Annotated in this window: 52 protein-coding genes (2 of these 52 cut by a window edge); 29 read left to right on the top strand and 23 right to left on the bottom strand. The window is 56.6% G+C overall.

The genetic code is table 11. The features are described from left to right. The 3 genes in view from bhcC to bhcA are tightly spaced (at most 27 nt apart) and all read right to left on the bottom strand, a layout consistent with a single transcriptional unit that may run on beyond the window. Positions 1-429, bottom strand: the start of a protein-coding gene (bhcC, locus tag I9185_RS14965; protein WP_171724583.1) for a 3-hydroxy-D-aspartate aldolase BhcC. It extends 735 nt beyond the left edge of the window; the window shows 429 of its 1164 coding nt (coding positions 1-429); the start codon lies at positions 427-429; its stop codon lies off the left edge, out of view. Positions 430-456: 27 nt separating this feature from the next. Further along, positions 457-1425, bottom strand: a complete 969-nt coding sequence (gene bhcB / locus I9185_RS14960) for a beta-hydroxyaspartate dehydratase BhcB (protein ID WP_209835075.1) — start codon at positions 1423-1425, stop codon at positions 457-459. Then, a complete protein-coding gene (gene bhcA / locus I9185_RS14955) occupies positions 1425-2615 on the bottom strand; it encodes an L-aspartate--glyoxylate aminotransferase BhcA (protein ID WP_210093440.1) in 1191 nt (396 codons plus the stop codon). Before bhcA ends, bhcB begins: the two co-directional genes overlap by 1 nt. Positions 2616-2784: 169 nt before the next feature. Here bhcA and bhcR point away from each other — a divergent pair, with 169 nt between their 5' ends. Further along, positions 2785-3633, top strand: a complete 849-nt coding sequence (bhcR, locus tag I9185_RS14950) for an HTH-type transcriptional regulator BhcR (RefSeq protein WP_209835074.1) — start codon at positions 2785-2787, stop codon at positions 3631-3633. Here the strand turns inward: bhcR and I9185_RS14945 are convergent. The 5 genes from I9185_RS14945 to I9185_RS14925 form a co-directional block, all read right to left on the bottom strand. After that, positions 3611-4483, bottom strand: a complete 873-nt coding sequence (locus I9185_RS14945; protein WP_210093439.1) for a bifunctional allantoicase/(S)-ureidoglycine aminohydrolase — start codon at positions 4481-4483, stop codon at positions 3611-3613. The genes bhcR and I9185_RS14945 overlap by 23 nt on opposite strands. 183 nt (positions 4484-4666) lie before the next feature. Beyond that, positions 4667-5800 carry an N-acetylglucosamine-6-phosphate deacetylase gene (nagA, locus tag I9185_RS14940; RefSeq protein ID WP_210093438.1) on the bottom strand — a complete coding sequence of 378 codons (1134 nt, stop codon included), beginning with the start codon at positions 5798-5800 and terminating at the stop codon, positions 4667-4669. Next, positions 5797-6825 (bottom strand): SIS domain-containing protein, encoded by a 1029-nt coding sequence (locus I9185_RS14935; protein WP_210093437.1) that lies wholly within the window; start codon positions 6823-6825, stop codon positions 5797-5799. The genes nagA and I9185_RS14935 overlap by 4 nt, the downstream gene beginning before the upstream one ends. 12 nt (positions 6826-6837) lie before the next feature. Then, entirely contained in the window at positions 6838-7593 is a 756-nt protein-coding gene (locus I9185_RS14930) for a GntR family transcriptional regulator (protein ID WP_171636418.1), read from the bottom strand. Then, positions 7580-8467 (bottom strand): BadF/BadG/BcrA/BcrD ATPase family protein, encoded by an 888-nt coding sequence (locus tag I9185_RS14925; protein WP_210093436.1) that lies wholly within the window; start codon positions 8465-8467, stop codon positions 7580-7582. The genes I9185_RS14930 and I9185_RS14925 overlap by 14 nt, the downstream gene beginning before the upstream one ends. Positions 8468-8625: 158 nt before the next feature. On the opposite strand from I9185_RS14925, the gene I9185_RS14920 reads away from it, so the two are divergent. The 6 genes from I9185_RS14920 (at position 8626) to I9185_RS14895 (ending at position 14647) form a co-directional block, all read left to right on the top strand. After that, positions 8626-9549: an N-acetylmuramic acid 6-phosphate etherase gene (locus I9185_RS14920; protein WP_210093435.1), complete on the top strand. Its 924-nt coding sequence runs from the start codon at positions 8626-8628 to the stop codon at positions 9547-9549. Continuing rightward, positions 9546-10796, top strand: coding sequence for an ABC transporter substrate-binding protein (locus tag I9185_RS14915; protein WP_171636412.1), 1251 nt, complete (start codon positions 9546-9548; stop codon positions 10794-10796). The genes I9185_RS14920 and I9185_RS14915 overlap by 4 nt, the downstream gene beginning before the upstream one ends. A gap of 63 nt (positions 10797-10859) precedes the next feature. After that, positions 10860-11774, top strand: coding sequence for a sugar ABC transporter permease (locus tag I9185_RS14910; RefSeq protein WP_171118044.1), 915 nt, complete (start codon positions 10860-10862; stop codon positions 11772-11774). A 10-nt stretch (positions 11775-11784) separates the two neighbouring features. Continuing rightward, the gene (locus I9185_RS14905; protein WP_171229417.1) at positions 11785-12624 is read left to right on the top strand and encodes a carbohydrate ABC transporter permease; all 840 of its coding nucleotides are present in this window, start codon (positions 11785-11787) and stop codon (positions 12622-12624) included. After that, positions 12621-13655: a Gfo/Idh/MocA family oxidoreductase gene (locus tag I9185_RS14900; RefSeq protein ID WP_210093434.1), complete on the top strand. Its 1035-nt coding sequence runs from the start codon at positions 12621-12623 to the stop codon at positions 13653-13655. The genes I9185_RS14905 and I9185_RS14900 overlap by 4 nt, the downstream gene beginning before the upstream one ends. Further along, positions 13652-14647 carry an ABC transporter ATP-binding protein gene (locus I9185_RS14895; RefSeq protein WP_171636408.1) on the top strand — a complete coding sequence of 332 codons (996 nt, stop codon included), beginning with the start codon at positions 13652-13654 and terminating at the stop codon, positions 14645-14647. The genes I9185_RS14900 and I9185_RS14895 overlap by 4 nt, the downstream gene beginning before the upstream one ends. Before the next feature lie 59 nt (positions 14648-14706). Here the strand turns inward: I9185_RS14895 and I9185_RS14890 are convergent, their stop codons facing one another. Together I9185_RS14890 and I9185_RS14885 are read right to left on the bottom strand one after the other, a co-directional pair. Beyond that, positions 14707-16938: an adenylate/guanylate cyclase domain-containing protein gene (locus I9185_RS14890; RefSeq protein ID WP_348539747.1), complete on the bottom strand. Its 2232-nt coding sequence runs from the start codon at positions 16936-16938 to the stop codon at positions 14707-14709. Positions 16939-16995: 57 nt separating this feature from the next. After that, the gene (locus I9185_RS14885) at positions 16996-17946 is read right to left on the bottom strand and encodes a FecR domain-containing protein (RefSeq protein WP_245223586.1); all 951 of its coding nucleotides are present in this window, start codon (positions 17944-17946) and stop codon (positions 16996-16998) included. Between the two features lie 512 nt (positions 17947-18458). On the opposite strand from I9185_RS14885, the gene I9185_RS14880 reads away from it, so the two are divergent. The 8 genes from I9185_RS14880 (at position 18459) to I9185_RS14845 (ending at position 25530) form a co-directional block, all read left to right on the top strand. Beyond that, positions 18459-18887 carry a hypothetical protein gene (locus I9185_RS14880; protein WP_171636406.1) on the top strand — a complete coding sequence of 143 codons (429 nt, stop codon included), beginning with the start codon at positions 18459-18461 and terminating at the stop codon, positions 18885-18887. Further along, entirely contained in the window at positions 18884-19549 is a 666-nt protein-coding gene (locus tag I9185_RS14875; protein ID WP_171636404.1) for a MotA/TolQ/ExbB proton channel family protein, read from the top strand. Before I9185_RS14880 ends, I9185_RS14875 begins: the two co-directional genes overlap by 4 nt. A gap of 31 nt (positions 19550-19580) precedes the next feature. Next, complete coding sequence (locus tag I9185_RS14870; RefSeq protein WP_171636402.1) at positions 19581-19907, top strand: biopolymer transporter ExbD; 327 nt, start codon at positions 19581-19583, stop codon at positions 19905-19907. A 4-nt stretch (positions 19908-19911) separates the two neighbouring features. Continuing rightward, on the top strand, positions 19912-20289 hold the full coding sequence (locus I9185_RS14865) for a biopolymer transporter ExbD (RefSeq protein ID WP_152460515.1): 378 nt from the start codon (positions 19912-19914) through the stop codon (positions 20287-20289). Further along, complete coding sequence (locus tag I9185_RS14860) at positions 20286-21434, top strand: energy transducer TonB (RefSeq protein WP_210093433.1); 1149 nt, start codon at positions 20286-20288, stop codon at positions 21432-21434. The genes I9185_RS14865 and I9185_RS14860 overlap by 4 nt, the downstream gene beginning before the upstream one ends. Positions 21435-21632: 198 nt before the next feature. Further along, a complete protein-coding gene (locus tag I9185_RS14855) occupies positions 21633-23555 on the top strand; it encodes a DUF3604 domain-containing protein (RefSeq protein ID WP_209835068.1) in 1923 nt (640 codons plus the stop codon). A gap of 158 nt (positions 23556-23713) precedes the next feature. Next, on the top strand, positions 23714-24544 hold the full coding sequence (locus I9185_RS14850; RefSeq protein WP_171636396.1) for a peptidylprolyl isomerase: 831 nt from the start codon (positions 23714-23716) through the stop codon (positions 24542-24544). After that, the gene (locus I9185_RS14845; protein ID WP_171636394.1) at positions 24541-25530 is read left to right on the top strand and encodes a HupE/UreJ family protein; all 990 of its coding nucleotides are present in this window, start codon (positions 24541-24543) and stop codon (positions 25528-25530) included. Before I9185_RS14850 ends, I9185_RS14845 begins: the two co-directional genes overlap by 4 nt. Positions 25531-25692: 162 nt before the next feature. Here I9185_RS14845 and I9185_RS14840 read toward each other — a convergent pair whose 3' ends face one another. Beyond that, positions 25693-26640: a helix-turn-helix domain-containing protein gene (locus tag I9185_RS14840; protein ID WP_171636392.1), complete on the bottom strand. Its 948-nt coding sequence runs from the start codon at positions 26638-26640 to the stop codon at positions 25693-25695. Positions 26641-26697: 57 nt separating this feature from the next. Here I9185_RS14840 and I9185_RS14835 point away from each other — a divergent pair, with 57 nt between their 5' ends. The 4 genes from I9185_RS14835 (at position 26698) to I9185_RS14820 (ending at position 30605) form a co-directional block, all read left to right on the top strand. Next, complete coding sequence (locus tag I9185_RS14835; protein ID WP_152460509.1) at positions 26698-26919, top strand: hypothetical protein; 222 nt, start codon at positions 26698-26700, stop codon at positions 26917-26919. Between the two features lie 4 nt (positions 26920-26923). Next, a complete protein-coding gene (locus I9185_RS14830) occupies positions 26924-28588 on the top strand; it encodes a sulfatase-like hydrolase/transferase (RefSeq protein WP_171636390.1) in 1665 nt (554 codons plus the stop codon). A 143-nt stretch (positions 28589-28731) separates the two neighbouring features. Then, positions 28732-29841, top strand: coding sequence for a biotin/lipoyl-binding protein (locus tag I9185_RS14825; protein WP_210093432.1), 1110 nt, complete (start codon positions 28732-28734; stop codon positions 29839-29841). A gap of 17 nt (positions 29842-29858) precedes the next feature. After that, positions 29859-30605 (top strand): porin family protein, encoded by a 747-nt coding sequence (locus tag I9185_RS14820; protein ID WP_245223585.1) that lies wholly within the window; start codon positions 29859-29861, stop codon positions 30603-30605. A 258-nt stretch (positions 30606-30863) separates the two neighbouring features. Here I9185_RS14820 and I9185_RS14815 read toward each other — a convergent pair whose 3' ends face one another. The 4 genes from I9185_RS14815 to I9185_RS14800 form a co-directional block, all read right to left on the bottom strand. After that, entirely contained in the window at positions 30864-31934 is a 1071-nt protein-coding gene (locus I9185_RS14815) for a DUF2793 domain-containing protein (protein WP_210093431.1), read from the bottom strand. Between the two features lie 170 nt (positions 31935-32104). Further along, positions 32105-33544, bottom strand: coding sequence for a mannose-1-phosphate guanylyltransferase/mannose-6-phosphate isomerase (locus tag I9185_RS14810; protein WP_171636384.1), 1440 nt, complete (start codon positions 33542-33544; stop codon positions 32105-32107). 69 nt (positions 33545-33613) lie between these two features. Beyond that, positions 33614-34507, bottom strand: a complete 894-nt coding sequence (galU, locus tag I9185_RS14805; protein ID WP_171229432.1) for a UTP--glucose-1-phosphate uridylyltransferase GalU — start codon at positions 34505-34507, stop codon at positions 33614-33616. A gap of 658 nt (positions 34508-35165) precedes the next feature. Then, on the bottom strand, positions 35166-36401 hold the full coding sequence (locus I9185_RS14800) for a lytic murein transglycosylase (RefSeq protein ID WP_245223594.1): 1236 nt from the start codon (positions 36399-36401) through the stop codon (positions 35166-35168). 185 nt (positions 36402-36586) lie between these two features. On the opposite strand from I9185_RS14800, the gene I9185_RS14795 reads away from it, so the two are divergent. From I9185_RS14795 to I9185_RS14770, 6 genes are read left to right on the top strand one after another with little or no spacing between them, the layout of a single operon-like run. Continuing rightward, entirely contained in the window at positions 36587-37546 is a 960-nt protein-coding gene (locus tag I9185_RS14795) for a cytochrome ubiquinol oxidase subunit II (protein ID WP_245223584.1), read from the top strand. After that, entirely contained in the window at positions 37543-39633 is a 2091-nt protein-coding gene (locus I9185_RS14790; RefSeq protein WP_171724563.1) for a cbb3-type cytochrome c oxidase subunit I, read from the top strand. Before I9185_RS14795 ends, I9185_RS14790 begins: the two co-directional genes overlap by 4 nt. After that, a complete protein-coding gene (locus I9185_RS14785) occupies positions 39630-40262 on the top strand; it encodes a cytochrome c oxidase subunit 3 (RefSeq protein WP_209835061.1) in 633 nt (210 codons plus the stop codon). Before I9185_RS14790 ends, I9185_RS14785 begins: the two co-directional genes overlap by 4 nt. Beyond that, positions 40255-40581 (top strand): cytochrome C oxidase subunit IV family protein, encoded by a 327-nt coding sequence (locus I9185_RS14780; protein ID WP_224856200.1) that lies wholly within the window; start codon positions 40255-40257, stop codon positions 40579-40581. The genes I9185_RS14785 and I9185_RS14780 overlap by 8 nt, the downstream gene beginning before the upstream one ends. Positions 40582-40615: 34 nt before the next feature. Beyond that, positions 40616-41599 (top strand): HlyD family secretion protein, encoded by a 984-nt coding sequence (locus tag I9185_RS14775; RefSeq protein WP_210093429.1) that lies wholly within the window; start codon positions 40616-40618, stop codon positions 41597-41599. Then, complete coding sequence (locus I9185_RS14770) at positions 41596-43119, top strand: DHA2 family efflux MFS transporter permease subunit (protein ID WP_210093428.1); 1524 nt, start codon at positions 41596-41598, stop codon at positions 43117-43119. Before I9185_RS14775 ends, I9185_RS14770 begins: the two co-directional genes overlap by 4 nt. On the opposite strand, the gene crcB is transcribed toward I9185_RS14770, so the two are convergent. Both crcB and I9185_RS14760 read right to left on the bottom strand, forming a co-directional pair. After that, positions 43116-43478, bottom strand: coding sequence for a fluoride efflux transporter CrcB (gene crcB / locus I9185_RS14765; protein WP_210093427.1), 363 nt, complete (start codon positions 43476-43478; stop codon positions 43116-43118). The two genes, I9185_RS14770 and crcB, sit on opposite strands and share 4 nt — an antisense overlap. Continuing rightward, on the bottom strand, positions 43475-43843 hold the full coding sequence (locus tag I9185_RS14760) for a CrcB family protein (RefSeq protein ID WP_210093426.1): 369 nt from the start codon (positions 43841-43843) through the stop codon (positions 43475-43477). The genes crcB and I9185_RS14760 overlap by 4 nt, the downstream gene beginning before the upstream one ends. Positions 43844-44092: 249 nt before the next feature. Here I9185_RS14760 and I9185_RS14755 point away from each other — a divergent pair, with 249 nt between their 5' ends. Further along, the gene (locus tag I9185_RS14755) at positions 44093-45673 is read left to right on the top strand and encodes an FMN-binding glutamate synthase family protein (protein ID WP_210093425.1); all 1581 of its coding nucleotides are present in this window, start codon (positions 44093-44095) and stop codon (positions 45671-45673) included. Between the two features lie 95 nt (positions 45674-45768). Here I9185_RS14755 and I9185_RS14750 read toward each other — a convergent pair whose 3' ends face one another. The 4 genes from I9185_RS14750 to I9185_RS14735 are packed head-to-tail and all read right to left on the bottom strand — an operon-like array spanning position 45769 to position 49673. Continuing rightward, on the bottom strand, positions 45769-46413 hold the full coding sequence (locus tag I9185_RS14750) for an ABC-type transport auxiliary lipoprotein family protein (RefSeq protein WP_210093424.1): 645 nt from the start codon (positions 46411-46413) through the stop codon (positions 45769-45771). Continuing rightward, complete coding sequence (locus I9185_RS14745; protein ID WP_210093423.1) at positions 46410-47726, bottom strand: MlaD family protein; 1317 nt, start codon at positions 47724-47726, stop codon at positions 46410-46412. The genes I9185_RS14750 and I9185_RS14745 overlap by 4 nt, the downstream gene beginning before the upstream one ends. A 5-nt stretch (positions 47727-47731) precedes the next feature. Beyond that, entirely contained in the window at positions 47732-48547 is an 816-nt protein-coding gene (locus I9185_RS14740; RefSeq protein WP_171636362.1) for an ATP-binding cassette domain-containing protein, read from the bottom strand. 1 nt (position 48548) lies between these two features. Then, positions 48549-49673: an MlaE family lipid ABC transporter permease subunit gene (locus tag I9185_RS14735; protein ID WP_209835126.1), complete on the bottom strand. Its 1125-nt coding sequence runs from the start codon at positions 49671-49673 to the stop codon at positions 48549-48551. 261 nt (positions 49674-49934) lie between these two features. Here I9185_RS14735 and I9185_RS14730 point away from each other — a divergent pair, with 261 nt between their 5' ends. The 3 genes from I9185_RS14730 to I9185_RS14720 all read left to right on the top strand — a co-directional run bounded on the left by I9185_RS14730 (position 49935) and on the right by I9185_RS14720 (position 54192). After that, positions 49935-51467: an alkaline phosphatase family protein gene (locus I9185_RS14730; RefSeq protein ID WP_210093422.1), complete on the top strand. Its 1533-nt coding sequence runs from the start codon at positions 49935-49937 to the stop codon at positions 51465-51467. A 128-nt stretch (positions 51468-51595) separates the two neighbouring features. Next, a complete protein-coding gene (locus tag I9185_RS14725; protein WP_210093498.1) occupies positions 51596-53491 on the top strand; it encodes a PAS-domain containing protein in 1896 nt (631 codons plus the stop codon). Continuing rightward, entirely contained in the window at positions 53491-54192 is a 702-nt protein-coding gene (locus I9185_RS14720) for a response regulator transcription factor (RefSeq protein WP_152460491.1), read from the top strand. The genes I9185_RS14725 and I9185_RS14720 overlap by 1 nt, the downstream gene beginning before the upstream one ends. 142 nt (positions 54193-54334) lie before the next feature. On the opposite strand, the gene I9185_RS14715 is transcribed toward I9185_RS14720, so the two are convergent. Continuing rightward, complete coding sequence (locus I9185_RS14715) at positions 54335-55645, bottom strand: HlyD family type I secretion periplasmic adaptor subunit (RefSeq protein ID WP_171636357.1); 1311 nt, start codon at positions 55643-55645, stop codon at positions 54335-54337. Next, positions 55629-57671, bottom strand: the 3' portion of a protein-coding gene (locus I9185_RS14710) for a type I secretion system permease/ATPase (RefSeq protein WP_245223583.1). 105 nt of this gene lie beyond the right edge of the window; the window shows 2043 of its 2148 coding nt (coding positions 106-2148); the start codon falls outside the window, past its right edge; the stop codon is at positions 55629-55631. The genes I9185_RS14715 and I9185_RS14710 overlap by 17 nt, the downstream gene beginning before the upstream one ends.

Genomic DNA, 57671 nt, shown 5'->3' with positions numbered 1-57671 from the left:
CGCCGCGCCTGAAAGATCCGCGACATTGTCCAGATCATCGACACAGACGATAATGCGGCTGCCCAGCTTTGGCAGGCTGGCAAGACGGTCGATCTTGGCGGGGTCACGCACCTGGTTCGACACCAGAACGTCCTTGATGCCGCCGCGCACGAACACCTCGGCCTCTGAAACTTTCTGGCAGCAGACGCCCACGGCGCCTCCGATCTTCTCCTGCAACTTGGCCACGTCTACCGATTTGTGCATTTTTCCATGCACGCGGTGGCGCATGCCGTGCGCCTTGGCATAGTCGCCCATCTTCTTGATGTTGCGTTCAAGCGCGTCGAGATCCAGCACAAGAGAGGGGGTCTGGATATCTTCTTCATCCATTCCGGGCTTGGCCGGAATGTCAAAGCCTACTTCGAATTCGTCGAGATTGGTCATATCTTTCATTTCCGTATTCCTATGTCGGGATTGATGTCACGCGTTCAGCCAGGGCAGCCTGTCCAGATCGACATTACCCCCGGTTATGATCAGGCCGACACGCTTGCCTTTGAATGCGTCCGGGTTCTTCAGGATCGTGGCCAGCGGAACGGCCGAAGATGGCTCCATCACGATCCGAAGGTGTTTCCACGTCAGCTTCATCGCGTCGATGATCTCTTGCTCTGATGCCGTGTAAATCTCGGATACGTGGTTCGACACGAAATGCCAGGTCAACTCTTTCAGCGGCACCAGCAGCCCGTCGGCGATCGTCTTGGGTGCGTCATCCGCGATGATGTGGCCGGCCTTGAAGCTGCGATAGGCATCGTCGGCCTGTTCCGGTTCCGCCGCGATGATCGCGGTTTCCGGGGCGAGCGTCGAAAGTGTCAGACAGGTGCCGGACACCATGCCGCCGCCGCCGATAGGCGCGACAACCGCATCCAGACCATCGGTCTGCTCGATGAACTCGCGCGAACAGGTGCCTTGCCCGGCAATCACGCGCGGATCGTTGTAGGGATGGACGAAATCCCCGCCCGTTGCGGCCTGAACCTCGGCAAAGGTTGCTTCGCGCGACGAGGTGGAGGGCTCACATTCCGTGATCTTCCCACCATAGCGCCGCACCGTGTCTTTCTTTGCCTGTGGCGCTGTGCGCGGCATGACGACGTTGCACGGTATGCCCCGCTTCATTGCCGCATAGGACAGGCACGAGGCGTGGTTGCCCGAAGAATGGGTTGCGACGCCTTTCCTGGCCTGTTCGTCGTCAAGGCCAAACACGGCGTTTGCAGCGCCGCGAACCTTGAAGGCGCCCGGTTCCTGAAAGTTTTCACATTTGAAGAACAGCTGTGCACCGGATAACTCGTTCAGATAGTCTGATGTGCGGACCGGTGTGCGGCGGATGAAAGGTTCAATCCGATCATGTGCCGCCAGCATGTCCTCGTAGGTAGGGATATTCATGTTGCAATCCTTCATCACGCGGCGTCCTTTTGAATGGCGCCCGAATGACCGCGATAGTATTCCTGCGCAGCCGCCACGCCCGAGCCCAACTGGATGTTCAGGCCCAGGTCGACCATGCACATTTCAGCGGTGGCAATCCCGGACAGGGCCATGACATCCGTCAGGCTTCCCAGATGCCCGATGCGGAATACCTTGCCCGCAACTTCGCCAAGACCGACACCGAAGGCAACGCCGTATTTTTCGGCCGCGTGCGTGACAATATCGGTGGCGTTGAAACCGTTTGGCGTACGGATCGCGCTGACGGTGTCAGAATAAACCGAAGGGTTCGCCGCGCACAGGTCCAGCCCCCAGGCGTCCACGGCGGCGCGTACGCCTTCGGCAATACGGTGATGCCGGGCAAAGACGTTTTCCAAACCTTCACCCAGCAGCATGTTACAGGCCTGATTGAGGCCATTCATCAAGCCAACCGCAGGTGTGTAAGGGTATGCGCTGTTGGCATAGCCTTTCGCCATGTCGTGCACGTCAAAGAAGGTGCGGGGCAGGGTCCCTGTGCTGGTCGCGTCCATTGCCCGCTGGCTAAACCCGACGATGGCAAGGCCCGCAGGCAACATGAACCCTTTCTGCGAACCCGTGACGGCCACATCAACGCCCCATTCGTCAAAACGGAAATCCATGGATCCGATCGATGAAACACCATCGACGAACAGCATTGCGGGGTGCCCGGCAGCATTCAGAGCCTTGCGTACAGCGGCAATATCCGATTTCACACCGGTTGCCGTTTCGTTATGCGTGGCAAGAACAGCCTTGATTTCGTGGCTTGTGTCGGCGGTCAGAATCTCTTCGTAACGATCGGCTGGCAGCCCTTCGCCCCAAGAGGTTTCGACAATCTCGACATTCAGACCGTGGCGCTGGCACATATCGATCCAGCGATGGCTGAACATGCCGTTGCGCGCCGCCAGAACCTTGTCACCGGCGGACAGGGTGTTGGTCAGCGCGGTCTCCCAGCCTCCGGTTCCGGTCGACGGGAAGATGAAGATTTCGGCGCTGTCGCTTTTCAGAATTTTTTGCACACCCGCGCGGGCTGGGTGCAGAATCTGCCCGAACAGCGGCGAGCGGTGGTCGATCGTGGGCATGTCGCAAGCCTTGCGCAGGCTTTCGGGGATATTGGTCGGGCCCGGAATGAAAACGGGATTTTGAAAGCTCATGGGTGGTCTCCTTCCGTCGTTGACCACACAATAAGTTCTAGCCGCTCTGCCCGATATATTTTTGAAAAAGCCTTTCAAAACACCAAGTTTTGAATTTAATTTATAATTGTCAGCGCCTTATATTTTTCATATCATGAATTAGTCTTTCACGAATGATCAAAGGGTTTTTATGGATTCTCAAGACAATACTCGCGAAGTCCGCAGAAAAGCCCGTGGAAGACCACGAGGATGGGACGACAAGACAGCGCAAAACACGATCAAATCTCTCGACCGTGCGATGGAAGTTTTTGAGTATTTGAGTGAAGCGCAGGGCAAGGCGTTAACCGCGCTATCCGACGAAATGGGCCAGTCGCCCGCCACAGTTTACCGAATTCTCGTTACACTAGAGGGGAGGGGACTTGTCGAGTTCGATCATGACGAGCAGGTCTGGCACATCGGTCCTCGTGCGTTCGTAATCGGCTCGCGCTTCCTGCGTCGCACCAGCCTTGTGGACCGGGCCCGACCCGTGATGCGAAAGCTGATGGAGGCCACCGGCGAGACCGCAAACCTGGGGGTCGAAAAAGAAGGAATGGTGTTGTTCCTGAGCCAGGTGGAAACCCATGCCAGCATCCGGGCCTTTTTCCCACCGGGCACGCTGTCTCCGATGCACGCATCGGGCATCGGGAAAGCTTTGTTGGCATATATGGATGAAGATCGGCTGGACCGGCTGTTGGCCAAGACGGAACTGTGGGCCTTCACGGACCGGTCGATTACCAGCCCGGCCGCGCTGAAAGAAGATCTTGCCATGGTCAGGGCACAGGGCTTCTCGATAGACAACGAAGAAAAAAACGCGGGTATGCGATGTATCGCTGCGCCGGTTTTCGATATCAACCGAGAGGCTGTAGCCGGGATTTCGGTATCCGGACCGACAAGCCGCGTCAGCGAAGCCGAAATCGCGCGCCTAAGCCGCCCCGTCATCGAGGCGGCGCGTCAGTTAACTCTGGCCATCGGCGGGACTATTTCTGCGCCGCTGTCTTGAGGCTCCGGTGCTGCGGATAAGCCGCTGGTCCCGGCCGCAGGGCCATATGACGGTTCACGTCTTTGTACAGCAGGTAACGGAACTTACCCGGTCCGCCCGCATAACAGGCCTGCGGGCAGAACGCGCGCAACCACATGTAATCGCCGGCCTCGACCTCTACCCAATCATTGTTCAGCCTGTAGACGGCCTTTCCCTCAAGAACATACAGACCATGTTCCATCACATGTGTTTCAAGGAAAGGAATGACGGCGCCGGGCTCGAAAGTCACCACGGTCACGTGCATATCGTGCCGCAGGTCACTTGGATCGACAAAGCGCGTCGTGGCCCATTTGCCGTCGGTTCCGGGCATCGGCGTCGGCGTGATCTCATTTTCGTTGAGAACCAGAACGTCCGGGCGGTCAAGCCCTTCCACCGCTTCATAAGCCTTTCGAATCCAATGGAAGCGCAGGGTCTCACCGCCTCGGTTTCGTAAGGTCCAGTTGCATTCAGCGGGCAGGTAGGCATAGCCGCCGGGCGTCAGCTCATGGGTCGTGCCGTCGGCCGTCAAGGTCGCTGTGCCTTCGACCACGAACAAAACGCCTTCGGCTTCGGGATCGGTCTCAGGACGGTCAGAGCCACCGCCGGGCTGAACCTCCATGATGTATTGCGAAAAGGTTTCGGCAAAGCCGCTTAGCGGGCGGGATACCACCCATAAGCGGGTGTCGTCCCAAAACGGCAGAAAACTGGTCACGATATCCCGCATCGTTCCCTTTGGGATCACTGCATAAGCGTCAGTAAATACGGCGCGGTCAGTCAGCAATTGCTCCTGACCAGGGTGCCCACCGTGTGGAGAATAATACTTGGCGGTCATGCATGCTCCTGAAAAATGTCATATGCCTGAAATATGCGCCGAAGGATCGGTGCGGACCACCCGCAAAAAGTTGACAGCTCTATTCGTGAAGATTTGAAAAATCAGAATTTGGCCGTCGTTAAGCGCGCGCAGCATTGGCATCATGCGTGCGCTGCGCAGCCGGTCGGACCAACAAGGATTGGGTCAGGGTTGCACCGGTCTGACCCCGGACAGATCCGGGGCAATCCGTATCATCTGCGACAGGTCAGGTTTCAGTCCTGTGCTTTTACCGGAAATCACCCCAAGCGGAACGCTTGTCGCTGCGGCGAGTGCATCCTGAACGGGGATCTCTGCTTGTCCCGTCAGAACCCGCACCGCTTTTGTCAGGCACAAGTCTGCCCCGGCCAGAGTGCCGTCCTCCAAAGTCAGCCTGCCGTTTTCCCGCCGGATGCGGCGTCCTTCCAACTGAAACTCGGTCAGTGACGTTCCGGCGACCGCCATCGCATCGCTGACAAGGAAAATCCGCCCTGGTCCGCGCTTGGCGGCCCAGGCAATCCGTATCGTATCGGGATGAACGTGGATGCCATCCGCGATCAAGCCCGCCGATAGCGATCCGCAGGATAGCGCCGCGCCGACCAGTCCCGGTTCACGACTGCCGAGCTGGCTCATTGCATTGAACAGATGCGTTGCGCACTGCGCCCCGGCCCTTGAAAACGCCTGGCAGGTTTCAAAAGGCGCGTCCGTATGCCCCAGAGAAACGATGACCCCCGCGCGTTTCAACTCTTCAACCTGTTGCGGGGTTGTGCTTTCAGGTGCCAGCGTGACCATCAATGCAGGCAGGTGTTTTGCAGCGTCGATCAGAATTTCCAGATCGGATTGCTGCATCGGGCGGATCAGGGCGGCATCATGTGCGCCCTTGCGTCGCACAGACAGGTGCGGACCTTCCAGATGCAGGCCCGCAATGCCGGGAACACCCGTCTGAACGGCCTTGATGGCGGCATCAATCGCGGCCCGGGTTTTCTCGGCCGTGTCCGTGATCAGGGTTGGCAGGATGCGAGTGGCACCCAGCGCGCGATGAGCGCTGGTGATTTGGGTCAGCGTGTGAACCGATGGATCGTCGTTGAACATCACGCCACCGCCGCCGTTGACCTGCAAGTCCGCATAGCCGGGGCTGAGGATGTCGCCATGCAGATCCTCGATCTGGTCATCCTGTGCGATCTGGGCCTCAGGTAGCAACGCATCCAGCACGCCGTTTCTGAACCGTGCGGCATATCCTTCACGCAATTCAGTGCCATCGAAGATCGGGCCGCCCGCAAAGGTAACAGTAGAGGGGGTCATACCGTTTCCGTCACTTTTTTCAGATGGCGCGGTGTGTCCGGGTCGATCCCGCGTTGTGTGGCCACCTTTTCCACCATTCCATAAAAAGCAGCGATTGTCGGTATCGGGTCCGTCATCCAATGCGACGTCCGGACATGGGGCAGTTGCGTGGCGTGTTTCACGCGGCCGGTTGTGGCGAAAACCACAGCGCCTTTGGACGCCAGTGCGTCCGCAACTTCGGCCAGATTGTCCTCTGCTGCATCTCCGGACGACAGGGCAAGCACGGGAAAGCCCTGATCCACGATGGAAACCGGGCCGTGCAGAACCTCGGCCGCCGAATAGCTTTCTGCGTGGATCTGGCAGGTTTCCTTGAATTTCAACGCGGCTTCGTTGGAGATTGCCAAAGACAGGCCCCGGCCCAAGGTAAACAAAGAACGCCCATCCACCGCGTCCGCCACGGCGCTCCAGTCGCAGGCGATTGCGGTCGACAAACTGTCCGGCAGCCCATGGATTGCGCGCAACAGGTGATCATCGCGCTTCACCTGCGCAATCAGCCACAGCCCGGCGACCAGAGATGTCACGAATGTCTTTGTCGCCGCCACGCTCAGTTCGGGGCCCGCGTGAATGGGCAGCGTTGCCGCAGCCGCCTCGGCCAGGGCAGAGGCAGGGTTGTTCGTGATCGCGACCGAGTAAGCCCCGCCGGATGTGAGCGACTGCGTTAGCTGCACGATATCCGGGCTCTGACCGGATTGTGAGACAGAGATGCAGATTGCATCCTCGCAACGCATGTCGACCCCGTATATGGATTTCACCGACGGTCCGACCGAAGCCATCGGCAATCCAAGCAGCAGTTCCGAGGCGTATTTCAGAAAACTGCACGCATGATCCGAGGACCCGCGCGCCACCGAGATCAGGAACCGCGGGTCGCGGGCCCGGATCTCGTCGGCGGTTTGCGCGATCAATTCCGCGCCCTCGGTCAGAAGGCGGTCTACGGCGTCGGGAATCTCATCGATCTCGCGCCGCATCTGAGTGGTTGTGTCAGGCATTTTCCCAGGCTTTCAATTTGACAGGCGCAGTTCGGCCACAAAGTCATAGGCGTCACCGCGGTAGATCGAGCGGGTCAATTCAGCGACCCGCCCGCTTTGCAGATATGAGGTGCGTTGAATCCGAAGCCCGGCCGTACCTTCCGCAACATCCAGAAGCTCTGCCTCGGGCGGTTCGAGGTTGATGGCCGAGATTTTCTGGATCGCGCGCACCGGTCGCAGACCAGATTGTTCAAGAACAGAGTAAAGCGACCCCGTCACGTCGGTGGGGTTCGGCAGGATATCGAGCGGAAGGGCCGCTTTTTCCAACGCCATCGGGCGTCCTCCTGCCTCTCGCAGGCGGTAGATACGCGCGACCTGTTCATTTGCCGACAAGCCCAATGCCATCATTTCTTCCGGGGATGGCAGGAAAACCCCGCGCTCCAGCCATGTAGAGGTCGTCTTGAGCCCGCGCCGCTCCATGTCTTCGGTGAACGATGTCAGATGGGACAGCGATTGTTCAACCTTCGCTACGGGTTCGCGAACAAACGACCCAGACCCCTGTCTTTGCTCGATTGCACCTTTGCGCACCAGCTCATGAATGGCCTTGCGTACGGTCACACGGGACAGGTCGGTGATCTCGGCGATTTCTCTTTCAGGGGGCAGCGAACTGTTGGGAGGCAGGATGCCGTCCTTGATCCCTTGTTCAAGGCGTTGACGGAGCTGTACATAGCGCGGGCCCGAGCTGTGCCCCAACCATCCTTCGGGCCGCAGGAAATCAGCTATGTTCATGTTCGATTTCCTCCAGATACGCCTGTGCCAATGCAAGTGCGCCGGACAGTGGATCGCCTGCGGGCTGGACCAGAGCAGATTGCATGTTCGCAGGCAGGTAGGGCGCGTAAAGGGGGCCAATTCCGCCGGTCAGACAAACGGGCAGACCAACGTTCCAGCCCATTTTCTTCATCACGTCGATCAGATAGCCCGCACCGTCCTGCAGGATGGATCTGGCCAAGTCGTCCCCGCGATTGGAAATCTCGGTCACAAGCGGGGCGAGGGCGCCAAAGTCCGATGGCGTCATGTCAGCGGCGGCCCGTACAATTCCTGCGGCATCGCCAAATCGAGACAGCAGATCCTGCGCCAATGCTGAAGGGCCGGTCGTGCCGTCCGTGTGCTCCAGCGTCTTGGCCAGCGCCCGTTTGCCAACCCATTGCGCGGAAGCCTGATCGCCCAGAACAGGGCCCCACCCGCCGGCAAACTTCATCGTGCCACCCCTTTGCATTGCGACAAAAGAACCGGTACCGCAATGTGCGACAAACCCGTCCATGGCCCCCAATGCGCCGCGCAAAGCTGCTGCGCGATCATCTTCGATCCGGACGTGCCGAAATGGCAATGCCGTCGCAAGTTTCCGGGCAATTGCGTCACCTGTTATCCCGGCCAGGCCCAGATAGGCGGGCGCTTGCGCAAGCTCCTCGGGCGAACGGCCCGCCTGAGCGGCCAGAGCTTCCAGACCGCGCTGCAGCTCGATGCAGGCGGCCTCGAAATCCGTGGACACGTTTGCTGCGCCGACTTCGACTCTGTGTGTTTTGCCATCAACAAAAGCGGCGACGCGGCAACGCGTTCCGCCCCCGTCGGCGGCCAGGAACATGGGTTTTGATGACTTTACCATATACAGACCTTTATAATACCTTTTACGTGTTTTGAAGTCCTAATTGCGACCAAAGCGGCGAATTTCATGCTATATCGGCCAAAAATATGGAAAAAAATAAATGGTAGACTAATGGTATTTAAAAGGTATGATATCGAGAGTTCTTGGGGGAGAATCACTTGATTACGCCGGCGACAGAACAATTGCATCAGGATGCGCATGGGCTTGATACCCGTCCGCTGGCCGAAGTTGCCGGCCTACTGGCGCGGTCGCAGGTGTCAGCGGCAACGGCAGTGCTTGATGCGCTTGGCCCGATTTGCAGCGGGGCGACGGCCATGGCCCAGACGATCCGGTCGGGCGGCAAGCTTCGATATCTTGCGGCGGGGTCTTCCGGCCTCATGGCGGCCTCGGACGCGCTTGAGCTTGGCGGAACTTTTTCCATCCCTTCGCAGCAGATCCGCATTCATATGGCGGGTGGAATGCCGATCACGGCAGACATGCCGGGGGATGTAGAGGACGCTGTTGATGGGCTGGCGCAAGAGGTGTTGGATATGGTTGCCAACGATACGCTCATCGCGGTCTCGGCCAGCGGCACCACGCCTTATACCGTCGCTGCCGCAAAATTGGCGCGCGACCGGGGGACGCCCGTGATCGGGATTGCAAACAACGCGGGCTCGCAGTTGTTGCAACTGGCGGACCATGCGGTTCTGCTTGCGACCCCTCCGGAATTGATCTCGGGCTCAACCCGGATGGGGGCCGGCACTGCGCAGAAAATAGCTCTCAACACGTTGTCGACGCTGATGGCCATTGAGCTTGGGCATATTCAGGACGGCATGATGATCAATCTGCGGGCGGACAATGACAAATTGCGCGCACGCGCCAACGGAATCGTGTGCCAGCTTACCGGTGTATCACCTGAACGTGCTGATGATGCCCTGAGGGCCGCGGATGGGAACCTGAAATGCGCGGCACTTGTCGCCGCAGGTGCCGCATCGGCAGAGGATGCACAAAAGCGACTGGCTGAAACGAATGGCCATCTGCGTCATGCGATGAACCGGCTGAATGAAAATAACGAACATAGCAACCTGGGAGAAACCAAATGAAACGCAAAGTTCTGAGCCTAGCTCTGATGAGCACGGCGCTGGTCACAAGCGCCTATGCGCAAGACGCCACGCTGACAATCGAAAGCTGGCGCAACGACGACCTCGCTCTCTGGCAGGAAAAGATCATCCCTGCTTTCGAGGCGGCCAATCCAGGTATCAAAGTTGTTTTCTCGCCTTCAGCCCCGGCGGAGTACAATGCGGTTCTGAATTCGAAACTGGAAGCCGGATCCGCCGGTGATCTGATCACCTGCCGCCCGTTCGATGCTTCTCTGGCGCTGTACGAAGCGGGCCATCTGACCGACCTGTCCGATTTGGATGCGATGGACAATTTCTCGGACGTAGCCAAATCGGCGTGGCAGACAGACGATGGGTCGGCCAGTTTTTGTGTTCCGATGGCATCGGTGATCCACGGTTTTATCTACAACAAGGATGCGTTCAACGAACTGGGTTTGGAGGTTCCGACCACCGAGGCAGAATTCTTTGAGGTGTTGGACAAGATCAAGGAAGACGGCACCTATATTCCGATGGCAATGGGCACCAACGACCAGTGGGAAGCCGCAACGATGGGCTATAACAACATCGGCCCAAACTACTGGAAGGGCGAAGAAGGCCGTCTGGCCTTGATCAAGGGTGAACAGAAGCTGACCGACCCACAGTGGGTTGCACCTTATGCGACACTGGCCAAGTGGGGCGCGTATCTGGGCGACGGGTATGAGGCGCAGACCTATCCCGACAGCCAAAACCTGTTCACGCTGGGCCGCGCTGCGATCTATCCGGCAGGCAGCTGGGAAATCGCAGGTTTCAACACGCAGGCAGATTTTGAGATGGGCGCCTTCAAGCCGCCGGTCCAAAATGCCGGTGACACCTGCTATATCTCGGACCATACCGATATCGGCATCGGTCTGAACGCTGCCAGTGAAAACCAGGAGGCTGCCCGCACGTTCCTGGCCTGGGTCGCAAGCCCGGAATTCGCCAGCATTTTCGGCAATGCGGTTCCCGGTTTCTTCCCTCTGTCCAATACTCCGGTTGAACTGGAAGATCCCCTTGCCAAGGAAATCGTCGGATGGCGGGATGAGTGCGAGAGCACCATCCGTTCGACCTATCAGATCCTGTCACGTGGCACGCCCAACCTCGAAAACGAGACCTGGGGTGCGTCCGTTGCAGCCATCAAGGGCACCGAAAGCCCTGAGGCTTTGGGCAAGAAACTGCAAGACGGGCTGGCCAGCTGGTACGCACCGCATCAGTAAGACCTGAACCACTCTCACCGGACGCGGCCCGTCGCGTCCGGCACCTTTTCCCCGGAGATCCCCATGCAGACCCGCCGCATACGCTGGCACATCGCCGTTTTCCTTGCACCTGCGGTGCTAGTTTACACGGCGGTGATGATCCTGCCCTTGTTCAACACGCTCCGCCTTGCGCTGTTTACCGAAGTCGATCAGGCGCGTGTGTATGTGGGGTTGGAGAATTTCCGAACCTTGTTCCTTGATCCGCTCTGGTCCGAGCAATTCTGGAATGCGCTGGGCAACAACTTCTGGTTCTTCCTGATCCACATGCTGGTGCAGAACCCCATCGGCATCGCTTTGGCCGCGATCCTGTCACACCCGAGGCTGCGCTTTGCCGCACTGTACCGGTCGGCCATTTTCATTCCCACGATCCTGAGCTTCGTGATCGTGGGTTTTGCCTGGAAACTGATCCTGTCTCCGCTTTGGGGGATTGCGCCCTCGATGCTGGACGCGGTTGGCTTGAAATCCCTGTTCGCGCCTTGGCTGGGCAAGGAAGAATACGCGCTGACAACTCTGGCGCTTGTCTCGGTCTGGCAATTTGTCGGCATCCCGATGATGCTGATCTATGCGGCCCTTCTATCGATCCCCGAAGAAATTCTTGAAGCCGGAGAGATCGACGGGATCACCGGAGCTTCGGCTTTCTGGAAAATAAAACTGCCGCTGATCCTGCCTTCGATCGGGATCATCTCGATCCTCACATTCGTGGGCAATTTTAACGCGTTTGACCTGATCTATGTCTCTCAGGGCGCGCTGGCGGGGCCGGATTTTTCGACCGACATCCTGGGCACTTTCATGTACCGCACGTTCTTTGGTTTCCAGCTGCAACTGGGTGATCCGTATATGGGGTCCGCCATTGCCGGCGCCATGTTCGCCATCATCCTTGTGGGTGTTTGCATTTACCTTTTCGGCATCCAGACCCGGATGCGCCGGTATCAGCTGTGAGGGCTCTGCAATGAACAAGGCACGCTCCAATCCACTGAACACCGCCGCAATGCATGGTGCGCTGATCCTTTACACTCTGATCGCGCTGTTCCCGGTTTTCGTGATCATCATCAACAGCTTCAAAACGCGCCGGGCCATCTTTCGCGAGCCGCTTGCCTTGCCTGATGCCGAAAGCTTTTCCTTGATCGGCTACCAGACGGTGATGAAGCAGGGGGATTTCTTTCTCTACTTTCAGAACTCGCTGATCGTCACCGTTGTTTCACTGGCCTTTATCCTGCTGTTCGGCGCCATGGCCGCCTTTGCCCTCAGCGAATACCGATTCAAGGGCAACATGTTGATGGGCCTGTATCTGGCGCTTGGGATCATGATCCCGATCCGCATCGGCACCGTGGCGATCCTGGAGATGATGGTCGCCACAGGGCTTGTGAACACGCTCTGGGCCCTGATCTTCGTCTACACGGCACAGGGTTTGCCGCTGGCGGTGTTCATCCTGTCCGAGTTCATGCGCCAGGTCAGTGATGACCTGAAGAATGCAGGGCGCATCGATGGGCTTTCGGAATACACGATCTTTTTCCGGTTGGTGCTGCCTCTGGTCCGGCCTGCCATGGCGACCGTCGCCGTGTTCAACATGATCCCGATCTGGAACGATCTCTGGTTCCCCTTGATCCTGGCACCCGCTGAAGAGACCAAAACCCTGACGTTGGGCAGCCAGGTCTTCATCGGCCAGTTTGTGACCGACTGGAACGCGGTTCTGTCCGCGCTCAGCATGGCGATCCTGCCAGTTCTGGTGCTCTACGTCATCTTCTCGCGCCAGCTGATCCGTGGTATCACCTCAGGAGCTGTCAAATGACCCGGGTTCTGATCGCTGGTCTTGGCAACATGGGCCTGAGCCATGCCTTGGCCCACCATCGCCACCGCGACGCACGGATCGTGGGGCTGGTCAACCGCACAGGTCATGTAGACCATCCCGAACTGTCAGGCTATCCGGCCTATCCGGATTTTCAGGCGGCACTGGCCGAGACAAACCCAGATCTGGTTGTCGTCGCAACCTATTCCGACAGCCACGCAGACTTCGCCTGCGCCGCAATGGAAGCAGGTGCGCATGTCTTTGTTGAAAAACCACTGGCCACGACAGTTGCGGACGCCAGACGCGTGGTCGCAAAAGCAGTGGAAACCGGCCGGAAACTGGTGATCGGATATATTCTGCGGCACCACCCGTCATGGATGCGACTGATCTCGGAGGCGCGCGATCTCGGCGGGCCGTATGTCTTCCGTCTGAACCTGAACCAGCAAAGCAGCGGGGGCGAATGGGAAACCCACAAGGCCTTGATGCAGACGACATCGCCTATCGTCGATTGCGGCGTGCATTACGTCGATGTGATGTGCCAGATCACCGATTCCGATCCCGTCCGCGTGCATGGCATGGGCCTGCGGCTGAGCGATGAGATTGCCGAAGACATGTATAACTACGGCCAATTTCAGGTGATCTTCGAAGACGGCTCGGTCGGCTGGTACGAGGCTGGCTGGGGCCCGATGATGTCCGAGACTGCCTTTTTCGTGAAAGACATCGTGTCCCCCAACGGATCGGTATCAATCACCGATGGCAACAAGGGCGCATCCGCGGATATTGACGGCCACACCAAGGTTGGCGGTCTTCTGGTCCACCGCCCTGACGGTGACCGGACGATCGAAATGCCGGATGAGCCCGGCCATCAGGAACTCTGCGACGCTGAACAGGCCTATATGCTGCGCGCCATCGCCGAAGATTTCGATCTGACCCGCCACATGAACGACGCCGTGCAATCGCTGGCCATCTGCCTGGCCGCTGATGACAGCATCCGTACTGGCCAACCCATTTCGCTGAAAGAGGCACGCACATGACCGCCCTGACGCTGCAAAACGTGAACAAATCCTTCGGCACCGTCGAGGTTCTGAAAGACATCAATATCGAGGTGGAAGACGGCGAATTCGTCGTCTTCGTCGGCCCCTCGGGCTGTGGCAAATCCACCCTTCTGCGTGTCATCGCGGGGCTCGAGGATGTGACGTCGGGCGAAGTGCGCATCGGCGGAGAGCTCATGAATCTCACCCCGCCTTCGAAACGCGGTATCGCGATGGTGTTCCAGAGTTACGCTCTCTATCCCCACTTGAACGTGCGCAAGAACATGTCATTGGCGCTGAAACAGGAGGGCCAGAGCAGGCAGGTCATCGACGAGCGTGTCGAAAGGGCAAGCAAGATGCTGAACCTCGAACCTTACCTTGACCGGTATCCTTCCGAACTGTCCGGTGGACAGCGCCAGCGCGTCGCCATCGGTCGTGCCATCGTCCGGGAACCAAAGCTGTTTCTGTTCGACGAGCCTCTGTCCAATCTCGATGCGGCTCTGCGTATGAATACACGGTTGGAAATTGCGAACCTGCACCGGCAGCTTGACGCTTCGATGATCTATGTGACCCACGACCAGACCGAGGCAATGACTCTTGCCGATAAAATCGTCGTTCTGCGCGACGGGTGTGTGGAACAGGTCGGCAGCCCGATGGAGCTTTACAACAATCCCGCCAACCAGTTCGTGGCCGGTTTTCTTGGGGCACCGTCGATGAATTTCTTTCCTGCCAGCATGATCGGCGAAAGCGCGGACATTACAACGGGTATCCGGCCGGAAGACCTGTTTTTGTCTGACGACGGTCCGGTGGTCGCAAACGTCACCCATGTCGAGCATTTGGGCGGTGACACCAACGTGATTGCTATGATGCAGGATCACCAGATCACCGCGCGCCTGTTCGGGCAGCATCAGGTTGAAGCCGGTCAGAGCATCCGATTTGGATATTCTCCTGGCAGGGTCTATCGCTTCGACGCACAGGGTGCGCGTCTCGCGTGACAGTCACTGACGCAGGGCTCTGGGGGCCGAAGTCAGCCGACTTTTCCATGCAGCGCCGCCTAAACACCACCGGCTATTCTGGTGTTTCGGGTGAACATGACCGGCCCGGATGATGAGGCCGCGCGGAAATCAGCGGCGCGACCCGCCAAAGCGCGATAGAACTGGCGCAATCCGGGTTCGATATCTGCGGCAAGTTGTTCGCAATGCTGACACATGCGCACGATGTCGCCCTGAGGTTTTCGGGTTCTCAATGCTGCAATCAACTTACCGTGCCGAGCAACGAGTTCCTGGAACGCGTCGGTCTTCCGCAAAGCGGAATCTCCAACCAGAACAAAAACGGGCTCTGGGTTGGCTTTGCCTTTCAGGTCAACTTGGCCTGCCTGCAAAAATGCCAGGTCATCTCGCCCGGCTTGATACGCCGCGTCTGAAACGACAATGTCATACTCGACCGTTCGACAGCATTGTTCGATCCGTGCCGAAACATTCACGACGTCTCCAATAACCGTATAGTTGAACCGTTTTTGCGATCCGATGTTGCCGACGCAGGCCTGCCCCGTGGCGATTCCGGTTGCCAGCGCTATCGGCTTTCGGTTCCGCATGATCTCGGATGCATTGAACTGTGCCAAGGCACGCCGCATCCTGAGCGCGGCAAGCCCTGCGCGGCACGGGTGGTCCGCAACAGGCAAAGGCGCGTTCCAGAAGGCCATGATGGCGTCACCGATGAACTTGTCGATCGTACCACGCTCATGCAGGATCTGATCTCCGAGCTTAGAAAACAGCGCGTTCAGCAAGGATACAAGTTCCGTTGCCGACGCGGACTCGGACAGAGCGGTAAATCCCCGGATATCCGAAAACATCACGGTGATTTCCTGACTTTTTCCGCCCAATTGCAGCTGGTGGCCCGAATTCTCCATTTCATCAAGGATTTCCGGGGCCACGTAATGCGAAAAGACTTTTCGAATCTGGCGCTTTTCGCGCTCGGTCGAAACAAAAAGATACCCCGCCAGCAGACCGAAATTTGCGATGCCTCCAATCAGGGGGAAGGTGGCATCGAACAGGATGGATTGGTTTTGAAAAACCAGCCAACTGATTGCAAGAACGGCTGCGGCGGCTATGCCACCGGCGATGAAGGATGCGATGGCACCAAAGCTGGACATGACGGCAATCACCACAAGCCCCAGAAACGCAAAGGCAAGCAGTTCCTGTGCTGCGGTTATGTCAGACCGGCTGAGCATTTCCCCTGTCAGAGTCTGCTCGATCATCTGGGCGTGAATCGAAACACCGGGGACGCTTTCGCCAAGTGCCGTCTGGTGAATATCGAACAAACCGGCAGCGGAAGTTCCGATCAGGATAATTCTTCCTTCGATTTCAGATCGCAGCCCAGGGTCTTCAGTACCTTCCAGAACATCCTTGGCTGAAATGTAAAGGTCGGGGCTGTCCCGCCGGTACTTCAGCCAAAGCTCGCCATTCTCGGTTGTCGGCAAACGGTATCCGGCGATTTCGACGGCCAGCATGATGCCAGCCTCGTCAGGCGCGCCTTCCACAAAAATGCTGGTCTCACCCAGGGCGACCCTGAGGGCTTCGACGGCAAGGCTTGGCAGCGGACCGTCCGGACCGTTCCAGAGAACCGGTGCACGTCTTACGATGCCGGTCCCACCGATGGGCGAGACATTGACCCCGCCGACACCCGCCGCCGCCCGATCCAATGGTGGCGCGATCGGCGTCCAATGCGGAACCGAGATCAGCCCCTCGGCGGGGCTTTCCCCGAATTCAATGATTCCGGCCTTGGCCGCAATGGGTTCACCTTTGGCTGACAATCGCGCGGCCACGCCCAGCACCACGGGCCAGTAGGCCATTTCCATTCCAAGCAAGACATCGTTGTCCAGCTTTTCGGCATGGCGTTCCACAGTCAGTACGCCCGCCAGCGATGGATCATTCAGAAGGCGAGACGGCGAATACCGGTCAGGTTCGGCAAACAGCATGTCGAACGCAATCGTCGCGGCGCCGTAGTCACCCAGATTTTGAACCAACTGCGCAACCAAAGTGCGGGGCCAGGGCCATTGTCCAAAGCTGGCAAGCGAAGCTTCATCAATATCCACGACGCGCACGGGGAGTTCGGGATTGAACTCCCGCGGGGATAATCTTTGCAAAACGTCGAAATAGATCAGGCGCGTCATTCGAACCGGGTACGGATCCCACGCCCGGATGAAGCAACCCAAAAGGATCAGCCCCAGCCCCACGAGGCGGAAGGCCCATCGCCCGTTCCTGGATTTCCGCACCTTGTCGCTCACACCATCCTCCAGACAAATGGAACTGGAACTGCGTGTTAAACAGCAATTCCCGAGCAATTACGGATCAGTTTCTTCCCGCTCTGGTTCGTCCCGTTCGGGCTCCTCAGGTTCCGGTTCGTCCCGTTCGGGTTCCTCATGTTCAGGTTCTTCCTGCTCCGGTTCTTCTCTGTCGGGCTCTTCCTGCTCAGGTTCTTCGCGTTCGGGTTCGGCAGGGTCCGGTTCTTCTCTTGCCGGTTCATTGTTCGCGGAAGGCGAAGGTCCAGTGACCGTATTCTGCGCTTTACGTTGCTGAGGAGGGTCTCTACGGGCTTCCGACCGGTCTGTCTCGATGCGCCGTATGGGCGCTCCATCACCTGAGCACCCTTCAACGCGTACCTGCAAAGGGGGCAGCAGTCCTTCCTGAGACTGAACGAATGGAAACCCGCTTTTCAGCGCTTGTTCGTATTGCGCCTGATCGGCAGGCCGTCCAACTCCTCCGTCTCCGCTTGTTGCGAACATGCTGCATTGACGCCCCGAAGACCTGCACGCGCCCTGACTGCCGCACATGCGGACCGTACCTTGCAGGACAAGCATCGCGCTTTGCTTTTCCGACACGATCCACATGTCGAAGGTGGTGCCGCGCACGGCCATTGTCGCCGACGGAGTCCTGATCGAGTATGCTTTCTTTCGGCTTTTTCCGGAAATAAACCGAAAACTGCCACCCAAGGCCTGAACGGCAAAGCTCTTGGCTTTGCGGTTACTTCGCAGCATGGACACATCCAGCACCATGCGTGCGTTGGGGCCGATGGCAATCTTGGTGTCATCCACAAAAACGATCTGGATTACGCCAGTCTGATCAGTGCTGAGCGCGTCGCCGGACGCAACCTCCATTCCTGAATAAATGGGTTGTGCTTTTCCCGCGCGAACGACTTGGGCGCCTTGTTTGACGCTAATAATTTTTCCGATGTTGGCGATGGTCTGCGACGGTATGGCCACGACAACGCAAAGAACCATTACAATCTTTAACAACGACAAACTCGAACCCCTTCCCCCAATGGGCTTTAAAGCACGGAAACCGCGCTGTGCTCGACGCTTGCCTCTCGAAAAGCATGTTATTATTCATATGCATTAAAAATGTAGACAAATATGCATTATTTTTCGCGCTTTTAGCAAGAATTAAGTGAAAACGACGTTCCAAATCCGCTTTGGGGGCGCTTCTGTGCAGCCTTAATCGGGCGCAGTTTCGAACCTTTTGTTGCGGCTTAAGCACCTGTTTGGAAAAAGTGCGACTTTTCAAATTAGATCCGACATCAACTTGCTGGGTGTCCAGATGCGCTGAGCAGCATTGTGTGCAGTTGAAATTCTGATTGCGCAGCGTATGTCTTGCCGTGACCGTACGTATATCAACACGCGCTGACGACCCTTTTACTTTGCCACCCTTCGCGGCTCTTTAATGTGACATGTCCCTCGGGTAGAAACGCAGATGGGAAAGCTGACGGTCGCTGCCCGATTGTTCCAGCGCTGCAACACGGAGTCTGTTCATGCTGTTTCGTCGCATTATGGTCGCGGCCATGTTTTCTGGCTGTTTGCTGTCCACAGCGCCTGCACAATCCGATTCTGCTGCACGGCTCTTTGTGGAGCTGAACTCGGCCGAGAATGTCGCCAACGCGTGCAGGTTGACGTTTCTGGTCAAGAATGAAACCGGGCAGCCAATCGACGGTGCCGTGTTCGAAACCGTCATTTTCGACACCGAAGGTGGTGTTTTGAACCTTTCACTTTTCGACTTTCGTGACTTGCCCGCCGACCGGCCCCGGGTGCGCCAGTTCGACCTTCCCAACAGAACATGTGACACAGTTGGACAAGCCTTGATCAACGGCGCGAACTCCTGCGTCGTGGATGGTTCCGAAAGTGACATATGCGACAGCACCCTCACGCTCAGCAGCAGGGTGGAAATGGAGTTGTTGGGATGAGTCCTGTAGCCGCACTACGTGAGATATTTGACCTCGGCGGGCCGGTGGTGGCGATATTGATCGCCATGTCGGTTTTGACGCTGGCCGTCACCCTCTACAAACTCTGGCAATTTGCAGCCTGCGGTGTCGGGCGGCACAAGGTGCTGTCTGAAGCTCTGGCAGCCTGGGACGCAGGAGATCACAGTGCCGCGCGCGCAAGGCTGGCGGACAGCAGCAGCTATCTTGCCCCTATTGTGGGCGCGGCGATGAACGCATCTGGTGTTCCGGGGGCCGATGACCGGCTGGATGCCGAAGCGGGTTTGGCGCTTGCCGGGCTGGAACGTGGTTTTCGTTTGCTGGACACCGTGGCGCAGCTGGCGCCTTTGCTGGGTCTTTTTGGTACGGTTCTGGGTATGATCAGTGCTTTCCAAAGCTTGCAAACCGCTGGATCATCGGTTGATCCGTCTCTTTTGGCCGGCGGGATCTGGGTGGCCCTGATCACCACGGCCGTTGGTCTGGCCGTTGCGATGCCAACGTCGATGGTTTTATCCTGGCTTGAAAGCCGAACCGCACGCGAGCGTGTTTTTGCGGACAAGGCTTTGCGTACGGTTCTGGTTCCCGGTCATTCCATCCAAAGTACAGAGGCAGCGGCACAGGCCCCGGTCGCCCCAGAACATGCGTAACACTGCGCCTTTTGTGCGGCGGCGCATGTCGATGACACCCCTTATCGACGTGATCTTTCTGCTGTTGCTGTTTTTCATGCTGTCCTCAACGTTTTCGCGGTTCAGCGAGATCGAGTTGAGCAGCGCCGCCACAGGCGGGAATGCCGACGCAACGCCGCCCGAACGCCTTTTCGTGCAACTTGGCCCCACACGTGTTGTCCTGAACGGTCAACCCCTGTCGCTTGAGGAATTGTTCGATCAGGTCCAAGCCGGTCAGGTGTTGGTGAGCCTTGATCCGGAGACAACTGCGCAACGTCTTGTGGACCTGCTTGTCCCATTGCGTGGGCGCGAAGGTTTGACGGTCAGGGTGTTGGAGTGAGGCAATGATCCGTTACATCCGACCCGGTCGAAATCGTGATTCCACCATTCCGCTGATCAACGTCGTCTTTCTGATCCTGATCTTTTTTCTGATTACGGGTACGATTGCACCGCCATTGGATCCCGATCTGGATCTGGTGAATACAGCGGACCTTGACGGCCGCGAGCCGCCGGATGCGCTTGTTCTTCATCGGGACGGGACATTGAGCTTTCGCGGCAATCCGATCGAGGCGGAAGCTTTCATGGCCGCGCATGACTCGGGGCCTGTGCGGATCGTTCCGGACAGGAATGCGTCGGCCTCTCGATTGATGGAGATCACCAGCAGTTTGCGCCGGTTGGGTGCGCCAACCGTTTTTCTGGTGACCGAACAGGCCCTAGAATGATCAGGCGGTCCATTTCTGTTGCAATCATTGCAATTTCGATTTCCGTACTGGTGCATCTGATCGGCTTGATTGTCACGGTGCCAGAGTTGTCAGATCCGGCTTCCGGGGAACCCGGTACCGACACAATCGAACTCAGCAACGCGTTCGAAGAGTTGGCCGATACCAGGATCGAACCCGTACCGCCCGCGCCGGATGAACCGCCAACCCCTCCGGTGGAACCGCCAACCCAGCCGCAGGAGGCAGAAGTTCCGACAAGTGATGCCCGCGTGGCCTCGCCGAATCCGCAAGAGACGTTCACGCCCGATACCGGGAATTCAACGATTATCCAGCCGAGGGCGCCGGATGAGATTGTCGTGGACCCTATAGACCAGAACCTAAAGGATGAAGGCGAAGCCGCTGAAGCGGAAGGCGCTGCGTCGGCAAGGCCTGAAGCGTTGGCCGAAACACCCGAGGTGCCTAAGGAAGAGGCGGTTGCTCCGGTTGAGCCTTCTTCTGCCGAAGAACCGGTGTCCAAGGAACAACAACAGATCGCCGCGTTACCGGTCGAGGTGGCTCCGGTTGTTCCGGAAAACACGTCCCCACTTGAACCTGTGATACCGGAAGAAGCGTCAGAACCTCTGGATGAAGACGCCGAATTGACCGTACCCGATGCCAGCGTGGACGGATCCGAACAGGCCGTAGCCACGTCATTGCGGCCTCGCCTTCCAGACCGACGCCCGCAACCCACCCTGCGGGGTGCGTTGGATCCGTCAAGCAACTTTGACGCTCTGAGATTTCCGGAGCAGACGATTGAATCACCGCTGGCTACGTATCAAAGAGAGGGTGTCGACGCCTTCCGACAAAACCGGGGCGGCACACGTTCAGGCGGGCGGGGGCCGGGAAATTCAGACACCACGAACTATGCAGGTCAGGTTCTTGTTCATCTGAACAGGGCGCCAATCGTTTACGTTGCCGGTCGAGGTTATGCGCGGGTGTTTTTTCAGATTGACCCGGATGGTTCATTGGCCTGGGTTGATGTCGTCGAAAGCTCTGGCTCGCCGGAAATAGAGCGCGCAGCCAAAGAACAGGTTCGAACCGCCGCACCTTTCCCGCGCCCGCCGGGGGGCGTCAGCCGGAAGCTTTCATTTTACTATCAGATAAGATGATCCGACGGGTCTTGTCAGGTGAACACGATTAGCGATCACCCTAAGGGCTTTCGCCGAATTCCCTGATTGCGCGGGTTTGCAGCTCTGAGATTAAAATACCCTTTGGCCGATAGAATGTGATATAAGAAAATGGGAATATAATAATGGCGCGATGAAATTCGCCCTCATAGCTAAGTATTCCTGAACTGGGAGGTCACTTTGTTTCGGAAGTCTGCTTGCATAATCTCACTCATATTGGTCCCCGCTGTTGTTGGTGCCGACGCCGTACCCAGCGAAGATGCTGCCGAGGGATTGTTTTCTGATCAGCCGTATTCCCCTTACGCCCAACGCACATTTCCTGAACGTCCATTATGGGGGGACACTCACCTTCACACCGGGCTTTCGCTGGATGCGGGTGCTTTCGGGAACACCTTGCTGCCGGATGAGGCGTGGCGTTTCGCCAAGGGTGAGCAAGTCATTTCTTCAACGGGCCAGCCTGTAAGACTGTCACGACCATTGGATTGGATGGTTCTCACGGATCACACGGACCTGATGGGGTTCGCGCCGGATTTGCAGGCTGGTAAGCCGGGCGTTCTTTCTGATCCCAAAGGACTGGAGTGGTACAAGGGGTACAAGGCCGGCGGGGAAGAAGCCGGTAAAGCGGCTTTCGACATCATCACCAATTTTTCGCAAATGACACTGCCGGAAATCCTGTTGGAATCGTACAGCCCCGGTGCCGATGCATTTGCCTTTACCTGGGAAAGCATCGTTCTGGCGGCAGAGCGGCACAATGACCCCGGCACTTTTACCGCTTTCATCGGCTTTGAATGGACCTCGGTACCGAAAGGGTTCAACTTGCACCGTAATGTCATGCTGCGCGATGGGCCAATCAGGGCGCTTCAAATGGTGCCGCCGGTCACGCAGCCGCCTTACGGTGATACGGATCCAAAGGCGCTTTATGCCTGGCTTGAAGAGTATCAGGAAAAAACGGGGGGGCGTGCAGTTGCCTTTGCCCATAACGGGAACCTGTCGAATGGGTGGATGTTCCCAACCGAAGACACCTATCACGGCGGCAAGGTTGACGAGGAATATGTCGCGGCCCGCGCAAAATGGGAGCCCCATTACGAAGTCACCCAGATCAAGGGTGACGGTGAAGCGCATCCTTTCCTGAGCCCGGATGATGAATTTGCCGATTACGAGAACTGGGACGTCGGCAATCTGGACATAACCGAGTTGAAAACCGATGACATGCTGGCCGGAGAATACGCCCGAGAGGCATTGAAACGCGGATTGATGCTGGAAGAAAAGTTTGGCGTGAACCCCTATAAATTCGGCATGGGGGGTGCGACGGACAGCCATACCTCTCTGGCCACGGCCGAAGAAGACAACTTCTTTGGAAAATCCGTCAGCGTCGAGCCCTCAGCCTCGCGTATCAAGCATCCGTTCATAGCCAATGACCTTGGTGAAATTCCCGGCGACCTGCTTGTCGCCTCCGGATACACGGCTGTCTGGGCTACTGAGAATACACGCGCGGCGATCTTTGACGCGTTCAAGCGCCGCGAAACCTATGCAACGACCGGGCCAAGGATCGGCCTGCGGTTCTTTGGCGGATGGGATTTCAGTGAAGCTGATGTTGAAACCCGTTTTCTGGCCAATGTTGGCTATACCAAAGGGGTGCCAATGGGTTCGGACCTGCGCCCGCGCGAGGGTGAGGCTGCGCCAAGCTTCCTGATCGCCGCTCTGCGCGACCCGGTTGGTGCCAATCTTGACCGTGTTCAAGTGATAAAGGGATGGCTCGATTCTGAAGGTGCCTTGCAGGAAAAGGTCTACGACGTCGCATGGTCGGATAACCGCGAGGTCGATCAAAACGGCAAAGTCCCTGCGGTTGGAAACACTGTGGACGTGGATACTGCCAGCTGGACCAACACAATCGGAACGGCCGAACTTGTCACCGTATGGTCAGACCCGGATTTCGATCCGAATGCGCGCGCATTTTACTACGTCCGCGCCATCGAAATTCCAACGCCGCGTTGGATCCTGTATGACAAGTTGAGATATGGTATCGAATTGCCCGAGGATGCAGTGCTTACGCATCAGGAACGCGCCTATTCGTCCCCGATCTGGTACACCCCGGCAGAGTGATCCGTTCTGCGATTGGAACACAAGCCGAGTTAATGACCTTACCTCGGTGCGTCCTCCGCGTTACTGTAACACGCGGAGGGCATCATCATGCAAAAACCCGACCCGATGACGCCAACATCTGAACAAACAATCTGGCCACGTTTCACGCAGGAGGCTTGATGCGAGTACTGAAAGAACCTCTGCTCCATTTTTTTTTGATAGGAGCGGCAATTTTTGTTTGGTTCCATATTGTAGCGCCGGAAAGCGAGAACGTTGAATATCTTGAGAAAATAACACTCGACCAGGATGACGTTGCGCTTTTGTCCGCTCGTTTCGAAGCGCAGTGGAAACGCCCTCCAAGCGATGCGGAACTGAAGGCTTTGGTCGACGCATCCATTCGTGAAGAGGTTCTGGTCCGGGAGGCAAGACAACTTGGTCTGGATCGCGGAGATCCCTTGATAAGGACCCGGCTGAGCCAAAAAATGGATTATCTGACCGAAGCCATTGCCACTTCCATCGTTCCGAATGACGAAGATCTGGAGGTTTTTCTTCAGGAAAACGCGGAACGCTATGCAACGCCTGTCATGGTGGCTTTTAATCAGGCCTTTCTTGGAGAGGAGCCCGGAGAGGCCGAAATCGAGAAAGCCCTGGCCACCCTGCGCGCCAAGCAAGACATCTCCGATCTGGGCGGTTCGACCTTGCTGCCGGCATCAATGCCTTTGTCCGCGACGCGGGTTGTCGAGTCGGTCTTTGGAGGAGGGTTTTCGCATAGCATAACAGAGGTCGAAAAAGGTCAGTGGACGGGTCCGATCCGGTCAGGTTACGGTATCCACCTTGTCGAGGTCGTTGCGGTCGAGCCCAGCCGAACACCGCCACTTGCTGAAATTCACAATACGGTGCTGCGGGACTGGCGCCGCGCGATGAGTGAAGATCTGGCGCAAGCGCAATATCAGTCTCTGGCCGAAAAATACGAGATTGTGGCCCCCGATCTTTCAGGCCCGGCTAAATGAGAGCTTTGATCTGCTTCCTGTTTGCGCTGCTGTTTGTGTGGCCTGCAAATTTCGCTGCTGCGCACGCGCTTGATCCGGGATTTCTGGAAATTCGTCAGATTGCCTCTGACACCTGGAGCGTTCATTGGCGAAAGCCCGACGTGAATGGCCAACCGATGGCGATTGACGCAGTTTTGCCAGATGGCTGCACTCCGGCGCGTGGCCCGGATCCCATTTCCGACGGTCGAGGGTGGGTTTCGTCCTGGGTCGTCGAATGCCAGGCGGGTATCGCGGGCCAACCCATTGCCATTGAGGGCCTTGAGACTCAGAGAAACGACGTGCTGGCGCGTGTGCATCCCCAGGATGCGCAACCTACTACGTTTCGTTTTACACCGGATATCAATGTTCAAATCATACCTTCTGAACAGTCGACATGGTCAGTGTTTGCCGCATATTCCCAGTTGGGATTTGAACACATACTGGAAGGTTGGGATCACCTTTTGTTTGTCTTTGCGCTGTTTGTTCTGGTCCGCGATCCATGGAAACTTGTCGGAGCCGTAACAGCGTTCACACTTGCGCATTCAATAACCTTGGCGCTGGCAACGATGGGCGTTTTGAATGTTCCCGGACCACCAGTCGAGGCCGTTATCGCATTGTCCATCGTTTTTCTGGCGATGGAGATCGTCAAAGGTGGCGAAGGACGGTTCCGGCTTTCAAAACAGAAACCCTGGATCGTTTGCTTCGGGTTCGGGCTTTTGCACGGCCTAGGTTTTGCAGGGGCCTTGGCTGATATCGGGTTGCCCCCTAACGATATTCCCGCGGCATTGCTGGCCTTCAACCTCGGTGTCGAAGCCGGGCAGCTGAGTTTTATTGCTGCCTTGGCTCTTTTGATGGCGACCTGGCGGCTGATCGCGTTTCCGGTTGGCAAACATGCCACGGTCTTGACCGCGTATGGGATCGGCTCAGTGTCAATGTACTGGCTGATAGAACGCATAAGCGGTTTTTGAACCGCGGCGAAGTCGCGAGAGTTGAGCAAGATTTTGTGGATCATGACGGCGCATGTGCATGAAATGGAATCCGGCCCGAGCCTGACCTGCTGAGCTTTTGCGCGGTTTCGATTTTGCTTCCATGAAAGGCCATGGTCACAAACAGCACAAAGCCAAGTGTTTTCAATCGACAGTGGCCGATGGCAATTCGCCGAAACACTTTTTGTAATCTTGTGAGAACTGCCCGATATGCCAAAAGCCATATCGGTTTGCGGCGTCAGAAATTGACAGATCTTTGCCTTGTTCTGCAAGCAGGCTGCGAACCCTGTTAAGGCGGAGCCTTGTGTAATAGGCCTTTGGGCCGATACCGAATTTTTCGTTGAACGCGCGTTCCAATGTGCGCAATGACACACTGATATCCCCGCAGATCTCGCTGATGGGGACGTTTTCGTCCGGGGTCGCCGTCATCCGATCAATGGCCGCAGCAAGTGCCAGGGCTTTTCGGTTTATCCGCGGTTCCCTGCGACCCGCCCCGCCCCCCAAAGCGATCCGCAGTATCTCTTCGATCAAATGGGTTTCGCCCTGTTCTGACGAATTTGGGTTCGCCAACAAAGTCTGAATGTCGTTCAAAAGCGCAGCCGAGCGATCAGGTGGCGTTGCAGGTAACAAAAATGCCCGGAATTCCGTATCAGAAACTGCGATCCCCAGCTTCTCGCCTATTTTCATCGCATTCTCAGTTTCAACGGTCATCGTATATCCGCCGAACCCGCTGTCGCTGATACAGTCGAACTCATCGCCGCTGCCGAAGGACAGAAACGGTGGCGTTTCGATGCTGGTACCGTTCCAGTCCGTCAGTCTTGAATGGGTAGGGATGCCAAATGTGATGTGCCCCTTCGGAGACGCGCCGATCTGGTGCACACGCCGCGAGAAACCAAACTTCATAACGGAAATAAGCGGGCCGGATCTAACCTTGAAATCAGCCTGCATTTCGCCGTCTTCGATCTGACGGAAATCCATATCCCATTTGGATATTGCGGCGATCTGGTTCGGATCACGGAAAGTGGCCGCAAAAAACCGGGGCGCTTCGGGCGGGGCCAAGTCTAGTTTTGTCGATTTTTTGATGCGGTGCAAAATATCTCCCCTGTAGTTTGCATGAAAAGCTTAGTCGAAACATAGGAATATGTTCAAATGAAATTGCCCGATCCGCTTGCCGCGCCCAAACGTGGTCGCCCTCCGCTTCCGAAAGCAGAAGTGCGGTCGGAACGGATCGTGACCCTTCTTACACCCTCACAGCGTCACAGGCTTACGCGTCTTGCGGATTTAACCGGTCAGACACTTTCCAGTGTCGCCCACGATCTTATCGCACAGGGTCTGGAGCGAGAAGAAAACCCAAGGAAAAAGGAAACCTAAAGAAATGGATCTCAAGTTGTTTTTGCTGGGTTCTCTGGCGATCAGCGCACCTGCCTACGCGCAGGATGCACCCATTGCGCATGATTCCGAGTTTTATATCCTTCAGGCCCAGAACAAGGATGCCTGGGAACAGGACGATACAGCCGTTGATCAGGCTCTCGCGGCATTTCGAGACGAGAACGGTGGCAACCCCCCGAACATCATCAGTATTCTGGTCGATGACATCGGTTTTGGGGATATGGGTATCCCAGAATTGAACGCGGTACGCGGCATCAGTACCCCAAACATCAACGATTTTTCTGACGAAGCGATGCGCATGGTGCGCATGTATACAGAGCCATCCTGCACCCCGACACGTGTGGCCCAGACGACCGGTCGTCTGCCGGTTCGGATCGGAATGGGTGATACGACCGTCGACATCGCCGGTTTCGGTCTGCCCGGAGAGGAAGTGACGCTTGCCGAGGTTCTGAAGGCCGAAGGATATGCAACCTCGCATGTCGGGAAGTGGCACATGGGTGACATTGCCGAGAGCTGGGCAATGAACCAGGGGTTCGACTATGCGCAGCACGCCGTTCATCAACAGGGTCAGCTGACGATTTTCAATGACGATGCAATCCGCGAGCAGGTTTCTGTTGGTATCGCAGATTTTGTCGACGATTACACGATCGACGACTGGTTCCGCCCCGATGCATCGGCCATGGCCACGGTGATCGAAGGAAATGCCGGCGGACCTGTTCGTGAGATCCGAATGGAGCCGGGTGAGCGTTGGAACGCAGCCAAATATGATGAGATGAACCAAGCTTTTCAGGACAAAACCCTGAGTGAACTGGAACGCTTGGCCGGCGGTACTGAGCCTTTCTTCCTACAGTATTGGCCGATGATCCCGCTGGACAACACGCGGGCCGGGCGTGACGGGCCGGAAAGCGTCAATGGAGGTCTGTACGCCGACAAACTGCAAGAGCTGGATACGTATTTGGGCGAAATCTTCACGCGCATGGACGAGCTTGGCGTGACAGATAAGACGATTGTCGTGTTGATGGGCGACAACGGCCATTTCACCAAGTATTCACCGGCATCCGGTTTTACGCCAATGGTCTTTCGCGGAGGCAAAGGCGATACGACCGAAGGCGGGGTTCGCGTGGACGCTTTCATAAGGTGGCCGGGTCTGATTGAACCAGACAGCATGATCAACAACATTATTCATGTGTCTGATCTTTATACGACGCTGGCTCGTTTCGGCGGCGCGGTTCAGCATATTCCCCGAGACCGGTTGATTGATGGCGTGGATCAATCTGCCTCGATCCTGTTTCAAGATGAAAGCAAAGGTCGGCGTGATCACGTGATCATCTATTCGGTGAGTACCCCAAAGGCGGTCGTCAAGGACAAGCTGAAGCTCAACCTTCCCGGGCCGGGTCAAAACGCGATCATTGCAGATTTCTTTGATGTGATGCGCGACACCCACGAAAAATACCCGGTTTCGACCGAAGTTGGTGCTTGGGGCGGGCAGGAGTTCGTCCGCATACTGGGACGCCACATGGCGAGAAAAGAGCTGTTCCCCGATACAGGCCCGGCCACAGGAATGCCGTATGAAGGAATTGAAAACCTGCGGCCGGAAACACAACAGGCAGTCGAGGCTTTCATGGTCAAACGATCTTCGGCGCAACAATGAAACAAGGCCGCGCGCGTCAACAGAAATGCGCGGCCGCGAAATCGACACGCAACTAGGGCAAGCGTTGGCGTACTTCTTGGCCGCATCCGAAACCAATCTTGCGCCCCGCTGGTATCAGCAGCTCTGCGCAATGGAGTAAACATATGCTTATTGTCTTAGGTCTCTATTTCGGAGTGATCTGGTTGGTGTTTTCCAAGCTGGGGCTGCTTCCATGGAACCGGTTCTGGAAATCTGTCGTCTATGGGGGTGCCGCAATCATTGCTCTGGTTGTAATCGGTGCCCTCAACCACACCACACCGACAGGGCCTGTTTCGGTGCAAGGCGTTGCCACCAACATTGCCCCCAATGTGTCAGGTACTGTTGTTGACGTTTCGGTTCGCCCCAATGAGCGGGTTGCGAAAGAGGATCCGCTGTTCCGGATTGACGATACACCCTTTCGGATCGAAGTCGCCCGGCTGACAGCCGGTCTTGAAACTGCGCGTTCTGCGGCAGATCAGTTACAGTCCGATCTGGCAGCGGCGGAAGCCGACATTGAATCCCTCACCGCGCAATTGACCTTTGGCGTCCAGCGCCGTGACGACATTGTCGATCTTGAGAAGCGGGGGGCATCGACGACCTTCCAGTTGCAGGAAGCCGTGTCTGCCATCGATCAATTGTCCGCAAGCCTGCGCGCGGCCGAGGCGCGCAAAGCCGGTCTGGAGCGGCGGATTGCCGCCAAGATCGACGGCATTGATGCCGGCGTGGTCGAGGCTGAGCAGGCTTTGGCGCAGGCGCTTTGGAAGCTGGAACAAACAGTCGTGCGCGCGCCGGAAGACGGCTTTGTCACCGCCGTTTCTCTGCGTCCCGGAAATCGTGTATCTATCGCACAGGGGGCGATCTCTTTTGTTGTCCCCGATGACCGCCATCTGATCGCAAGTTTGCCCCAATCAAGTCGCATGAACGTTTCCGTCGGCGACCAGATCCGCCTTGCGCTGCGAATCCAGCCGGGCGGTGAAATACCTGGGACCGTCATATCGTTGCCCGTAGGAACGGCAGAGGGCGTTGTTGACTCGCGCACGGGCCTTCCTTCACTGCGCGATCTGGCTGGCGTGTCCAGCTATCCGGTGCTAATCGAAGTTCCGGACCAGATCAATATCGAAGATTTTCCATTCGGGACTTCCGGCACTGCGCTGGTGGTTACGGACAAGGCGGGCGCAATCGGTGTGTTGGCGGAAATCCTGTTCTGGATCACCAAAATGCTGAATTACATCTGAAATATTGGAGGGACGAGATGAAAACAGAACTGGCAATAAAAGGCGCGGGTTTGGCCTTGGTTGCGGCGTTTGGCACAACCGCTTCCGCGCAGCAAAGCGATTGGTCCCATGAAGCGACGATTTACCTTTTCATGCCTGAAACGGAAACGTCTATCGAGACCCCGTCAGGAACATTGGACGGCACGTTGAGTTTTTCTGACGCTCTGAGCAACCTGGATTTCGCCTTTATGGGCGCGTTTGCGGCGTCCAATGGGCGTTGGAGCCTGCTGGCTGACTACAATTATACAAATTTATCCTTCAGCAACAGTGGTGCCGGTCCGTCTGGATCCACTCTCGATACATCATTCACCACCCAGTTCCTAAGTGGGTACGTGGCCTATCGGGTCTATGAAGATCCTTCCGTTCAACTGGACATTGCCGGTGGTTTCAGATGGTTCAGCACCGAAACCAATTTCACACTAACGTCCGGTTCGGCACCTGGGCGCACGACCGTTGTGGACGACGATTGGGTAGACCCGGTCATTGGCGCAAGAATACGTTACGTTTTTTCCGACAAATGGACGGGAACCGGGTTCGTTGATTATGGCGGCTTCCGCAGTGACAGCGAAACGTGGCAGGTTCTGTTGACGGCAGATTATGCTATCAATGACAGATGGGTGATCCGTGGCGGATATCGCTATATCGCCTTCGACCATGAGATCGGCGGCAATGATTTCGAGTTCCATCAGTCCGGGCCGGTGATCGGGGCGACCTACCGATTCTGATTGATTGTAAACGAATATTGTCTTCGGCTTTGACTTGGTACGAGACGTCAGTCGGGGAGGCGTGCATGTTTGGTCGGTGCAAACTTTTTCTTACAAGTTGTTTGCTGCGTTCCGTGAGCGGGCGCTCCACCAACCATCCTGCTTTTGCCGGTGTGATGAAGGGCTGCAAATCTGGTGGCGCGGGTAAACGCGGAACGGGTCGCAACCGATCTGCTGTCGGATTGGCCGCCTGATCCGGTATCCAGGCGGCCCTGCCTGTCAGAACCAGCGACCAATGGCCGTGACGGATGGCGCCAAGGCTGCCGCATCTGAGACCGCGGAGAAGACAATGAATGTCGATTGGGACGACGAAGGTGTATCAAACCCGGTAAAACGGGTTGCAATGCCTCCGGTACCGTTCAGGTTCGGGGGCGTCGAAAAGTCAGCCGGAAAATCCCAGGTTATTGGGCCGTTTTTGAAAAGAGCACCCTCAGCAGTCGTGCAGGCCACGGGCGCAAGAGTGGCCGTACAGATCTGAGTGCCGTCGGCAAACCGCACATAATCTCCGTTGGCATTGCTGCCGCGCTCAATGACAGCGCCGGTCGGAACACCTGCGTTTTCCGCCACCGTTCCAAGAAGGTTTCCAGGGCCGTATCCGTAGTCGGCGCGCATCAGTCGGCCCGAAGTCGTGTCGCTGGCCACCGCCTGAACAGCTGCCCCCGACACGGTTCCGGCTACGGGATCAAAGGTCATCGCTTCAGTCCAATTGCCGCCGTCAGGAGACACTTTGATGGAAAATCCGGTTGTGCCAGACAGTCCCATTTCCGCGTGACCCGTCCAGTTCGATTGGAACAACAGCGACGCGGTATCACCTGCGCTGGCTTTGTTGATCTTCAGCTGATGCCCGCCGCCTTCGTGGCTCAGCAAGGTCGCCGGGCTGCGAACGGATAAACGGTTCGTACTGTCTGAATTGGTCGCGACCCCGACTCCGTCCAGGTTCTGCGTGCTGACTGGAAGGGGGGCCCAGGCTGTTCCTGTCCAGTATTTCAGATCTCCGGCCGCTTCATCCCAGGCGCGCCAGCCAATGTCGGGGGTCACAAAATGCCAGGCGTTGTCCAGCCAGGCGGCAAGTTCACCGGCATGTCCTGTCCAGTCCCCGGTCGGGTTGGCTCCAAGGGCATGAACTTCGCCTTGCTCGGGGACAACAGGAGGTGTCCCGGAATCTGTGGACCGTACCGAGAGTTGCACGACCAGATCGAGCTGTCTCAGGGCTTCGTTGTGGGTAACGTGTTTTTGCGCTTGAGCCGGTTGCAGCAAAGGCAGGTTCAATCGGGGGGATGTTTGTGACACGGGGGGTCCTCCTGTGGCGTCGGTCCGAAGCTTCGGTTGCGCGCTACCCTGCCGCAAAGCGCGTCAATCCTGTCTGACCGGGCCGACCGCCCAGGGAAGATTTTGGTAAGATTCTGATGTCTGCGGAGAACCCGCCGATAGGCGTTCCCGTGCAGAGCAATGCCCGGGAATCAATCTCGGGCGTAGATGTCGTCGTATCGGATGATGTCGTCTTCACCCAGATAGGTGCCAGTCTGAACTTCGATCAAAACCATGGGAACTTTCCCGGGGTTTTCCATTCGGTGTGTCGCTCCCAGTGGGATATAGACGGATTGGTTTTCGGTTACCAAACGCTCCTGATCATCGATAGTGACCTTGGCCGTGCCTTCAACCACGATCCAATGCTCGGAACGATGATGGTGAGATTGCAGGCTGAGCGACGCACCGGGATGCACATGGATGCGTTTGACCTGAAACCTGTCTCCGATCACAAGGCTTTCGAACCAGCCCCACGGACGATGATCCACCGGCAGGGATTCTGCCTGCTTCGCCCCCTTGGCCTTCAGCGCTGCAACGGCCTGTTTCACGTCCTGGGCCTTGTCCATGCTCGCGACCAGAACCGCATCGGGCATCGCAATGGCAATTACGTTTTCCAAACCCATTGCCACGACTTCCTGTGCCGGAGACTCGGACCGTATCAGTGCATTGCGGCAGTCGATTGCTGTTACTTCTCCGTTGGTCGCCACACCGTCTTCATCGGGGTTCGACAGCTCTTGGACCGCGGTCCAGCTTCCGACATCGGACCAGCCAGCGGAATAAGGCACCACGCTCAGGTTCAGGGCCTTTTCCATCACTGCATAGTCTATCGAAATGTCTTCCACACCTGCCCATGCCGCCGGGTCCAGTCGAAGAAATCCCAAATCCGTTTTTGCCTCGGCTACGGCCTTTTGAACCGGCGGGATCAGTTCGCTCGCGTGCTGTTCAAAAGCTGCAAGGATATCGCGAACTGCAAACAGGAAGATCCCCGAGTTCCAAAGATAGCTGCCATCCGACAGCATAGCCTCGGCCGTTTTCCGGTCAGGTTTTTCCACAAAACGATCCAATGGGACAGCTTCTTGGGACGTATCCGGCGGATGGCGGAGTTTGAGATAGCCGTATCCGGTTTCCGGGTGCGTTGGAGTGATGCCGAAAGTTACCAGATCGCGCCGTTCACTTATTGCCCGTACGCCTTCGGCGACGGCTTGATGAAAGGCGTCCATGTCCGGAACCACGTGATCAGACGGCGCCACCAGCATGATGCCATCCGGATCTCGCGCCGTCAGATACAAGGCTGCAGCAAGAACAGCGGGGGCGGTGTTTCGACCTTCGGGCTCGATCAGAATTGGGCCGGGGTCAATTCCGACGGCCATCAATTGTTCCGGGACAATAAAGCGAAAAGCCTCGTTGGTCAGAACAAGTGGCTTTGCATACGGGGCCTGAGAAGGGCCGAGCATCCGTTCCGCGCAATTCTGCAACAGGCTTGTTTCACCGACCAGAGGAACGAATTGCTTGGGATAGCTTTTGCGCGACAGGGGCCACAAACGTGTTCCCGAACCACCGCAAAGAATGACGGGGTAGACTGTATTGGTCATGCACGTGCCTTCGAATTGCGGGTGACTGACAGTATTGCCATGTTTTTGATCAAGTAAAACAATCTGTGACTACTGAGCAGCTTTCCCCGTGGCGACAATGTCATTCAGATATTGGCTCAGATCATCGCGCAGGTCTTCGCGGGCAAGAGCAAAAGCAACGGTGGCTTGCAAAAAGCCTGATTTTGAACCGCAATCAAAACGCTGACCATCGAATTTATAGCCGTAGGCCGGCACTCCGGCGGCAATGTCCTGGGCGATGGCGTCGGTCAGCTGGATTTCGCCGCCGCTTCCGGTTTTTTTTGCGTTGAGGTTGTTCAAAACGGACGGCCGAAGCACGTACCGGCCGATGACTGCCAAATTGGATGGCGCTTCTGATGGGTCAGGCTTTTCAACCATGCCTCGGGTGGGGACGACGGACCCGATATTGTCGCCAACATCGAGCACGCCGTAAGAGCTGGTCTTTTCCTTCGGAACTTCCATCGCCGCGACCATGTTGCCACCGGTGTCTTCGTAGGCCTCGATCATCTGTTGCAGACAGGGTTTGTCGGCGGCGATGACGTCGTCAGGCAGCATGACGGCAAATGGTTCATCGCCGATCAGCCGCCGGGCGCACCAGACCGCGTGTCCAAGCCCCAGAGCTTTGTGCTGGCGGATATAAGCGATCGCGCCGCTTTCCATATTCGTTTTGTTCAGCACGTCCAGAAGTTTGTTTTTGCCTTTGGCTTTCAGCTCCTGCTCCAGCACCAGGTTGTGGTCGAAATAGTCTTCCAGCGCGGATTTCCCGCGTGACGTTACAAAAATGAATTCCTTGATCCCGGCTGCACGGGCTTCGTCAATTGCGTATTGCACCAATGGACGATCCACCAGCGTCATGATTTCTTTTGGAACGGATTTTGTCGCTGGCAAAAAACGCGTTCCCATGCCCGCTACAGGAAAAACCGCTTTGGTAACTTTGCGTGTCATGGTGCCTCTCAATTATCAAGTTTTGCCAGCAGAGCAGGAAATGTCCGGAATGTCCTCATAGGCCGCAATGCCCTGTCAATCAATGATGCCTGATGGATCAGGCTGCTATCAGTCAAATCGTGCCACCTTGCCAGGGAGGAGTCAAAAGTCCGCTCTGATGCGGTATCCATACTTAATTTGCGTACCATGAGCTTGGATCATTGGCTGACTGCACGGTGAAGAGCGGGATATATCGCATTGGTCGATCACGAAAAATTCATAGGCTTGTTCTTCGCGGCGTATCTTGCAGATCACGAGGTTCCCCGAACCGACCCGACTGTGTTGCCGCACCGCGTATCGTGTTATTTTTGCGTGGTTTTCCCAACCGGAAACCGCGACCCGCCCAAAGCAGCCCACAACCCTCATTTTCGGAAGCACGGGGTCTGAAGGACATACCGCGTCAAAGGGTGCAGACGGACAGAGTTTCTTACTTCCACAAGGGCGGCTGACCGCCTTGTTCAACGCATCCGAGTTTTTGATTTTCCCTTTTAGAGTTTGTTTTCGAATGGGCAACAATTGTTACGAGGTTCCGTTGATAGGTTCTGGAAGCGCCTGATTGTTGCACATTGGATCGATGAGCCGGCCGGGTGTCAGAGTCGGCTGAACAACTTGGTTTGCCTCACGGGGCCAGGCTTGTTTTCATCAGCGCATCCGGAAAGCAGGTCTGTTCGATGCCCAGGGTCTCTTGCCATCGACCTATCGAACGACGCGTTTTGAACCCCGGCAGCCCATCGACCCCTCCGACATCATGCCCTTTCTGTTCCAACGCCTGCTGCATCTTGGCGATATCAGATCTGTACAGCCCGCCGACCTTTCCCCAAGCGCCATTGAAATCGCCGATTCCGTATTGAATACGGTCGCCAACATGGCCGACAAACAAGGCATACAGGTCGCTTTTGTTGTATTCCTTCAGAACGTAGAAGTTTGGCGTGACCAGAAATGCCGGACCATGTCGTCCTGCGGGCATCATCAAGTACCCGTCACCACGCAGCTCATGGGCTGGAAAGGGTTTGCCCGAGACGCGACGTATCCCCATCTCAACCCAGTCCTGAATAGGTCGCCCCTGATCGGGGCCTTCCAAAGCGCAAGAGACATTTTGGGGTACGACAACCTCGAACCCCCAGTCCCGTGCGGTGACCCAGCCGTGTTTCATGAGGTAGTTTCCGATTGACGCAATCGTATCTTCGGGTGACCCCCAAATATCAGCCGCTCCGTCGCCGTTGCCGTCGGCAGCATAGGACAAATAGTTGGACGGCATGAACTGAGGCTGACCCAAAGCGCCAGCCCAACTGCTTTTCATTTGCCGGGCGGGCTGGTGCCCTGCTTCTGCGATTTGCAGCGCGGCAACAAGCTCGGCTGTGAAATAGTCTGCCCGGGTGCTCATGAAAGCCTTGGTCGACAGTACCCGGAAAGCATCATGTCGGATCGGAACCTGTCCGTATCCGCTCTCTCTTCCCCAGATCGCCAGAATAATGCGGGCAGGAACGCCGGTTTCAGCTTCGACCGCCGCCAGAGTTGCGGCATGGCGCCGTGCCATTTTCCGTCCTGCCGATGTTGCGCCTTGTACCGACCCCGGATTGAAATAGCGACCGGGTGAGCCAAACTCGGCCTGCTTCTGGACCTTGGGCGTTTTGCGCGCGCTTCCCGGAGGCACCAGATCAGGCAATTTCCAGTCAAGGGTCACGCCGGAAAGGGCTGCTTGCATCGTCTCGCGTGTCACACCTTTGGCCTTTGCCCGAGGCCAAATGGTTTCTTGCAACCACGACTGAAACTGGCGTTCGATCGCCGCACGATCCTGTGCCAACAAGGGCTGAAAGAGCAGGATGAACCCGAAAGAGAATACCAGAATACGCATCGTCATTTTGTCTGTCCCGGTTGGGATTGCAAGTCAACGGGAAGATGCCGCAATGGCTTGGGCCCATTTACCCGAAGTTGAATCGGGATAGACTTGGGCAATTGGTGGTTTGAAAAACTCTTGAGAAAATTCACGCACTTGTCGATAGTCGAATGATATTTTGTTTGAGGAAGGGGCAGTCAGTCATGGCACATGTAAAAACGCCCAATCCAATCCCTTTGCTTGCGATGGCGGTGATCCTGTTTGTGTCGATGCCGCACATGGTTTCCGCCAGCGACAGTTTAATGGATCCGCAAGGACCCATTGCCGCCATCCAGAAAACGCATCTGCTGCGGGCGACCGCTTTGATCATGGTGGCTGTTATCCCTGTGCTGATACTGGTACCGTTGATCGCGTTTCGTTATCGCCGCAGAAGGAACAGTCACGCAGCTTACCGACCGGATTGGGATTTTTCCGCGAAACTGGAATTCCTCATGTGGGGTGTGCCCGTTGTGATTGTGGCGCTCCTGTCGTTCTACCTTTGGAAGGCCACCCATCGGCTTGATCCATACGCGTCGGCGTTTGGTGAAGATCCGGCCTTGCGCGTGCAGGTTGTCGGGCTGGATTGGAAGTGGCTGTTCATCTATCCCGATCTTGGTATTGCCAGTGTGGGCGAGTTCGGCATTCCCACCAAAAAGCAAGTGGCTATGACGCTGACCACCGATACCGTCATGCAATCCTTCATGATCCCTGCGCTGGCGGGCCAGATTTACGCGATGCCGGGAATGACCACCCAACTGCATCTGGTCGCGGACGTCCCCGAGGTCATGCAAGGCGAGAACACGCAGTACAACGGGCGGGGTTTTACCAAACAGAAATTTCGTACCGTTGCCATGAACAGTGATGAATTTGAAAGCTGGGCCCAGAAAGTGCGCGAAAATGGTATCCGACTGGACCCGGAAACGTATCAGATGCTCGCGATGCGGACAGACAGGGATGAGGTGCAGGCGGCGCTGGGCACCGACAAGATGCCAAAGGACGCGCTGTACTTCACGATGGAACAAGATTTGTTTCAAACGATCCTGCACCGCTATCACAGCGGCAAAGCGCTGCCGGTTGATCAACAGCCGGGAACGGCATCCTTCGGGCAGGTGGTGCAGCAATGACGCCGTCCTATTCAGGATTCCTCGGCCGCCTCGACTGGGATGCGCTTCCGATCACAGGGTTGATCCAGAACCCGAACGCGAATGAGATCGTTGCCAACGCCGCGGCCGCAATCGTCTTGGTTGGCGTTGTCGTCGTGGTCAGCCTGCTCAGCTGGTTTCGGTTGTGGACGCCCCTCTGGCGCGATTGGCTGACCAGTGTTGATCACAAGAAGATAGGGATCATGTATGTCGTCTTTGCCATCGTCATGCTGGCGCGCGGCGTGTTGGAAGGCGTTGTCATGCGCGCGCAGCAAGCCGCGGGCCCGGGCGACGGGTTCCTGGAAGCCGAACATTTCGCCGAGCTGTTCAGCACCCATGGCACGATCATGATTTTCTTTGTCGCGGTGCCTTTTGTCTTTGGTATCGCGAACTATGTCGTTCCGCTGATGATCGGGGCGCGGGATGTGGCGTTCCCTCGCTTGAACCAGATCAGTCTGGGCCTGACGGTGTCTTCCGGTATGATGCTTATGGTTTCGCTGGTCGTGGGGCGGTTCTCGACCGGTGGCTGGACGGCCTACCCGCCTTATACCGGGGCCGCCTTCAATCCGGGCGTTGGGCCGGACTACTGGATCTGGGCGATCGTTGTATCGGGTATCGGCACGACGCTTACCGGTATCAATTTTGCCGTTACGATCTACAAGATGCGCGCGCCGGGCATGACCTTCATGCGGCTGCCGATGTATTGCTGGACCATCATATGCAGTTCGATCCTGATCGTCTTTGCCATGCCGCCGCTGGGCGTCGCGGCGCTTTTGCTGGCCGCGGACCGCTATTTGGACTTCCACTTTTTCACCAATGACCTCGGCGGCAACATGATGAACTATGCCAATCTGTTCTGGCTGTTCGGCCACCCCGAGGTTTACCTGCTGGTTCTGCCTGCCTACGGCATCTACTCCGAAGTTTTTGCGACTTTTTCGGCCAAGAGGCTCTACGGCTACAACTCGCTCGTCATCGCCACGATGTCGATCGCGGTTCTGTCGTTTACCGTCTGGCTGCACCACTTCTTCACCATGGGGCAGAGCGCCCTGATCAACGCCGTTTTTGGTATCGCAACCATGCTGATCGCCATTCCCACCGGTGTAAAAGTCTATGACTGGATGGCGACTTTGTGGCGGGGGCGCATCCGGTTCTCGGTGCCGATGCTGTATGGTTTGGCATTTTTGATGTTGTTCGTGATTGGTGGCCTGAGCGGGGTGATCCTGGCCAATCCGACCGTGGATTATCAGGTACACAATACGCTGTTCCTGGTGGCCCACTTCCACAACGTACTGTTGCCGGGTGTGCTGTTTGGACTTTTGGCCGCCTATAACTACTGGTTCCCCAAGGCTTTCGGCTTTCGCCTGAACGAGTTCTGGGGCCGCGTCACGGTTGCCCTCTGGACCATAGGATTTTTGTTGACCTTCATGCCGCTTTACTTCGTCGGGCTGATGGGGATGCCGCGCCGTTCTTTCAGCTATGATGACCCATCTTTCCATCCCTTCATGGTGGTGGCGATCGTCGGGGCGCTGGTGATTACCTGCGCGTTGTTCTCGGTTCTGATCCAACTTTGGGTCAGCATCCGTGACCGCGAAAAGACCCGTGTTCCCGTTGGAGATCCATGGGATGGACGGACGTTGGAATGGTCTGTTCCGTCGCCGCCGCCGCCGTACAACTTTGCGATCATCCCAACCGTTACGGACCGGGATGATTTTGCGGCAGCAAAGGAAAAGGGGGCAGCCTACCCAACGCCCGACGCCTATGAAGATATCGATTTGCCGCGCAATACAGGCATTGGGTTCGTTCTGTGTGTCATGAGTGGTATCTGGATGTTCGCGCTGGTCTGGTGGATCTGGTGGTTGGCTGCATTGATGACGGTTCTGATGATCCTGGCGGTGATCGTCTGGACGTTCGACGACAGTACCGAGCTGACCATACCGGCGGAAGAAGTGCGCAAGGATCACGAAGCCTGGCTTGCATTGGTTCACGGTGAAAAGGCGGTGGATCGCGATTTCGAGACGTCTTCGGAAAATCGCGGCCTCGCCCGCCCCGATCTGGAGGCGGTGACATGAAGCGCGCGCCCACCCACAGCTATCCGGGTATCAACCTGGGGGAACGTCACGCGAGTGCTGACAAGGCGACCGAGGTCGTCACCTTCGGGTTCTGGATCTTTTTGATGAGCGACCTGGTCTATTTCGGCCTGATGTTTGCGATTTACATCACGATGATCGATGCACAGGCCGGTGGTCCCGGCCCGCACGAGCTGTTTGATCTCAAAAGCGTCTTTGCGCAGACGCTCATCCTGTTGACAAGCAGTCTGACGGTTGGCCTTGCCATGCTGGCGCTGAAATACAATCTGCCGCGCGCTCGTATTGTCTTGTGGTTTGGCGTCACGCTTTTTCTGGGCATCAGCTTCCTGGTGCTAGAGGTGCGTGATTTCATGGCCATGGCGGAACAAGGTGGCATTCCGCAGCGCAGCGGTTTCTTGTCGGCTTTCTTCGGACTTGTTCCGCTGCATGGCTTGCACGTCGCCGCTGGGTGCTTGTGGCTGATCGTTCTGGGTATCCAGTTGCGTGTGAAAGGGATGACGGACGTCATTATATCGCGCGTGGTACGGTTAGCCCTGTTCTGGCATTTTCTGGACCTGATCTGGATCGGGATCATCACCATCGTTTATTTCGGAGGCCTGACCTATGGATAAGCGCTCTGAAATGCACCGTCGCGAGCGTCGGCGCTATGTGATCGGATACGGTGGTTCGCTGCTGTTGACTTTTGCGACCTTCGGCGTGGCCCATCTGTTTGGGATCGAAACCCCCGGTGTTTACCTGACAATTGGATTGCTGGGTCTGGCCCAACTTGTTCTGCAACTTGTTTATTTCCTGCACATCGATCGCCGGCGCAGCAGCCGCGAAGACCTGCATCTGGTTCTGTTTTCCACGATGGTTCTGTTGATCATGATTTTTGGAACGGTCTGGGTGCTGGGCAATCTGGCAATACGAATGCACATGCATGTGATGTGATGCTCATGGGTCGTGTGCAGAAAGGGATATGAGAATGAAGCCACTCAAAATCGCAGCCGTGGCTTTGATACTTGCAGCAATTGCAGTCGGTCTTGTTCTGTTCTGGAGGCACGAAGAGCGCTACCCGTCCACTCAGGATGCATATCTGGGCGCGAACATCATCTATGTCGCTGCACAGGTGACAGGGCAGGTGGCCGATGTACATGTGATCGAAAACCAGCCCGTGAAAAACGGCGATCTGCTTTTCACGATCGACGACACTCAATTCAAGGCTTCTGTGGATGCAGCCAAAGCCAATCTGGATAGTGCGATACAACAGGCCAAATCCTATTCCACACAGATTGCGGCGGCAGAGGCTTCGGTGGACAGCGCCCAATCGGCCTACAATACTGCATTGAAGAGTTTTGAACGTGCAAAAGCCCTGTTCGCATCAGGCGATGTCGCACAGGCATCGCTGGATCAGACGGCATCGGATTTCGCCCAAGCCTCTGCAAGGTTGACGACCAGCCAGTCCAGCCTTTTGGCACTGAAAAGCGGGTTGCAGGCAAAACAGGATGATATCCTGTCTGCGCGGGCACAACTTGAAATTGCGCAAACCAACCTTGCCTGGACCAAGATCCATGCTGCGGCCGACGGATGGATCGCCAATCTGACTCTTCGACCAGGATCCTCGGTGTCCGCCAATGCCCCGCAATTCTCGATTGTCGAATCGTCCGATTGGTGGGTGGACGCGAACTTCAAAGAGACCGCATTGGCGCGCATTCGTCCGGGGCAGCCGGTCACAATACGTGTCGATATGCTCCCCGGAACGACGCTTACAGGTAAGGTGGCGTCAATCGGGCGAGGGTCTGGGGACACGTTTTCCTTGTTGCCCTCGGAAAACGCGAGCGGGAATTGGGTCAAGGTCACCCGGCGATTTCCGGTTCGGATCGCGCTTGACCCGACCGATGCGCCCTTGCGTGTCGGAGGCAGCAGCAAAGTTGTCGTAGATACAACAGGTCCGGTGGACGACAAATGACCCCTGTGGCGTCCGGCCATGTGAACATGGTGATCGTGATCGCCGTTGTTCTCAGCGCCATTCTGGAAGTCCTGGACAGTACGATTGTCAATGTGGCGTTGCCGCATATCCAGGCCGCATTCGGGGCGACGACCGATCAGGCGACATGGATTCTGACCAGCTATATCGTTTCCGCGGTGGTCATCATGCCGTTGACAGGGTTCGTCGCCCGACGCGTGGGCCGACGACGGTTGATCCTGACGGCGGTGACTGGTTTTGCCGTCATGTCGATGATGTGCGGCATGTCCTGGAGCCTTGAGGTCATCGTTGCCTTTCGGCTGGCTCAGGGCATGTTCGGCGCTTTCCTGATCCCTTTGTCCCAGTCCATTCTATTTGATGCCTTCCCGCGGGAAAGGCGCGGACAGGCAATGGCCATCTTCGGTCTGGGCGTCGTGGTGGCGCCGGTACTGGGGCCAACGGTCGGTGCAATCCTGACCGAATATTTTTCCTGGCGGATGGTCTTCTTTGTCAATGTTCCTGTGGCGGCCCTTGCGCTGCTTCTGCTGGCCGGAGAATTGCCGGAAGACAAAACCGAGGAGGTTCAGATCGATTGGAAAGGCCTTGCTCTGCTGGCTATTGGAATCGGGTGCCTTCAATTCGTTCTGGATCAAGGCGAGACACTGGACTGGATGTCGTCCCGCGTCATCCAGGTGGCTGTGATCGCAGCAGTTATCGGGGCGTTTGGTTTCATTTTTCACGCGTTGACCTCACGCAATTCGGTTGTGGACCTGCGTCTGTTCGCAGACCGAAACTTTGCCCTGTGCAATCTGATCATCGCGGGTTTTGCCGTGTCTCTGTTCGGGGGCATCGCGATTTTGCCGACGCTTGTTCAAAGTCTGCTGGATTTCCCAGTCATCGCGTCGGGCCATCTGTTCATTCCGCGTGGCCTGACCGCAGGGCTGTCCATGGTTCTGACCGGCGCAGTTCTGGTAAACCGCTTCGATCCGCGCCTGCTGGCGGGCATCGGCCTGTTGCTGACAGCAATAGGGAATTTCATGATGGGGGCCATCAACCTCAATGCCGGTTTTTGGGAGCTCGCATGGCCGGGGGCCATCAGCGGCCTCGGGATGGGTCTTGTGTTCGTGCCCATGTCGATACTGGCTTTCGAGAGCATCAGTAAAGGCCGGCAGGACGAAGCTTCTGGTCTGTTCAACGTGACAAGGCAACTGGGGTCGTCGGTTGGCATCTCGCTGGTCGGCACCTGGGTTGTACGCGGGTTGCAGACCAATACGGCGGTGCTCAGCCAGAATGTGACGCCCTACAACCCCGCGGCCCAGGCGTATCTGAGCCCGCTTGGCCTTGCGCCGGACAGCGCTGAAGGTGCTGCCATTCTGGGCCAGGAAATCATGAAGCAGGCCGAGATGATTTCCTATTTGACCGTATTCAACAATCTGGGTCTGCTTGCCTTGGCGACAATTCCATTGCTTTTCTTTTGTCGCGCTCCGAAGCCCGGGTCACATGTTGCCGCTCATGTGCATTAGCGCGTCAAGGTCAGCCCAAGCCACAGGGCGAACCAGCACAGCACCAGGCTGATCAGGATATTGCCAGCTGCCAGAACCAGAGTGCGCTCGCGCCGAAGTTCAAGAGATTGATAGGCAAAGCTGGAAAACGTGGTGAACCCGCCGCAGAATCCAAAGACCAGCCGTCTTTGATCCTCGGGAATGTCGACAGGGCCGCCCAGATAGCCGATCCAGATTCCCAGCAGCAGGCTGCCCAATACATTGACGATCAACGTCGAAAAGGGCAAATCGTGCGGCACTTTCAAAGCCAGCCAATGACGCAGGACCGCCCCCAGGCCTCCGCCCAGTCCGAACATCGCATGAAGATAGAGGTCATTCATGACGGTGACCTCTCGGAATGAAAATGGTTGCCCAGCTTCTCTCCGACCAGGGCAGCGCCAATGCCTAACGCGACTTCCAACCCGACAGCAAGCGGCACGGCCCAAAGATCACTTTCGGTAATACGTTCCAGATCAGCTACAAAAGATGAAAAGGTGGACAACCCACCACAAAATCCGACCGCGCCCAGATGCAGAACATGCGCGTGCACCTTGTGACGTATTGAATACAGCCACCCCAAGACGAAACAGGCCGCCACGTTAATGCCGAAGGTCGACGTGAGGAAACTGAGGCCGGGGATTTCCAGCGCGAAAACTTCGCGCAACAACGATCCCAGCGCTCCTCCGGCAAAGACGGCGAGAAACATAAGGCTCTTTCGGTCGCGTCGGGGTTGGGAATGCGTCTTTGTCAAGTGTATGCCTGTCGCCTTCTGGTATGCGTGGCATATCCACTGGCGACACCCTGTTCAACTGTTGAGCCACCGTAACGCACTTTCACGTTTTCGTCTTTGGGCGGATAAATTCCCTCGAAAGCTTGCAATTAAAAATCAATCTGTTTCACGTTGAGTGCTGTTGGAACGCGCAACTACCGGTCGGAAACATGAGGAGACAGGAACATGATTGTACGCAGGATCTACTATTTTCTGAGCTATGTCTGCCTGCCGCTCGTGTTGCTGTTGGGGTTCTTCTGGCCACCCGTACATTGGCTTTTGGTCATCTTGGTGCCCTACGCGGTCATCGGCCTTTACGATGTTTTGACTACCAAGCACAATGTGCTGAACAACTATCCGGTTCTGGGGCATTTCCGGTACATGCTTGAATTCGTCAGCCCGGAAATTCGACAGTATTTCGTTGAAACCAACGAAAGCGGCCGACCTTATAACCGGATCGTACGCGGCCTGGTTTATTCCCGCGCCAAGGGCCAGATGGATACGCAGGCCTTCGGAACACAATACGACATAAACGAGGTCGGATATCACCGCGCAAATCATTCGCTTGCGCCCAAGCACGTGGACAAAAGCGAAGATCGCGTCATGTTGGGCGGGCCACAATGCACAAAGCCTTACAGCGCCTCGCGTCTCAATGTTTCGGCGATGAGCTTCGGCGCCCTGAGCGCCAACGCCATCCGCGCGCTGAACGGCGGGGCAAAGGATGGAGGTTTCGCCCACAATACCGGTGAAGGCGGGTTGTCTCCTCACCATCTGGCCGAAGGCGGCGATATCATCTGGCAGATTGGGACGGGCTATTTTGGATGTCGAACGCCGGAAGGCGGGTTTGACAAGGACAAGTTCGCCGAAAAGGCCACAAAGGATGTGGTCAAGGCAATCGAGATCAAGTTGTCCCAAGGTGCCAAGCCTGCGCATGGGGGCGTTCTGCCCGCTGCCAAGGTCGATGCTGAAATTGCCGAAATCCGCGGGGTGCCCGAGCATCAGGATGTGATTTCCCCCCCAACTCACAGCGCTTTTGACGGGCCCTCGGGGTTGATGCACTTCGTTCAAGATCTTCGCGAAATGTCCGGCGGCAAACCTGTCGGCTTCAAATTGTGTATTGGCAAACCTTCCGAGTTCATGTCGATCTGCAAGGCCATGCTCGAGACAGGGATTTTGCCGGACTTCATCACCATTGATGGATCAGAAGGGGGTACAGGCGCGGCCCCGGTCGAGTTCACCAACCGTCTGGGTATGCCCCTGAACGAGGCGCTGATTTTCGCAAACAATTGCCTGCGTGGCGTTGGGCTTCGCGACAAGATCCGGATCATTTGCGCGGGCAAAGTGGCGACCGGATACGACATGGTCGAGAAATTCGCGCTTGGTGCGGATATGTGCAACGCGGCACGGGCGATGATGTTTGCGGTGGGCTGCATTCAGGCCTTGCATTGCAACACCAACCGTTGCCCGTCCGGGGTCGCCACCCAGGATCCCGTTCGCGGGCGCGCTGTGAACATCCCGCAAAAGCGGCGGCGCGTTCACCGGTATCACGACGCAACACTCGAAAGTTTCCGCGAACTCTTGGGTGCGATGGGAAAGGAAAAAGTGTCCGAGCTGCATCCACGCGACATTTTGCGGCGCACGGCGGACGAGCATGAGCGAACCTATGGTGACCTCTACACCTATCTGGAGGATGGTGCGCTGCTGGCAGGTGTTGTGCCCGAGGAATTCGCGGCGGATTGGGAACGCGCTTCGGCATCTCGTTTCTGAGACCCGATCCGTTAACAACCGTTTACCCAGAACAGGTGTGGGCGAACTGCGCCCGCACTTACTGTTTTGACATGTGGCTTAACTCAACTGGGGTTCTATCTGGGATTGTTGGCCACATGCGTGCTGATCCTGCGAATGCTCCATTCAACAGAATCTCGCATCGCGCGCCCCAAGGCCAAATCAAACGCTTTGATCAGATCTGATGTCTGGTCGCTTGCGGCAACGACATTTTCCTGAAACGAATTCGAAGCGATGATCTTGTCGTCGTATTCATCGATGACCTTGATGTTCATGCGCACTTCGATACGGATTTTATCTCCGTTCTCGGGGTCCGCGACAACAATCCCCTGAAACTCGCGCAGGTCCGGTGCGATCACGTAATCAGCACGCAGACCGACCGTTGACCGGCCAACGGCAGCGACTTTGCCAGAATTCTCAAAGCTTTCGATCAACAGCGTCTGAACGATCAGGGGTGCGCGATCCACCCAACGTGCCCGCGGCAAATACTGAACCTGTAACGGGGTGGGCTGAATGGCGATCTGATCCGTATTCACAGCGGCGGTTGCTGTTGGTTCTTCAACTACGATCTGTTTTTGTATTCGCGGCAACGCCGACGAAAATGTGCTTTTGGGTGTCAACAGATACAGATCGTTGGGTTTCGCGGCTTGTTTCAAAGTGCCCAAACCGGCACATCCACCGACCAATGCAAACGTCAGAATTGCAATTGCAGGCTTGATCATTGACGGAACTCCGATGCTTGGGTGCCCAGCAGAAACCGCGCAGGATCACGTTCGACCTTGTCCACCAGACGGTCGAGGCTGATTACCAGGCGTTGGGATTCTTCGACGAAGCGAATAAATTGCGGCAGACCCACCCGCAAGAAGTCTGACACCTGCCGGCGGTTGGTCTGAACGATGCCGTCAATTGTCCCCAGCAGCTCTGACGCAGAGTTCGAAGCGCTCAGGACATCGTCTGAAATCTGATCGATCTTACCGGTAATGTTCGAGACTGTTTCGGTGATCTGGTTGGCCGCCTTCCGGATATCTTCCGCTACGGGCGCCACGTCTTCTTCCATGACGCGGTTGGCCGATTCAAAGGCCGTTTCCGCCGAAGACAGCGCACCTTTGGCCGTGTCCATTGCAGATGTGATCGAACCAAGTGTCGTGTTGGCGTTCAACACGGTCTCGTTCACGATCCCCAGCGTGACGCTGCCTTCGTCCGACAAGAGGGTCAACCGTTCGGCCAGTTGCGACCCGCGTTCGATGAAAGGTCGAACGTCCTGCTGCAAGATGCGGTCTGCCGTTTCGATCGTCGTTTTCGCTTCGTCCAGCGCAGCCCTGGCTGACTCGGACGCGGACTTGACCGAATTGAGCGTGTCCGTGCCGGTCTTGAGGGTCGTATCCGCCGTTTCGATCAAAGGGTCCAGACGTTTTGAAAATTCACCAATATTCTTGGCTGCACTGCCTATGTCGCTGGCCACGGATTCAAAGCTTGTCAATGTTTTGTCCAGCCGGCCAGTCGCAGAGGCAAGGTTGTCCAGAATGCTGCTCACGGCTTGCCGGTTCTTGTCGTCGACGACCTTGTTCAGGCTTTCCAGAAGTGTAACGGCCTCGTCCAGCACTTTTGGTGCGCCTTCAAATAATGACTGGATGGTGCTGCGCTTGCTTTTGATCACGCTGTCCTGCGGCAATCTTTCGGCAGTAGGCGACCCGCCAGTAAGTTCAACGTAACCGACGCCGGTAACACCCAGCGATTGAAGCTGGGCGATCGTTTCTTCGGTGATCGGAATATCTGCATCCACTTCTATTCGCACGCGAACCTTGGACGGATCGTCCTCGTCCAGGTTCAGAGAGATCACCTGCCCAACAGGAAGGCCGTTGAAATTCACTCCGCCCGCCGCCGAAAGCCCCGAGACGTTATCGAACAATACATCGTAGTAAGCGTATTGCCGGGTCACTTCGAATTTCGCCAACCACAGGAAAAAGCCGAATACACCCAACAGTCCCGCAAGGGTGAACGCGCCGATCAGGATGTAATTTGCTCTGGTTTCCATCGCCTTTACCTGTCCTGACCCTTCTGTTGCGCCGCGCGGGCGCGGGGGCCTGTGAAATATTCCTGCACCCAAGGATGATCCACTTTGGTCATATCCTCAATCGGACCTTCAACCAGCACGCGTTTTTCTGCAAGCACTGCAATTCGGTCACAGATGGCGTAAAGGCTGTCCAGATCATGGGTGACCATGAAAACAGTCAACCCAAGTGCCTGCTGCAATTCGCCGATCAATTCATCATACGCAGCCGCGCCAATCGGGTCCAATCCGGCAGTCGGTTCATCCAGAAAAACGATTTCGGGATCAAGCGCCAGTGCCCGTGCAAGCGCCGCGCGCTTTCGCATGCCGCCTGACAGCTCCGATGGAAATTTGCCGCAACTCAGCTGGGGCAGACCCACAAGGCTGATCTTCAACGCACCCAGAGATTCCATCAGTTTTTCACTGATGCCCGTATGTTCTCGCAGTGGGGCCATCACGTTTTGCAATACGGTCAGCGATGAAAACAGCGCACCGTCTTGAAAGGCCACGCCCCAGTGGCGTTCGATCCTGCGGCGTTCCTCTTCGGGACCGTTCAGGACATCCACTCCCAACACTTCTATACTGCCAGCAGCAGGTTTGTTCAGACCCACAATTGTACGTAGCAAGACGGATTTTCCGGTTCCGGACCCGCCAACAATGCCCAGAACCTCGCCGCGCCAGACATCAAGGTTCAGATCGTCATGAACCACCTGCGTTCCGAATTGGTTTCTGAGACCGCGAACGCGGATCACGGCGTCACGCTGTGCTGCGTTCTGTTCCGTTTCGTGTTGCGTGCTATCGTTCATGTCAGATTCCGATTTCGGAAAAGAAAATCGAAAACAATGCGTCGATTGCAATCACCATGAAAATGGATTGCACTACCGAGGCGGTTGTACGCTGCCCCACACTCTGGGCCGACCCTTTGACCTGCAAGGCCTGCCAGCATGCTGTGACCCCGATGACCAGCGCAAAGAATGGTGCCTTGATCAACCCAACCGCAAGTTGCCAGACATCGGTGTTTTCTTTCAAACGGGTGACAAACATGCCAGGGCTTACGCCCAGATCGATCCAGCTCATCAGCGCGCCGCCGAAGAGGCCGGCAACATCTGCGACAAAGCCAAGAATGGGCAGCATGATCAGCAACGCCAAAACACGTGGAATGACAAGAACCTCGATCGGGTCAAGGCCCAGCGTCCGCATGGCGTCGATCTCTTCCTGTACTTTCATCGAACCGATCGAGGCCGTGAATGCCGAACCCGAGCGGCCGGCAACAATAATCGCGGTCAGCAAAATTCCCAGCTCTCGCAGAATCGAGATTGAAATCAGTTCGACCACGAAGATCTCGGCCCCGAACTGTTTCAGTTGTGTCGCACCCTGAAAGGCCAGCACGACACCGATCAGAAAACCCATCAGGGCCACGATGGGAAGGGCTTTGACCCCGGTTTCCTCCATATGAGTGACAAGGGCCGCTTTGCGCAGACGCCACGGCATGACCAGGGTCCGAAACAAGCGGTGCAGGGTGAGGCCCAGAAATTCGAGAATCGACAGGGTATCCTTCCAGGCTCCGAATGTGCCCTGACCCACATGTGCGACCCAGTCCAGAAATCCACGAGGGTCCTCAAGCTTGCCGGGTTTGTCCGGGATGCTGCGTGTCACCGTGTCTATCAGTGTCGCATGTGCGGGTTTCACACCTTGAAACTCCAGCGTGGCACCGTTTGACGTGAACCTCCGGCCCAGGTCCGCAACCAGCCAGGCTCCGCCCGTATCCAATGCTTCTATACCGGACAGGTCAATAACGACTTTGCCCCCGCAAGGTTGGACCGCAGCAAAATCACGCTCCACGGTTTGCAGGGATTGTGTGAGCAACTCACCAGAAATGCGCACTTGATTGCCGCTGGCGTCGCGCTCTGATGTGATCGTTGGCTGCGTCATGGTGCCATGTGAAGTAAAACATTCAATGTCTGCAATGACTTTGTGCCCTTTGAAGTGGTTTTTGCCGCAAAGGATGGCCTTGGCGTCACGCCGGACCATGAGTTGAAGCAAGCGTAACTGTAAACAGGGGTGTTACTTTTCTCGACTCAAGTCAGGCCGGAAAAGAAAACGCAGGGCTGTTCGACTAATCGGTTGCGCAAAAAACGGAAGCGGGACACATTCCGCTGCGGAACCCCGGGTGCGGAATTCGGAGAAGTCGGTATGCATCACGCCAAGAACGTTCTGTTCATCATCATCGATCAATTGAGGGCAGATTGCCTGAACGGCGCTCTGGCCGAGCACGTGCAGCTACCGAACCTTCGGGCTTTCATGGACGAGGCGGTCAGTTTTACGCGCCACTTCTCTGTCACCAATCCCTGTGGGCCATCCCGCGCATCGATTTTGACCGGCCAATACGCGATGAACCACCGTTCCGTGCGAAATGGTACTCCGCTGCGTCATGATACGCCGAACATCGCCACGGAAATGCGAAAGGCGGGTTATATGCCGATGCTGTTCGGGTACACCGATACCTCTGCCGATCCCCGAGTCCATGATCCCAACGATCCCGTGCTCAAATCTTACGAGCAATCGATGAACGGGTTCCTTGAAGTTGTCGAAATGCGCCTGGAAGAGTCATACCCTTGGCGATCATATTTAATGAAAAATGGCTATACGTTCGATACATATTGGGATGTTTTCAAGCCTGTCTCACCGGATGGTCAAACGCCCAAGCTGAACGACCCGGCCATGTATCGGGCAGAACACAGCGACACAGCCTTCCTGACCGATGCGTTTCTGGACGGGATTGCACCTCATCAAGGCGAGGGATGGTTTGCTCATCTGACTTACATCCGTCCTCATCCGCCTTTGGTTGCGCCTGCCCCGTATAACGACATGTACGATCCGGCGGAAATCCCTCTGCCGAAACGCCTGCCAAGCGAAGCCGCTGAAAAGGCACTGCATCCGTTTTTCGGACCAAAGCTGGACGCTTATACGGCAGAAAAGTTCGTTCATGGCTTTGCTGACGTTGAGCCAACGGATGAAAACATCCGCACTTTGCGCGCCGTTTATCTGGGATTGGCGACCGAGGTCGATCACCATATCGGGCGCGTCGTTCAGTATCTCAAGGACAGTGGGCAATACGACGATACCATGCTGGTCATAACGGCTGATCATGGCGAAATGCTGGGCGACAGGTACAGCTGGGGCAAAATGACTGTGTACGACGCGGCCTATCACACACCGTTGATGATACGTCTGCCGGGGAACGAGGCCATGGCCGGCGCGAAAGTGACCGTTCCTACCGAGTCGATTGATGTCACGCCGACTATCCTTGATTGGATTGGGCAGACTGTTCCAAACGCCATGGATGGCAGGTCTTTGTTGCCCTTGTTGCAGGGCGACGTTCCCGGTGATTGGCGCAGCTATTCCTTCAGCGAGCTGGATTTTTCGGAACCCGAAGAACCGACCCTCTGGCAGCGGCGGTTGGGAACGGGCAACAGTGATTCCTGTCTGGGAATATTGCGGGACGAACGATTCACGTTGATCGAATTTGCAGCCGACCTGCCGCCGATCCTGTTTGATCACCAGGGACAAGGAGAATTCGAAAACCTTGCGGAAAACCCCGCGTTTGCGGCTGATCTTGCCCGGTTGGGCAGACAGATGCTGCGCCATCGGATGCGAAACATGGATCATACCTTGTCGTTGCACTCCATCACTTCCGAAGGCGCGAAGTCCCGTTCCAGATATTAGGATTACTGCACGCTTTCGCGCTCTTTTCAGTTGGATCATGGAAGTTGCATGAGACGTTTTGTCGTTCATCAATTCCACTACCGGCGCATCAATTCTGATGGTACCCATGGGGCGTGGAGAAGACGAACCTGGACATCACCGAACAGCGCATAAAGGCGATGACGACTGCCGGACTGAATCTCATCGGTCAGGCGCTTTCGATCTATGACAGCAACCTGAAACTGGTGCTGAGCAATCGTCGGTTCAAGGAAATGTTCGACCTGCCGGACGAGCTGGTCGAACGCGGAGCCTTGTTTCGGGATACCATCCATTTTCTCGCCAGCCGTGGCGAATACGGTGACGAAGAAAGTGTGGAAAAAATGGTGAACCTGCGCGTCGAGCAGGCTTTGGCTTTCGAGCCTCATTACATGGAACGCGTAAGGCCCAACGGGCAGGTTATCTCGATAGAAGGCGCGCCGTTGCCACAGGGCGGATGGGTTGCGGTTTACACTGACATTACCGGCACCCGGCGTGCAGAAAACCTGCTGCGGGCGCGATCGGAAGAATTGTCGGAACAGTTACTCGGCCACGCCGAAGAACTGTCTGCAACCAACCGAAAGCTTGCGGCCACGATCAAGGCATTGGAAGAGGCCAAACGCGAGCTGACCGAAATCGAAGCCCGCACACGCATGATGACCGAAATGATGCCGGCTCATATCGCGCATTTGGATAGCACTGGTCGATATGACTACTCCAACCGCCGTTTGAGCGCGGTCCTTCCCGGACGTCCGTCGGAGGTTCTTGGGCTTCACATATCCGAAGCTCTTGGTGCCGCCGCGTATCGGCGGGTCAAAGCGCATCTGGCAAAAGCATATGACGGAGAAACCTCCGTATTCGAGTTCACCGAGGATCAGGATTCCCGCCGTATCCGCGTTTCATTCACGCCCGATGACGCCGGTGGCGTCTATGTAATGTCGGTTGATATCACCGAAGAAACGCAGGCGCGCGTCGTTTTGCAGCAAACGCGTCGGCGGGCTATGGCCGCCCAGATGACCAGTGGATTGGCCCATGACTTCTCCAACTTGCTGACGATCATCCTTGGGATGCAGTCCAAACTGAACAAAATGGACCTGTCGGATGAAGCACATGAGCTGGTTGCCGCGACACAGCAAACGGCGCGTCGGGGTGGGCAATTGCTGAACCGGATTGCGGATATGACCGGGAACCGAACGCCACATCCTCAGGCCACGGACATGAAGGCGCTGTTGGAAGACCTGAGAATATTGGCCTCGCCTTCCTTGCCGCGCGGCGTCGGTTTGTCGGTGGTCAACACTTTGCCCGACCGGGCTTTGATGCTGGACCCGGGAATGGTGCAGGATGCGTTGCTGAACCTAGTGCTGAATGCGCGGGATGCCTGCGGCAGTTCGGGTCAGATTACAATCAGCGCGCATACCATCGGAGAAATCTGGGTTGAAATCACCGTATCGGACACTGGCCCGGGCTTTACACCAGAGGCGCTGGAAAAGGCGCTGAACCCGTTCTTTACCACCAAGGGAAGCGACGGGTCGGGGCTTGGTCTGCCCATGGTGTATGACACTGTCAAGCTGGCCGGGGGCGATCTGAATCTCAAGAACACGGTATCAGGCGCGTCCGTCGTTTTGCGGTTGCCCTATCGGCCAGCTCCGCCCGTGCAAGACGGTCTGGTACTTCTGGTCGAAGACAGCGAAGATTTGCGGGGGCAGTTTCGGGATATGCTGGTAGAGCTGGGCTTCGCCGTCATCGAGGCCAATTCGGTAGATGAGGCGCTGGCGTTGATTAACAGCGTTGAAGACATTTCTCTTGTCCTGTCCGATATCCGTCTCGAAGGAAGTGGTACCGGTCTGGACATTTTGCGGCAGGTGAAGCCGGGATTGCCATGTATCCTTATGACGTCGCTGCCCAGTTCGGACCCGTTGTACCAGCGCGCCCTTGCGTTGGCCCCGGTGTTGCGTAAACCGTTTTCGCAGGCTCAATTGTCAGCCCTGATCCAAACCGAGGCCGCCTGATGACGCAACCGCTGGTTACCATCCTCGACGACGAACCCGAAATCCGGCGCATCCTGACGGACGCTCTGGAGGATGCCGGTTTCCGTACGCAGAGTTTTTCCCGCGCACGAGAGTTCGAGGCTGCGCTCAACCGTGTGACGCCCGATGTCTGTCTGGTCGACCTGTCATTGCCGGATACGGATGGGCTGGCGTTGGTTCATCGTCTGGCGTTGGAACAAGGCGCGGCAGTGATCATCATTTCGGGGCGCGCGCAGGTGCAGGACCGTGTTACGGGGCTGGAACTTGGGGCAGACGATTATATTACAAAACCGTTTGACCCTGCGGAAGTCGTGGCGCGGATCAGGGCAAGATTAAGAACACCTCGCACTCAGACCTCTCATTCGGATACGGCGGAATTCAACGGCTGGACCGCACATTTTGACCGATACGTCCTTGAAAGTGAATCAGGTGACGAAACGCCTTTCAGCCATGCAGAGGGGGAAGTCCTGCGGCTGTTTCTGGAAAGCCCCAAGCGGCTGATCAGCAGAGGGCAAATGCAGGAGTCCCTGGGTGGCGCAGCCGGAGACAGTTTTGACAGGGCGATGGACGTTCGGATTTCCAGGTTGCGCACCAAGCTGGGAGAAGATCCCAAGAACCCGCGGTTGATCAAGACGATCTATGGGGCGGGGTATATATTCTTGGGTGATGTCGGTTGGAAGTAGTCGCAGATCCAACCGGCCGAGACTTGGTCAGATGAGTTGTTTTCCATGTTTGTTTGACCCTTTCGAGCCTTCCGTGCTGAAGCTGCTGACTCCGAGATTTCCGTATCGGAAGTGACACGTCTGTCCCCAATTGCCCCATCGCTCATTCGCGCAATGCCTGATCCTTTATCTTCACAACCGGTTGCAGAATATAGTCCAGCACTGTTTTGCGACCCGACAGAATGTCGACTTCGGCGATCATTCCAGGTATGATTTCGACTGCTATGCCATTCCCATCAAGCATGGTGCTTTTGGTTCGAATCTCGACCACAAAGACCTCTTCGTCATTACGCTCAGATCGAGTGACCGTGTCTGCTCCGATGCGGATGATTTCCCCATCCAACGCTCCGTATCGTGCAAAATCATAAGCCGTGATTTTGACCTTCACAGGCTGACCAGAATGCAGAAACGCAATGTCCTCGGGCTTTACATAGGCTTCAACCAGCAATGTGTCGTCCAGCGGCACGATTTCAACAAGGTCCTCTCCACTGCGGGCAAGACCGCCAATGGTAGAGCGATGAATCCGGTTTACAATGCCGCGTACCGGAGACCGAACCTGCGCCCTTGAGGCCCGGTCGCGCAAAGCGGGCAGGGCGGGTTGCAAGGCAGCCAGCTCGGCAGTGGCAAGCGCCAGGTCCGTCAGCGCGGCGCTGCGAAACCGGCTTCGCACCGCTTGAATTCGATCGTCGATTTCGTCCAAGCCCGTTTGCAATCTGTTGGTTACGGCTTCTGCCCGCACCTTGCGACCGCGCCATTCGGCTTCACTCCGCCGCAACGCAAGCAATGTTGTTGCAGGCTCCATTTGACGCTCGACCAGCGGCGCCATGATCGCCCTTTCTTCAGCCAGGACCAGCAAGGTTTCCTCTGCCGTCACTTGATCGACCAGGCCTTCCTCAAATTCTCGCTGTTTTTGCTGACGCTGACGCTCCAAGATGGCTATTTCTGCCTCCAACTCGGCCCGCCGGCCTTGGTACAGTGCAGTTTCAGATTGCACGACGGTAGGCGCGCCGTTGATCAGTTGAACATCGAAATCCAGTTGTGTCCCATCAATTTCGGACCGAAGGCGTTGGATGCGCGCCATCAGCCCGAACGCGCGTTGCTGTTCCTGACTGAGCTGACTGTCAATTTGGGTTGTTTCCAGTTCCATAAGCAGAGAACCTTTTTCGACCAGTTGGCCTTCGCGCACATGCAACGACTGCAATACGCCGGGCTCGGTGGCTTCGATCAGCTGGATGTCTCCGGAAGGCACGATCCGGCCGTCCACGCGCGTGACATCGTCCAATTCAGTCAGGTGCGCCCACAATAGGGCGGCGATCAGGCAGAGCAAAATCACCAAAAGCAGCAAGGAACTCCGAACAGGAGAGCGTCCCTGCATCTCGCGCGCCAGGGTGGCCAGATCAGGATGCTGCGACATTCAGGTGCCTCCCTGTCCGGCGAACATGTTGCGTCAGCATGCTTTTGGGGCCATCCGCCGCGATTTTCCCGTGTTCAAGGATGATGACTCTGTCAACAAGCTCCAACAGGCTGGTTCTGTGTGTAATGACAACCATGGTGGACTCTGCCGTGCATTCTTTCAGACGTTGGATAACCTGGGCTTCGGTTTTGACATCCATCGCGCTTGTTGGTTCATCCAGCAAGAGAACCGGCGGACGGCCTATTAGTGCCCTTGCCAGGGCAATGGCTTGACGCTGTCCGCCAGAGAGGCCTTCGCCGCGTTCCGCGAGTTGAAGATCGTAACCCCCGGGATGGATGGCCACGAAATCCTCAACCCCGGCGGCGCGGCCTGCTTCGATCAGTTCGTGATCTTTTGGCCGGATTGCACCGCTTGCGATATTGTCCCGGACTGATCCGGAAAAGAGCCATATGTCCTGTAAGACGGATCCGATATTGCGGCGCAGATCGCCAGGATCGATCTGGCGGATATCAAGACCGTCGAACGTAACAGATCCAACACGCGGCGCGTACAATCCCAGCATCAGACGTGCGATGGTGCTTTTACCGCAGCCAATCTGACCAAGGATCGCCACTTTTTCACCCGGTTTGATCGTGAATGAAACGCCTTGCAGGGTATCTTCCCCTTGGTCAGGGTAGGAAAAATACACGTTGTTGAAGGCGATCGCTCCTTTGAAATGGGGCCGGTTCACCCATGTTCGGCCTAGTGGGCGTTCGCTTTCCGCCATCATCAGCGCGTTGAGATTTCGGTATGCACTTCGGGCTTGGTTAAGCCTTGTCAACGTTTGCGCTAACTGGCCCAAGGGTGCCAGGGCCCGCCCTGTCAGCATTACTGAGGCAACCAAAGCGCCCATGCTGGTCTGGCCGTCTGTGATCAGAAAAACACCATAAAATACGATCAACACCTGTGCCGCTTGTTGCGTAAAACCGGTCAGGTTGAGAGCAAATTGTGTAACGGTCCGGCTCTGAGCACCGTGCGAGGATTGCCGTTCTATCGCCTGCTCCCATCGGGAACGCATTTGCCGGCCCGCTGCTGTTGTCTTTATCGTTTCAAGGCCCGAGACGGCTTCTACGAGGACCGACTGTTTGGACTGCCCGTCGGACAGGCTCTTTTCTGCCATGCGCGACAGAAGCGGCTGTACGGCCAAACCTGTCAGCAGAACCACAGGCACGGCCAGAGCCGGGACCAATGCCAGTTGTCCGCCGACCAGGTAAATCACAAATACGAACAACCCGATGAACGGCAGATCCACGACGGCAACAAGCGTTGCGGATGTGAAGAACTCACGCAGGGTCTCGAACTCACGGATGGTACTGGTCATGGCGCCGGTGGAACCCGCGCGTGACTTCATCTGGATGTTCAGAACGTGGTCGAAAATTCGCCGCCCCATGAACAAGTCGGCTTTTTGCCCGGCCTTGTCGATAAACGCCGCTCGCAGCAATTTCAGCACGAAGTCAAATAGCAGCGCCAGAGCTACGCCCGCCGTCAAGGCAATAAGCGATTCGGTTGCCTCATTGGGCAACACGCGATCATAGACAACCATGATGAAAACTGAGGTCGACAAGCCAAGAAGGTTTGCCAGAGCCGCAGCGAGAGCAACCTGTATGTAAGTCCATCGATTGGCGGACAACGCCGCGCGAAACCAATGACCTCGGTTACCCGTGTGACCGGCGTCCAGTTCATCTGTATGATTTCGCCGAAACAAGACCGCGAAACCGGTGTATGAATTGGCCAGCTGTTCTTCTGAAACTTCGCCGATTCCTTCACCAAGTTCCGGGTCATAGATCAGCAAGGCACCGTTTTTTGCGCGGCCATGGTACACAACAGCCTTGTTTTCGGTCATCAGCAACAAGGCCGGGGCCAATGCTTCGTCAAAACTCGCGATGCACCGCTCGCCATAGCCCGCCTGTAGACCAGTGTTTTCCGCCACCGAGAGGATGTCACGAACAGTCAGATCCCCGTCCGAACCGGTCTGCGACGCCTGGAT

Source organism: Ruegeria sp. HKCCSP346 (assembly GCF_017872595.1).
In the GTDB taxonomy this organism is placed as follows: Bacteria; Pseudomonadota; Alphaproteobacteria; order Rhodobacterales; family Rhodobacteraceae; genus Ruegeria.
Note: the sequence above shows the minus strand (reverse complement) of the source record. Positions and strands in the feature narration are given on the sequence as shown.

Coding starts and splice junctions, on each gene's coding strand:
- I9185_RS14910 (WP_171118044.1), top strand. CDS start 10,860: ATGCAGACCCGCCGCATACGCTGGCACATCGCCGTTTTCCTTGCACCT.
- I9185_RS14810 (WP_171636384.1), bottom strand. CDS start 33,544: ATGACCAATACAGTCTACCCCGTCATTCTTTGCGGTGGTTCGGGAACA.
- I9185_RS14850 (WP_171636396.1), top strand. CDS start 23,714: ATGCGAGTACTGAAAGAACCTCTGCTCCATTTTTTTTTGATAGGAGCG.
- I9185_RS14880 (WP_171636406.1), top strand. CDS start 18,459: ATGCTGTTTCGTCGCATTATGGTCGCGGCCATGTTTTCTGGCTGTTTG.
- I9185_RS14930 (WP_171636418.1), bottom strand. CDS start 7,593: ATGAACATAGCTGATTTCCTGCGGCCCGAAGGATGGTTGGGGCACAGC.
- I9185_RS14730 (WP_210093422.1), top strand. CDS start 49,935: ATGCATCACGCCAAGAACGTTCTGTTCATCATCATCGATCAATTGAGG.
- I9185_RS14935 (WP_210093437.1), bottom strand. CDS start 6,825: ATGCCTGACACAACCACTCAGATGCGGCGCGAGATCGATGAGATTCCC.
- I9185_RS14860 (WP_210093433.1), top strand. CDS start 20,286: ATGATCAGGCGGTCCATTTCTGTTGCAATCATTGCAATTTCGATTTCC.
- I9185_RS14895 (WP_171636408.1), top strand. CDS start 13,652: ATGACCGCCCTGACGCTGCAAAACGTGAACAAATCCTTCGGCACCGTC.
- bhcR (WP_209835074.1), top strand. CDS start 2,785: ATGGATTCTCAAGACAATACTCGCGAAGTCCGCAGAAAAGCCCGTGGA.
- I9185_RS14795 (WP_245223584.1), top strand. CDS start 36,587: ATGGCACATGTAAAAACGCCCAATCCAATCCCTTTGCTTGCGATGGCG.
- nagA (WP_210093438.1), bottom strand. CDS start 5,800: ATGACCCCCTCTACTGTTACCTTTGCGGGCGGCCCGATCTTCGATGGC.
- I9185_RS14760 (WP_210093426.1), bottom strand. CDS start 43,843: ATGTTTCTCGCCGTCTTTGCCGGAGGAGCGCTGGGATCGTTGTTGCGC.
- I9185_RS14740 (WP_171636362.1), bottom strand. CDS start 48,547: ATGAACGATAGCACGCAACACGAAACGGAACAGAACGCAGCACAGCGT.
- I9185_RS14875 (WP_171636404.1), top strand. CDS start 18,884: ATGAGTCCTGTAGCCGCACTACGTGAGATATTTGACCTCGGCGGGCCG.
- I9185_RS14825 (WP_210093432.1), top strand. CDS start 28,732: ATGCTTATTGTCTTAGGTCTCTATTTCGGAGTGATCTGGTTGGTGTTT.
- bhcA (WP_210093440.1), bottom strand. CDS start 2,615: ATGAGCTTTCAAAATCCCGTTTTCATTCCGGGCCCGACCAATATCCCC.
- I9185_RS14925 (WP_210093436.1), bottom strand. CDS start 8,467: ATGGTAAAGTCATCAAAACCCATGTTCCTGGCCGCCGACGGGGGCGGA.
- I9185_RS14750 (WP_210093424.1), bottom strand. CDS start 46,413: ATGATCAAGCCTGCAATTGCAATTCTGACGTTTGCATTGGTCGGTGGA.
- I9185_RS14745 (WP_210093423.1), bottom strand. CDS start 47,726: ATGGAAACCAGAGCAAATTACATCCTGATCGGCGCGTTCACCCTTGCG.
- I9185_RS14790 (WP_171724563.1), top strand. CDS start 37,543: ATGACGCCGTCCTATTCAGGATTCCTCGGCCGCCTCGACTGGGATGCG.
- I9185_RS14830 (WP_171636390.1), top strand. CDS start 26,924: ATGGATCTCAAGTTGTTTTTGCTGGGTTCTCTGGCGATCAGCGCACCT.
- galU (WP_171229432.1), bottom strand. CDS start 34,507: ATGACACGCAAAGTTACCAAAGCGGTTTTTCCTGTAGCGGGCATGGGA.
- I9185_RS14870 (WP_171636402.1), top strand. CDS start 19,581: ATGACACCCCTTATCGACGTGATCTTTCTGCTGTTGCTGTTTTTCATG.
- I9185_RS14835 (WP_152460509.1), top strand. CDS start 26,698: ATGAAATTGCCCGATCCGCTTGCCGCGCCCAAACGTGGTCGCCCTCCG.
- crcB (WP_210093427.1), bottom strand. CDS start 43,478: ATGAATGACCTCTATCTTCATGCGATGTTCGGACTGGGCGGAGGCCTG.
- I9185_RS14845 (WP_171636394.1), top strand. CDS start 24,541: ATGAGAGCTTTGATCTGCTTCCTGTTTGCGCTGCTGTTTGTGTGGCCT.
- I9185_RS14720 (WP_152460491.1), top strand. CDS start 53,491: ATGACGCAACCGCTGGTTACCATCCTCGACGACGAACCCGAAATCCGG.
- I9185_RS14715 (WP_171636357.1), bottom strand. CDS start 55,645: ATGTCGCAGCATCCTGATCTGGCCACCCTGGCGCGCGAGATGCAGGGA.
- I9185_RS14900 (WP_210093434.1), top strand. CDS start 12,621: ATGACCCGGGTTCTGATCGCTGGTCTTGGCAACATGGGCCTGAGCCAT.
- I9185_RS14800 (WP_245223594.1), bottom strand. CDS start 36,401: ATGCGTATTCTGGTATTCTCTTTCGGGTTCATCCTGCTCTTTCAGCCC.
- I9185_RS14775 (WP_210093429.1), top strand. CDS start 40,616: ATGAAGCCACTCAAAATCGCAGCCGTGGCTTTGATACTTGCAGCAATT.
- I9185_RS14780 (WP_224856200.1), top strand. CDS start 40,255: ATGGATAAGCGCTCTGAAATGCACCGTCGCGAGCGTCGGCGCTATGTG.
- I9185_RS14820 (WP_245223585.1), top strand. CDS start 29,859: ATGAAAACAGAACTGGCAATAAAAGGCGCGGGTTTGGCCTTGGTTGCG.
- I9185_RS14865 (WP_152460515.1), top strand. CDS start 19,912: ATGATCCGTTACATCCGACCCGGTCGAAATCGTGATTCCACCATTCCG.
- I9185_RS14785 (WP_209835061.1), top strand. CDS start 39,630: ATGAAGCGCGCGCCCACCCACAGCTATCCGGGTATCAACCTGGGGGAA.
- I9185_RS14755 (WP_210093425.1), top strand. CDS start 44,093: ATGATTGTACGCAGGATCTACTATTTTCTGAGCTATGTCTGCCTGCCG.
- I9185_RS14770 (WP_210093428.1), top strand. CDS start 41,596: ATGACCCCTGTGGCGTCCGGCCATGTGAACATGGTGATCGTGATCGCC.
- I9185_RS14735 (WP_209835126.1), bottom strand. CDS start 49,673: ATGACGCAGCCAACGATCACATCAGAGCGCGACGCCAGCGGCAATCAA.
- bhcB (WP_209835075.1), bottom strand. CDS start 1,425: ATGAAGGATTGCAACATGAATATCCCTACCTACGAGGACATGCTGGCG.
- I9185_RS14945 (WP_210093439.1), bottom strand. CDS start 4,483: ATGACCGCCAAGTATTATTCTCCACACGGTGGGCACCCTGGTCAGGAG.
- I9185_RS14915 (WP_171636412.1), top strand. CDS start 9,546: ATGAAACGCAAAGTTCTGAGCCTAGCTCTGATGAGCACGGCGCTGGTC.
- I9185_RS14905 (WP_171229417.1), top strand. CDS start 11,785: ATGAACAAGGCACGCTCCAATCCACTGAACACCGCCGCAATGCATGGT.